The sequence below is a fragment of the Streptomyces sp. NPDC002403 genome (assembly GCF_053593015.1).
Window position 1 is genome coordinate 57,672 of record NZ_JBSFBQ010000017.1, and the last position, 55,824, is coordinate 113,495.

At 70.0% G+C, this 55,824-nt stretch carries 53 protein-coding genes (2 of these 53 running past the window's edge); 28 read left to right on the forward strand and 25 right to left on the reverse strand.

Annotation, left to right across the window (positions count from 1 at the left end; translation table 11 throughout):
- Both ACWCPY_RS20280 and ACWCPY_RS20285 read left to right on the forward strand, forming a co-directional pair.
- Window positions 1-1,649 carry the 3' portion of a hypothetical protein gene (locus ACWCPY_RS20280; protein ID WP_451266793.1) on the forward strand. It extends 640 nt beyond the left edge of the window, so the window shows 1,649 of its 2,289 coding nt (coding positions 641-2,289); the start codon falls outside the window, past its left edge; its stop codon occupies window positions 1,647-1,649.
- A gap of 636 nt (window positions 1,650-2,285) precedes the next feature.
- Window positions 2,286-2,912 carry a hypothetical protein gene (locus tag ACWCPY_RS20285; protein ID WP_451266795.1) on the forward strand — a complete coding sequence of 209 codons (627 nt, stop codon included), beginning with the start codon at window positions 2,286-2,288 and terminating at the stop codon, window positions 2,910-2,912.
- A gap of 138 nt (window positions 2,913-3,050) precedes the next feature.
- Here the strand turns inward: ACWCPY_RS20285 and ACWCPY_RS20290 are convergent, their stop codons facing one another.
- A complete protein-coding gene (locus ACWCPY_RS20290) occupies window positions 3,051-3,392 on the reverse strand; it encodes a DUF5713 family protein (RefSeq protein ID WP_451266797.1) in 342 nt (113 codons plus the stop codon).
- A 193-nt stretch (window positions 3,393-3,585) separates the two neighbouring features.
- Between ACWCPY_RS20290 and ACWCPY_RS20295 the strand changes: the two genes are divergently transcribed.
- The gene (locus ACWCPY_RS20295) at window positions 3,586-4,188 is read left to right on the forward strand and encodes a GNAT family N-acetyltransferase (protein ID WP_451266799.1); all 603 of its coding nucleotides are present in this window, start codon (window positions 3,586-3,588) and stop codon (window positions 4,186-4,188) included.
- Between the two features lie 112 nt (window positions 4,189-4,300).
- Here the strand turns inward: ACWCPY_RS20295 and ACWCPY_RS20300 are convergent, their stop codons facing one another.
- The 4 genes from ACWCPY_RS20300 to ACWCPY_RS20315 all read right to left on the reverse strand — a co-directional run bounded on the left by ACWCPY_RS20300 (window position 4,301) and on the right by ACWCPY_RS20315 (window position 7,562).
- Window positions 4,301-4,834, reverse strand: coding sequence for a hypothetical protein (locus ACWCPY_RS20300; protein ID WP_451266801.1), 534 nt, complete (start codon window positions 4,832-4,834; stop codon window positions 4,301-4,303).
- A gap of 42 nt (window positions 4,835-4,876) precedes the next feature.
- On the reverse strand, window positions 4,877-5,572 hold the full coding sequence (locus ACWCPY_RS20305) for a class I SAM-dependent methyltransferase (protein WP_451266803.1): 696 nt from the start codon (window positions 5,570-5,572) through the stop codon (window positions 4,877-4,879).
- A 187-nt stretch (window positions 5,573-5,759) separates the two neighbouring features.
- On the reverse strand, window positions 5,760-6,704 hold the full coding sequence (locus ACWCPY_RS20310) for an aminoglycoside phosphotransferase family protein (RefSeq protein ID WP_451266805.1): 945 nt from the start codon (window positions 6,702-6,704) through the stop codon (window positions 5,760-5,762).
- Window positions 6,705-6,962: 258 nt separating this feature from the next.
- The gene (locus ACWCPY_RS20315) at window positions 6,963-7,562 is read right to left on the reverse strand and encodes a TetR/AcrR family transcriptional regulator (RefSeq protein ID WP_451266807.1); all 600 of its coding nucleotides are present in this window, start codon (window positions 7,560-7,562) and stop codon (window positions 6,963-6,965) included.
- Window positions 7,563-7,802: 240 nt separating this feature from the next.
- On the opposite strand from ACWCPY_RS20315, the gene ACWCPY_RS20320 reads away from it, so the two are divergent.
- From ACWCPY_RS20320 to ACWCPY_RS20335, 4 genes are read left to right on the forward strand one after another with little or no spacing between them, the layout of a single operon-like run.
- Window positions 7,803-8,360 carry a (2Fe-2S)-binding protein gene (locus ACWCPY_RS20320; protein ID WP_451266973.1) on the forward strand — a complete coding sequence of 186 codons (558 nt, stop codon included), beginning with the start codon at window positions 7,803-7,805 and terminating at the stop codon, window positions 8,358-8,360.
- The gene (locus ACWCPY_RS20325) at window positions 8,357-9,349 is read left to right on the forward strand and encodes an FAD binding domain-containing protein (RefSeq protein WP_451266809.1); all 993 of its coding nucleotides are present in this window, start codon (window positions 8,357-8,359) and stop codon (window positions 9,347-9,349) included. The genes ACWCPY_RS20320 and ACWCPY_RS20325 overlap by 4 nt, the downstream gene beginning before the upstream one ends.
- Window positions 9,346-11,508: a xanthine dehydrogenase family protein molybdopterin-binding subunit gene (locus ACWCPY_RS20330; RefSeq protein ID WP_451266811.1), complete on the forward strand. Its 2,163-nt coding sequence runs from the start codon at window positions 9,346-9,348 to the stop codon at window positions 11,506-11,508. The genes ACWCPY_RS20325 and ACWCPY_RS20330 overlap by 4 nt, the downstream gene beginning before the upstream one ends.
- Window positions 11,501-12,649 (forward strand): XdhC family protein, encoded by a 1,149-nt coding sequence (locus ACWCPY_RS20335; protein ID WP_451266813.1) that lies wholly within the window; start codon window positions 11,501-11,503, stop codon window positions 12,647-12,649. The genes ACWCPY_RS20330 and ACWCPY_RS20335 overlap by 8 nt, the downstream gene beginning before the upstream one ends.
- A gap of 67 nt (window positions 12,650-12,716) precedes the next feature.
- Here ACWCPY_RS20335 and ACWCPY_RS20340 read toward each other — a convergent pair whose 3' ends face one another.
- The 5 genes from ACWCPY_RS20340 to ACWCPY_RS20360 all read right to left on the reverse strand — a co-directional run bounded on the left by ACWCPY_RS20340 (window position 12,717) and on the right by ACWCPY_RS20360 (window position 16,822).
- Entirely contained in the window at window positions 12,717-13,580 is an 864-nt protein-coding gene (locus ACWCPY_RS20340; RefSeq protein WP_451266815.1) for a MarC family protein, read from the reverse strand.
- A gap of 114 nt (window positions 13,581-13,694) precedes the next feature.
- Complete coding sequence (locus ACWCPY_RS20345) at window positions 13,695-14,153, reverse strand: hypothetical protein (RefSeq protein WP_451266817.1); 459 nt, start codon at window positions 14,151-14,153, stop codon at window positions 13,695-13,697.
- Window positions 14,154-14,383: 230 nt separating this feature from the next.
- Window positions 14,384-15,400, reverse strand: coding sequence for a hypothetical protein (locus ACWCPY_RS20350; RefSeq protein WP_451266819.1), 1,017 nt, complete (start codon window positions 15,398-15,400; stop codon window positions 14,384-14,386).
- Between the two features lie 188 nt (window positions 15,401-15,588).
- The gene (locus tag ACWCPY_RS20355) at window positions 15,589-16,068 is read right to left on the reverse strand and encodes a hypothetical protein (RefSeq protein ID WP_451266821.1); all 480 of its coding nucleotides are present in this window, start codon (window positions 16,066-16,068) and stop codon (window positions 15,589-15,591) included.
- 295 nt (window positions 16,069-16,363) lie between these two features.
- Window positions 16,364-16,822: an NUDIX hydrolase gene (locus ACWCPY_RS20360; protein ID WP_451266823.1), complete on the reverse strand. Its 459-nt coding sequence runs from the start codon at window positions 16,820-16,822 to the stop codon at window positions 16,364-16,366.
- 110 nt (window positions 16,823-16,932) lie between these two features.
- Here ACWCPY_RS20360 and ACWCPY_RS20365 point away from each other — a divergent pair, with 110 nt between their 5' ends.
- Together ACWCPY_RS20365 and ACWCPY_RS20370 are read left to right on the forward strand one after the other, a co-directional pair.
- Window positions 16,933-17,550: a hypothetical protein gene (locus tag ACWCPY_RS20365; protein ID WP_451266825.1), complete on the forward strand. Its 618-nt coding sequence runs from the start codon at window positions 16,933-16,935 to the stop codon at window positions 17,548-17,550.
- A gap of 9 nt (window positions 17,551-17,559) precedes the next feature.
- A complete protein-coding gene (locus ACWCPY_RS20370; RefSeq protein WP_451266827.1) occupies window positions 17,560-18,267 on the forward strand; it encodes an NUDIX domain-containing protein in 708 nt (235 codons plus the stop codon).
- 126 nt (window positions 18,268-18,393) lie between these two features.
- Here the strand turns inward: ACWCPY_RS20370 and ACWCPY_RS20375 are convergent, their stop codons facing one another.
- Window positions 18,394-19,563: a S1 family peptidase gene (locus ACWCPY_RS20375; RefSeq protein WP_451266829.1), complete on the reverse strand. Its 1,170-nt coding sequence runs from the start codon at window positions 19,561-19,563 to the stop codon at window positions 18,394-18,396.
- Between the two features lie 322 nt (window positions 19,564-19,885).
- Between ACWCPY_RS20375 and ACWCPY_RS20380 the strand changes: the two genes are divergently transcribed.
- Window positions 19,886-21,208 carry a nucleotidyl transferase AbiEii/AbiGii toxin family protein gene (locus ACWCPY_RS20380; RefSeq protein WP_451266831.1) on the forward strand — a complete coding sequence of 441 codons (1,323 nt, stop codon included), beginning with the start codon at window positions 19,886-19,888 and terminating at the stop codon, window positions 21,206-21,208.
- Between the two features lie 26 nt (window positions 21,209-21,234).
- Here the strand turns inward: ACWCPY_RS20380 and ACWCPY_RS20385 are convergent, their stop codons facing one another.
- From ACWCPY_RS20385 to ACWCPY_RS20395, 3 genes are all read right to left on the reverse strand, one after another.
- Window positions 21,235-21,504, reverse strand: a complete 270-nt coding sequence (locus ACWCPY_RS20385; protein ID WP_072487705.1) for a hypothetical protein — start codon at window positions 21,502-21,504, stop codon at window positions 21,235-21,237.
- Between the two features lie 35 nt (window positions 21,505-21,539).
- On the reverse strand, window positions 21,540-22,004 hold the full coding sequence (locus ACWCPY_RS20390; RefSeq protein ID WP_451266833.1) for a MarR family winged helix-turn-helix transcriptional regulator: 465 nt from the start codon (window positions 22,002-22,004) through the stop codon (window positions 21,540-21,542).
- Window positions 22,005-22,104: 100 nt separating this feature from the next.
- A complete protein-coding gene (locus ACWCPY_RS20395; RefSeq protein WP_451266835.1) occupies window positions 22,105-22,656 on the reverse strand; it encodes a glycoside hydrolase family 25 protein in 552 nt (183 codons plus the stop codon).
- Here ACWCPY_RS20395 and ACWCPY_RS20400 point away from each other — a divergent pair.
- A complete protein-coding gene (locus tag ACWCPY_RS20400) occupies window positions 22,648-23,505 on the forward strand; it encodes an NADPH-dependent F420 reductase (protein WP_451266975.1) in 858 nt (285 codons plus the stop codon). The genes ACWCPY_RS20395 and ACWCPY_RS20400 overlap by 9 nt on opposite strands.
- Before the next feature lie 108 nt (window positions 23,506-23,613).
- On the opposite strand, the gene ACWCPY_RS20405 is transcribed toward ACWCPY_RS20400, so the two are convergent.
- Together ACWCPY_RS20405 and ACWCPY_RS20410 are read right to left on the reverse strand one after the other, a co-directional pair.
- Complete coding sequence (locus ACWCPY_RS20405) at window positions 23,614-24,978, reverse strand: radical SAM protein (protein WP_451266837.1); 1,365 nt, start codon at window positions 24,976-24,978, stop codon at window positions 23,614-23,616.
- A 144-nt stretch (window positions 24,979-25,122) separates the two neighbouring features.
- Complete coding sequence (locus ACWCPY_RS20410) at window positions 25,123-25,968, reverse strand: pentapeptide repeat-containing protein (protein WP_451266839.1); 846 nt, start codon at window positions 25,966-25,968, stop codon at window positions 25,123-25,125.
- Between the two features lie 170 nt (window positions 25,969-26,138).
- Between ACWCPY_RS20410 and ACWCPY_RS20415 the strand changes: the two genes are divergently transcribed.
- From ACWCPY_RS20415 to ACWCPY_RS20445, 7 genes are all read left to right on the forward strand, one after another.
- Complete coding sequence (locus ACWCPY_RS20415; RefSeq protein WP_451266841.1) at window positions 26,139-27,548, forward strand: FAD-binding oxidoreductase; 1,410 nt, start codon at window positions 26,139-26,141, stop codon at window positions 27,546-27,548.
- Between the two features lie 121 nt (window positions 27,549-27,669).
- Complete coding sequence (locus ACWCPY_RS20420) at window positions 27,670-28,161, forward strand: hypothetical protein (RefSeq protein WP_451266843.1); 492 nt, start codon at window positions 27,670-27,672, stop codon at window positions 28,159-28,161.
- Window positions 28,162-28,250: 89 nt separating this feature from the next.
- The gene (locus ACWCPY_RS20425; protein WP_451266845.1) at window positions 28,251-28,478 is read left to right on the forward strand and encodes a hypothetical protein; all 228 of its coding nucleotides are present in this window, start codon (window positions 28,251-28,253) and stop codon (window positions 28,476-28,478) included.
- 211 nt (window positions 28,479-28,689) lie between these two features.
- Window positions 28,690-29,856, forward strand: coding sequence for an L-rhamnose isomerase (gene rhaI, locus ACWCPY_RS20430; RefSeq protein WP_451266847.1), 1,167 nt, complete (start codon window positions 28,690-28,692; stop codon window positions 29,854-29,856).
- Between the two features lie 65 nt (window positions 29,857-29,921).
- Window positions 29,922-31,967: a bifunctional aldolase/short-chain dehydrogenase gene (locus ACWCPY_RS20435; protein WP_451266849.1), complete on the forward strand. Its 2,046-nt coding sequence runs from the start codon at window positions 29,922-29,924 to the stop codon at window positions 31,965-31,967.
- 15 nt (window positions 31,968-31,982) lie between these two features.
- Window positions 31,983-33,461, forward strand: a complete 1,479-nt coding sequence (locus ACWCPY_RS20440) for a rhamnulokinase (protein ID WP_451266851.1) — start codon at window positions 31,983-31,985, stop codon at window positions 33,459-33,461.
- 39 nt (window positions 33,462-33,500) lie between these two features.
- Window positions 33,501-34,964, forward strand: coding sequence for an arabinose isomerase (locus ACWCPY_RS20445; protein WP_451266853.1), 1,464 nt, complete (start codon window positions 33,501-33,503; stop codon window positions 34,962-34,964).
- Between the two features lie 69 nt (window positions 34,965-35,033).
- On the opposite strand, the gene ACWCPY_RS20450 is transcribed toward ACWCPY_RS20445, so the two are convergent.
- Window positions 35,034-36,107 carry an enoyl-CoA hydratase/isomerase family protein gene (locus tag ACWCPY_RS20450; protein WP_451266855.1) on the reverse strand — a complete coding sequence of 358 codons (1,074 nt, stop codon included), beginning with the start codon at window positions 36,105-36,107 and terminating at the stop codon, window positions 35,034-35,036.
- Window positions 36,108-36,349: 242 nt separating this feature from the next.
- On the opposite strand from ACWCPY_RS20450, the gene ACWCPY_RS20455 reads away from it, so the two are divergent.
- Window positions 36,350-38,464 carry a SpoIIE family protein phosphatase gene (locus tag ACWCPY_RS20455; RefSeq protein WP_451266857.1) on the forward strand — a complete coding sequence of 705 codons (2,115 nt, stop codon included), beginning with the start codon at window positions 36,350-36,352 and terminating at the stop codon, window positions 38,462-38,464.
- A gap of 109 nt (window positions 38,465-38,573) precedes the next feature.
- Here ACWCPY_RS20455 and ACWCPY_RS20460 read toward each other — a convergent pair whose 3' ends face one another.
- The 4 genes from ACWCPY_RS20460 to ACWCPY_RS20475 form a co-directional block, all read right to left on the reverse strand.
- Entirely contained in the window at window positions 38,574-39,191 is a 618-nt protein-coding gene (locus tag ACWCPY_RS20460) for an LAETG motif-containing sortase-dependent surface protein (RefSeq protein ID WP_451266859.1), read from the reverse strand.
- 228 nt (window positions 39,192-39,419) lie between these two features.
- Window positions 39,420-39,923, reverse strand: a complete 504-nt coding sequence (locus tag ACWCPY_RS20465) for an N-acetyltransferase family protein (protein ID WP_451266861.1) — start codon at window positions 39,921-39,923, stop codon at window positions 39,420-39,422.
- 115 nt (window positions 39,924-40,038) lie between these two features.
- Window positions 40,039-41,058: a DUF6397 family protein gene (locus ACWCPY_RS20470; RefSeq protein ID WP_451266863.1), complete on the reverse strand. Its 1,020-nt coding sequence runs from the start codon at window positions 41,056-41,058 to the stop codon at window positions 40,039-40,041.
- Between the two features lie 151 nt (window positions 41,059-41,209).
- Window positions 41,210-41,623, reverse strand: coding sequence for a roadblock/LC7 domain-containing protein (locus ACWCPY_RS20475; RefSeq protein ID WP_451266865.1), 414 nt, complete (start codon window positions 41,621-41,623; stop codon window positions 41,210-41,212).
- A gap of 173 nt (window positions 41,624-41,796) precedes the next feature.
- On the opposite strand from ACWCPY_RS20475, the gene ACWCPY_RS20480 reads away from it, so the two are divergent.
- Genes ACWCPY_RS20480 through ACWCPY_RS20490 form a run of 3 tightly spaced genes read left to right on the forward strand, consistent with a single transcriptional unit; the run spans window position 41,797 to window position 45,411 of the window.
- Entirely contained in the window at window positions 41,797-42,162 is a 366-nt protein-coding gene (locus ACWCPY_RS20480) for an ArsR/SmtB family transcription factor (RefSeq protein WP_329815876.1), read from the forward strand.
- Complete coding sequence (mgtA, locus tag ACWCPY_RS20485) at window positions 42,155-44,866, forward strand: magnesium-translocating P-type ATPase (RefSeq protein ID WP_451266868.1); 2,712 nt, start codon at window positions 42,155-42,157, stop codon at window positions 44,864-44,866. Before ACWCPY_RS20480 ends, mgtA begins: the two co-directional genes overlap by 8 nt.
- Window positions 44,863-45,411 (forward strand): GNAT family N-acetyltransferase, encoded by a 549-nt coding sequence (locus ACWCPY_RS20490; protein WP_451266870.1) that lies wholly within the window; start codon window positions 44,863-44,865, stop codon window positions 45,409-45,411. Before mgtA ends, ACWCPY_RS20490 begins: the two co-directional genes overlap by 4 nt.
- 27 nt (window positions 45,412-45,438) lie before the next feature.
- On the opposite strand, the gene ACWCPY_RS20495 is transcribed toward ACWCPY_RS20490, so the two are convergent.
- Complete coding sequence (locus tag ACWCPY_RS20495) at window positions 45,439-46,866, reverse strand: LCP family protein (protein ID WP_451266872.1); 1,428 nt, start codon at window positions 46,864-46,866, stop codon at window positions 45,439-45,441.
- Window positions 46,867-47,121: 255 nt separating this feature from the next.
- Here ACWCPY_RS20495 and tatA point away from each other — a divergent pair, with 255 nt between their 5' ends.
- The 3 genes from tatA to ACWCPY_RS20510 all read left to right on the forward strand — a co-directional run bounded on the left by tatA (window position 47,122) and on the right by ACWCPY_RS20510 (window position 48,818).
- Window positions 47,122-47,310 (forward strand): Sec-independent protein translocase subunit TatA, encoded by a 189-nt coding sequence (gene tatA / locus ACWCPY_RS20500; RefSeq protein ID WP_451266874.1) that lies wholly within the window; start codon window positions 47,122-47,124, stop codon window positions 47,308-47,310.
- A 155-nt stretch (window positions 47,311-47,465) separates the two neighbouring features.
- A complete protein-coding gene (locus ACWCPY_RS20505; protein WP_072487761.1) occupies window positions 47,466-48,041 on the forward strand; it encodes a TerD family protein in 576 nt (191 codons plus the stop codon).
- 177 nt (window positions 48,042-48,218) lie between these two features.
- Complete coding sequence (locus ACWCPY_RS20510) at window positions 48,219-48,818, forward strand: class I SAM-dependent methyltransferase (protein WP_451266876.1); 600 nt, start codon at window positions 48,219-48,221, stop codon at window positions 48,816-48,818.
- A gap of 23 nt (window positions 48,819-48,841) precedes the next feature.
- Here ACWCPY_RS20510 and ACWCPY_RS20515 read toward each other — a convergent pair whose 3' ends face one another.
- Window positions 48,842-49,744, reverse strand: a complete 903-nt coding sequence (locus ACWCPY_RS20515) for an oxygenase MpaB family protein (RefSeq protein ID WP_451266878.1) — start codon at window positions 49,742-49,744, stop codon at window positions 48,842-48,844.
- 111 nt (window positions 49,745-49,855) lie between these two features.
- Here ACWCPY_RS20515 and ACWCPY_RS20520 point away from each other — a divergent pair, with 111 nt between their 5' ends.
- Window positions 49,856-50,164, forward strand: coding sequence for a hypothetical protein (locus tag ACWCPY_RS20520; protein WP_451266880.1), 309 nt, complete (start codon window positions 49,856-49,858; stop codon window positions 50,162-50,164).
- Between the two features lie 96 nt (window positions 50,165-50,260).
- A complete protein-coding gene (locus ACWCPY_RS20525) occupies window positions 50,261-51,295 on the forward strand; it encodes a hypothetical protein (RefSeq protein WP_451266882.1) in 1,035 nt (344 codons plus the stop codon).
- A gap of 130 nt (window positions 51,296-51,425) precedes the next feature.
- On the opposite strand, the gene ACWCPY_RS20530 is transcribed toward ACWCPY_RS20525, so the two are convergent.
- Window positions 51,426-51,608, reverse strand: coding sequence for a hypothetical protein (locus ACWCPY_RS20530; protein ID WP_329815867.1), 183 nt, complete (start codon window positions 51,606-51,608; stop codon window positions 51,426-51,428).
- An 83-nt stretch (window positions 51,609-51,691) separates the two neighbouring features.
- A complete protein-coding gene (locus tag ACWCPY_RS20535) occupies window positions 51,692-52,795 on the reverse strand; it encodes a fatty acid desaturase family protein (protein WP_451266884.1) in 1,104 nt (367 codons plus the stop codon).
- Window positions 52,796-53,091: 296 nt separating this feature from the next.
- On the opposite strand from ACWCPY_RS20535, the gene ACWCPY_RS20540 reads away from it, so the two are divergent.
- Window positions 53,092-55,824, forward strand: the 5' portion of a protein-coding gene (locus ACWCPY_RS20540) for a DEAD/DEAH box helicase (protein ID WP_451266886.1). Its footprint extends 162 nt past the window's final position; only the first 2,733 of its 2,895 coding nucleotides appear in the window; its start codon is at window positions 53,092-53,094; its stop codon lies off the right edge, out of view.

Sequence of the window (55,824 nt, forward strand, 5' to 3'; positions counted from 1 at the left end):
CCGCGGTGGAGACCCAGCGCGAGGCCCTCACCATCTGGCAGCCGTTCGGCGACGAACTGCTCACCCACTGGCTGGAGACAGCCGGGACCGGCCGCGTGCTGGACCGCATACCCGACGACACATGGCAGGAGCGCGGCGAGCTGCTCCTGCGCCGCTACCGGGTCCTCGCCGCGGCCCACACACGCTGTACCAAGCACCGTGACCCGAAGGAGAACCTGGGCATCCTGCGCGGCGCCCTGGAGGAAACCGTCGCAGGCCGGCCGCTGGACGCCCGTCGGATCGGGCTGCTGCGGCACGCGGTGGAGTCGATGGTTCGACGGCGCGGTCGTCCCGGCTCCGTACAGCACAGCGAGTTGCGTGCCCGTCAGGCGGGGCAGGCTGCCCGGCCCTCGCACCACGCACTGGCCCAACTCGTTCTCCGCCGACTCTCCGGACTACCTCAGCAGACCGGTGCGGCCGATGTGGCACCACTGGTCTCGGGCGTCTCGCCCCGCGAGGCCGCCGAGACGGGATTGCCGACGGGGGCGGCGATCCCGGTCGCGGTGCGACACGTCGTGGAGGCGGCACTGAGTGCTCCCATCAGCACGCTTGTGGAACGTGGCGTGGTGCCCTCGGCCGAAGTCCTGGCCGAACTCGTTCCGCAACTGGTCGCCGCAACCGATTCTCAGGCCTATCAGGACCAGCAGCTGCGCACCCTGATGGCCGCGAACTACCGGGCGTTCCGCAACCGCCGCTCGCTGCTTCTGCTCGACCTCGCCCGGCAGGTGCGGACGGAGGAGCTGCCCTGGGTGGGGGCGGTGGCCGAATACCGCGCCGACGATCAGGGACAGGAGGAAGTTGCGCACATCGCGTTGCGTCAGCTCGGCGAACTGGCCGTGCAGGCCTTCCCCGGCACGCTCCTGCCCAACCCGCTGGTCCGGGAGCTCGGCGTGCTCGCCCGACAGGCCGATGCCGGCGCTCCGTTCGTCGAGGAACTCGCCTCGGACATCTTCATGGGCACCTTCACGCCGAAGTTCCTCGCTGCGGCGCGGGTCGCCGCCGAACTGCTCGGCGGCACTCTGTACGAGCGCTACTACGGCATCGACTACGCCGCGGTCCGCAACCTCGCGATCACCGAGGCGAGCCAGTCGCTGCGCCGTACCCATCGGGCACGCACCTCGCCCGGATTCGCGAAGCTGTGCGCGGCGCGGGCCGGTGAGTCGGACGGGCAGACCCGGTCCGTAGCGGCCAACGGCAAGGTCATCGAGCAGGCCCAGATCCTCACCACGCACAATCTGGCCACCCTGGTCGGCCGGGTCGGCATCAGTCCCGAACCTGGGTGGGCGGACCTGGCCCGGCGCTCGTTCACCACCGTGTGTCTGACGACCGCCCGGACGCAAGGAAATCCGCGACCACTGCCGATGGTCAAGGACGCGGCGTACGCATGGCGTCAGATGGTGTTCCACCTGTCGCTCTGCGGTCCTGCGGAACAGGCCCGGGTGATCGCGGGCCTGGACGAGGAGACGGCCCGCCATCGCGCTCATGTCGCGGTCCGGCTCGCTCCGGCGCTGACCGGCCTGCGCCAGGCCGCAGCAGGCGGCTCGCCGGAAGCGGGCGAGGGACGCCGTCTCCTCGGCTGGACCACACAGGCCCACTGGCTGGCCCGATGAGAGGCCGAGTGGCAACGTCGTACAACGGTGTCCGGGGTCCCCAGGTCTTCCGTGCGGCCGGGGCCGTCGGTCACCCGGGCGATCACGGCCATGTCGGTGTTGTCGCGCGAGACGTCGTCGGGTTTGGCGGACGGCAACGTCAGCGCGCCCAGGTCGTCGTAGTGAATGACGGGTTCGCGCGGGGTGGTGAAGCGAAGAGCCGTGCGGGCTTCCCGCCACGACCGGCTGGGACTTTCGGCGGTGCCGATGCTCGCACGTACGCCTGTGGGAAGACGGCCCGGGTCGATGGCGGCGGCCGGAATGACGCCCACGTCGCGGAGCGGTGCCGCCTTCACCGGGCGGGCCGGACAGACCAGGCCGCCGATCCGGTCGAGCGGAAGTCGCGAGCGTGCGGCGATGGCGTGGGCCGGCAGGTCGGCGGCGAAGCCCAGCAGCCGTAGTGCGCGGTCCACGGCCGCGTCGGTGCACGAGTGTGTCGCAGCACGCGACGACACTGATCGAGTCTTCGGTGTACGAGTACAGTCCCGACAGCCGAACGGCCAGTGCGTCCATGCCAGAAGGATGGGGAGAGGGACTGCGGCCAGGGCAAGGAGTTCACCGACAGGGCACCACCGACATACTGAGTATGCTCATGGGATGAAGATCACGGTTCTGGGCCTCGTGACAGGGGCCGGGTTCGGTGCGGTCACCTCGCTCGCCAATGCCCTCTCGTCCCCGTACTCGATACTCGGCGCCCCACTGGCAGGCACTGTCTGGGCAAGTATCGCCAAGGTGCTCAGTCTCCTCGTGGGTCTCGGCTGGGCGTGGGCGGCGCTGGCCGTGGTGGTGGGGCGATTGGCGGGGCCATGGACTCGGGGCGCCGTGACCGCGGCGCTTGCGCTGATGGCGGCCACAGGGGCGTACTACCCGATGGACGCGTTGCTCCGGGACGAACCCCTCGCCTTGTACTGGCCGGAGTTGCTCATGTGGTGGGCGGCGAGCGTGCTGTTCGGAACCGTCCTCGGTGTGGTGGGTGCGGCCATCGAACGGCCCGGCGTGACCGGCCTGCTCGCCGGGCTGACGGTGCCCGTGGGCGGCGCCGCGCAGATGATTGCGCTGCCGCCCCGGCCGGGTCCGACCTTCACACAGGAAACCGCTCTGGCCGAAGTCCTCATCTGGACGGCCCTGGCGGTGGGCGCCGGTTGGGCTGTCCACCGCTTCTGGGTCACGATGCCGGCCAAGCACGTCCCGTCGGACGGCGGACCCCGCTCCCCCTCCCGCTAGATCCGGCTCTTCGGACGGAGTCCACGGCAAGTCTGCTGCGCAGGAGTTCGTCGGCGGCAGATGCGAAGAAGCCCCTGGCTGTGGTGGGACCCCCTTCGAGGGCCGGCAAGCACGGGTGCCGCGGTCCTGCGTGCGTCCTCACCATTCCCTGGCGGCGATCAGCTCCTCCGGGTCTGCGTCCGAGAATCCGTAAGCCGAGGCCACGAACCAGAAGTCCTCGCCTATCTCCTCTCGCGCAACGGTCTCGATCTCACTGCCTGCCGCCTCGAACTCGGCCTCCAGCAGATTGAACTGCTCTGTCGCCGCCTCCGTCAGCACGTACAGAGCCTGCAGATCAGCCGGCTGCTCCGCCTCGATCCGCTCGCACAGCCTCAGCAGGATCGCCCTGCCCTTGTCGACGACGTGATCCGGAAAGTAGTCGTCCGCGTACAGGGGTTGCAGAAAGGCGTACTCGGTCACCTTCTGGTTCGTGATCGGCATGGTGCCCCATCTCCTTCGAAGAGCCATCGTCCCGATCATGCACCACGCCACTGACAAGCTCGCCACGAGACTTCGGACCAGCACTTTCACGGTCAACGGCGTCGCCTTCCGAAGGACGGAGGACTGGCAGCGCCGGGCCGGTGGGCAGAAAAAGCCATTGGCCGCGACTTGGCGGCGCCCATAGCATCCGCCCATGATCGAAGACACCGGGATCGTCGGCAACGAGCATGAACCAGGGGCTGAGAGGGAGCTTGCCCGGCGTGCCGAGGCTGTCGGTCTCGCGGCAGTCGACATGGACGACGCCGAACTCCTGCACGGTTGGCGATCCGACCCGGTGACCGCCTATGAGATCGGCATCTGGCCGCGCTCCCTCACCGCGACACGGGAGCGCATCGCGCGCGACAGCGATGACGACGATCGTGACGACTTCCTCGTCCTGCTCCCCGACCGCACCCCTATCGGTCACATCGCACTGACCGGCCAGAACATCGTCAACGGCACGGCACAGGTCGAGCTGATGCTGGCTGCTCAGCATCGTGGGCACGGCCACGGCGCCGACGCCCTCGATGCTCTGGTGGACCTGGCGTTCGGCGAACTGCCGATGCACCGCCTCACGGCAGAGACCCACACAGGCAACGCCCCTGCTCTCGCCGTCCTCGCCAAATCCGGCTTCGTACGCGAAGGCACCAGCCGCGCCGCCTGTTTCCATCACGGCCGCCGCCACGACCTCGCCGTGTTCTCGCTGCTGCGTCCCGAATGGGAGGAACTGAACCGCCCTCGCGCCTGGGACGCCTGACCGCACGGAGCGCGCTCGCCCGGCTCATGGCCCGGTCCGGCACGACACTCCTCGGAGCATCAAGGAGGCTCTTCGCCCGGCCGGTCCCAGAAGGTCGACCGCCACGCGGACCCTAGCCGTGCTCGGCGACGTGCTCACGCAGAAAGGCACCCGCGTGCGCGGCCGCCTCCTCCTTCGTTGCGTAGTACTGGGTGCTGCCGGCCTCGTCCCGCGTCCCATCGGCTCCCTGGCCGACCCACCGCCATCCGCCGGACGACGGGTCCCGGGACAGTTCGGCGCTGCCACCGCACAGCTCGATGACGCTCGGCTCCGATTCGGCAGGGAGTGACCTGTCGATGGCATCGGGCCACTTCTTGCGAGCACCCTGCCGGGTGATACCCCAGGCAGCGCCCAACTGCTCGTAGCTCGCGCCGTAGGAGCCGGCAGTCCTTGCCGCGATTGCCGTCAGCCGCTTGACCTCCGCGTCCACCACCTTCCAGGTGGTGAGGATCGACAGCGTGACGCCAACGGGGTCGGCATCCCACATGCGCTCTTCAGGGAGGCCGGTCGCCCGGGCACGCATGGCCGAGGCGAGCGGGTTGAGGGCGTCGAGAAGAGCCTTGTCGAGGACTGTCTGTTCCGCGGTCGTGATCTCAGGCAGCGTCATGTCGGTAACTCTAGTTACCGCGCACTCGTTCCGCAACTAAAGTTACATCGGTGGGGCGGGTCGGAGCTTCTGGCCGTCCGGAGCTTCGTCCGGCTTGTGGGCCAAGAAACTGACGATCGCTCTCTTCCCTTCTTCGACAGGCTCATCGACCAGTCGGTTGGTCACCACCAGCCCTGCCCGGCCCAAGAGTTCGGCGATGCGGTCTGCCGGCAGCAGGTAGGACTCGAAGTACGCGCAGTGGTCGCCGTAGGCGCTCCTCACACGCCGACGTTCGCCGTTCCCCACCCGGCCGACGACCATCAGATGCCCACCGGGTGCCAGGGTGCGGTGGAATTCGGCGAACACCGCGGGGAGCAGCTCCGGCGGCGTGTGGTGAGTGGAGTAGTAGGCCAGGATCCCGCCGAGCTCGTCGTCGGCGAGGTCCAGCGCGGTCATCGAGCCCACGGTGAACCGCAGACCTGGATGCGCCGCGCGTGCCAGGCCGATCATCTTCGGCGACACGTCGATACCGAACGCACGCACCCCGAGCCCGGCAAGGTGGGCCGTCACCTTGCCGGCGCCGCAGCCGAGGTCCGCGACGGCCCCTCGGTCGGCGGTGCGCACGAGCTCGGCGAATGCGGTCAACATCGCGCGCGACAGGGGATCCAGTTCGACGGGATCGGGTACGTACTCCGCGTAGTCGGCGGCGACGGTATCGTACGACTCCCGGACTGCGGTCAGGTAGGAAGGTTCGGTCACACCGCCAACGTAGACCTTCGCACCGACAGGCCATGCGGGGAGGGCCGATCGTCTCGACGTTCACGCCAGTACTCGTGTCGCCGGTTGACCCGGGCCAGTCGCTCCTGGCGTTGTGTCAGCCGCAGACTGTTCAGGTAGGTCACACGGTATCCGACAAGCGCCGGCCCGACGGCGGTGATTGCCGCGCTCATGTGCCACCACGCCAGGCCTCTGTGGTGAGCAACTCCGCCATGGTGTCGGCAAATCGAGTGAGCAAGTCCAGTCCGGGCCCTCCGCGCGCTCTGCGAAAGCCATGGCGGCGCCCCCAGAAGGCGGCCCGGACGGCATGGAACTGGGCCCAGCGCCGGGCGCGTTCGCGGTCGACTTCGGCCGCCTCTGCGAAGACCTGCAAGGTTCGATGCAGCGCCTTACGCAGGTCGCTCGTCTCGATGAGAGTCAGCGCCCACGACTTGAGCAGAGTTCCGGCGTCGTACGCGGGGTCTCCCGCGTACCCCTTGGGGTCGACGGCCAGCCACGGCTCACGGTCGGCGCGCAGGATGTTACGGGCATGCAGGTCACCGTGGATGAGGGTGTCCGGCTGATCGCGGCCGAGCTCCCGGGCTGTCGCCAGGGCGGCATCCACCACGTATGGGGACAGTGCGTGCGTCAGTTCCGTCGCGTCCTGGCGGAGTTCGGCCTCCCAGACACCGGCCTGCTCCCGGAGCCGGGGCAGTCCGGGCGGCGCGGGGACGGCCAGTCGATGGCTGATCCTCCCTGCGATCCTCACGGCCTCATCGCCCCCTTCGAGCTCCGCCAGGGTGGACGACCGGGCTCGCTCCAGGAGCATGGCGAAGTGCTCGTCGTCACGCTCGTGCAGCAGCACGGCCCCGCGTCCCTCCCAGACCGCAAACGCGTCCGGCTCATGCACATTGCCGGGATGGGGGAACGACACCTTCACCACGGCGCCCTCCGCCCGCCGGCGCACCGGAACGATGACCCCGACGCCCCCGTGCATGACCTCGCCGTCCAGGACGCATTCCCAGCGGCCCAGCAGCTCCTCCACCACACCGGGCAGCTCGGCCAGCCATGCGGCACCCGGTTCCCCCTCGCGCTCGATCGTGCTCCGTGCGAATGCCCCTGGTACGTCAATCATCCCCGCACCCTACGCACCGCCCGAATGTGTGGGGGCATCGGTGACATCTCGCGCGGTCACCGGACCGGGCTCCATCGGCTGTGATGCTCATTCCTTCTGGTGCATCGCCGCGGAGGAGCTGGGATACGGCATGAGCTTCTGATCACACACACCGACCGGGACACCCCGCCCGTGAACGGCAGTCGCACCTTCGCGAATCCCCGGATCTCCGGATCTCCGGGATTCCGGACCTCCGGATTCCTGCAACCGACGCCGCGGTCAGGCGCGTTCAGGCTCGCTCGGTGATCCAGGGGCTCCCGCTCGCAGGCCATCCATCACAAGGTCCAGAAGGCACTTCGCGCGCGGCTGCCAGTCGCTTTGCGGGTCCATCTGCCAGAGCCCGGCGATGGCGAGCACGAAGTCTTCGGGGGTCAGCCCCGGACGGATGGTGCCGGCCCGCTCGTTCGCGTTCAGCAGTTCCGTGACCGCCCTCGTCACCGGGCCGTGCCCCAACTGGGCCAGGCTGCCGTACGTTCCGGTGGACTTGCGCAGGGCGTCGGCCAGGCCGGCCTTGGCCATGGCGTACTGGGCAAGGCGGTCCATCCACTCCCTCAGCGCCTGGTCGGGCGTGCGGGTCCGGAGCAACTGGACCGCGGTGTCGGCCACCTGCTGCATCTCGTAGCGGTACACCTCCAGGACGAGAGCCTCGCGGTTCGGGAAGTTGCGGTAGATGGTCCCCTGCCCGACGCCCGCCTTCTTCGCGATCGCGCTCAGCGGTGCATCCGCCGCCCGCGTCAGCTCGGCCAGTGCGACTTCCAGGATGCGCTCGCGATTCCGTTGCGCGTCAGGGCGCAGAGGCGCGCTCCTCTCGTCCCGCACCCGTCCTCCTCCCGGAAAGCACGATCAAGTCCGGCCTTGCTGAGCGGACAACTGTCCGCTAGGTTCGACAATAAGCGGACAGCTGTCCGCTTGGATTCACCATAGCGGCAGATCCGGCCGGTGTGGCCGACCTGCGCCCACCATCAATGGTTGAATCACCCCCATCGCCCTCTCCCTTCCGGAATGTCCGCCGGGATCGTCTCGTTCGACGCGCATAAGCAATGCGAAAGAAGGCTGATCATGACTCCATCGACGTCCAGTGCCATCACCCTGAACATCAATGGCGAGAAGTACACACTGCCGGTCGACCATCGCACCACCCTGCTCGACGCCCTGCGCGAACGTCTTGACCTGACCGGCTCCAAGAAGGGCTGCGACCAGGGGCAATGCGGCGCCTGCACGGTGCTGCTCGATGGGCGCCGGGCTGTTTCCTGCCTCCAGCTCGCGGTCGCGGCCGAGGGGCGCGTGATCACCACCATCGAGGGCGTGGCCGATGGTGAACAGCTCCATCCGGTGCAGCAGGCCTTTCTCGACCTCGACGGATTCCAGTGCGGATACTGCACACCCGGGCAGATCTGTTCGGCCATTGCGGTGATCGAGGAACACGCGGCGGGCTGGCCGAGCGCGGCGACCGACGACGTCCGGCCCGAGGCGGGGGTACCCGCACTCAGCGCCGAGGAGATCCGGGAACGCATGAGTGGCAATCTGTGTCGCTGTGGTGCCTATGTATCGATCGTGCAGGCAGTCGCGCAAGCCGCGGAGGCGGCCGGGACCCGGGACAAGGAGGCGGTGGCATGAGGGAGTTCGGCTACGAACGAGCCTTCGACGTATCCGGGGCGGTCGCCCTGCTCGGTTCCGAGCCCGACGCCCGCCTCATCGGCGGCGGCACCAATCTCGTCGACCTGATGAAGGCAGGCGTGGAGCGGCCCGCGCTGCTCGTCGACGTACGTGAACTCCCTCTCGGCGGAATAGAGTTCACCGAGGGTGGCGAACTGCGCATCGGCGCGACGGTCACCAACAGCGATCTCGCGGCCCACCCCGAGGTGCGGCGTCACTACCCGGCGTTGGCACAGGCCGTGCTGGCGGGTGCGTCCGGGCAGCTGCGCAACATGGCCACGGTCGGCGGGAATCTTCTCCAGCGGACCCGCTGCGGCTACTTCACCGATATCAGCAAGCCGTGCAACAAGCGTTCCCCCGGCAGTGGTTGTCCCGCCGTCGACGGTGAACACCACAACCACGCGATCCTCGGCGCCTCCGAGCACTGCATCGCCATCCATGCCTCGGACATGGCGGTCGCGCTCGCCGCCTTCGATGCCGTCATCTCGTACGAAACGGCCGACGGACCGGGTGAGTTGCCGATCTCCGAGTTCTATCCGCCCGTGGGCGAAACCCCGCACATCGAGACCGCTCTTCCGGCCGGCGCGCTGATCACCGGCGTCACGCTGCCGCCCGCCCCCGTCGCCGCCCACTCGCGGTACCGGAAGGTGCGCGAGCGCGCCTCGTACGCGTTCGCGATCGGCTCGATCGCCGCCGCACTCGACATCCGGGACGGTGTCGTACGCGAAGTGCGTCTGGCGCTCGGGGCTGTCGCGTCGAGGCCCTGGCGGGCGCGGGTGGCCGAGCAGGCCCTGACCGGCGGGCCGGCGAACGCGGAAGCGTTCGCCGCGGCGGCGGATGCCGAACTGGCCGCCGCCGAGCCCCTTTCCGAGAACGGCTACAAGGTGACGCTGATGCGCAACCTCGTCGTGGCCGCGTTGACCGAGCTCACCGAGGAGGTCTCCCGATGACCACGACGACCGGGGTCGCCGCCGCGACGGGAGCCGTCGGCTCCGCCCGCACCCGCGTGGAGGGGCGCGACAAGGTCACCGGGGCGGCCCGCTACTCCGGAGAGGTTCCGTTCGCCGAACTCACCCACGGCTGGCTGGTGTTGTCGACCGTGGCCCGCGGCCGGATCCGTTCCGTGGACGACGGCCCCGTGCTGGCCATGCCGGGTGTTCTCACCGTGCTGCACCACGGGAACGCTCCGCGCGTCGACACCGACTACATGGGCATGCTGGGGCGCCCGAACCCGATCGTGGGGCTCTTCCAGCACGATCGCGTACCCTTCGCGGGCTGGCCCGTGGCGTTGGTGGTGGCCGAGACCTCCGAGCAGGCCAGGGAAGCCGCCGAGGCGCTGGTGGTCCAGTACGACGAGGAACCTCACGATGTAGCGTTCCGCCCCGGCCGCTCGGACGCCTACACGCCTGAGGACACCCCGATGGTCCAGGCCGAGACGGAGAAGGGTGACGTGGAGGCCGGCCTCGTCGCCTCCGCCGTGGTCGTGGACGCGGAATACACCACTCCGGAAGAGCACCACAACCCGATGGAGCCGCATGCGGCCACGGCCCGCTGGGACGGCGGCCGGCTCGACGTCATCGACTCCAACCAGGGCAGCAGCTGGGTGGCGAGCGAGCTGGCGCAGCTCTTCTCCCTCGATCCTGCCTCCGTGCGCGTACGGTCCGAACACGTCGGGGGCGCCTTCGGCTCGAAGGGCCTGAGCCCGCATCAAGTGGCGGCCGTGATGGCCACCACCGTGCTCCATCGTCCGGTCCGCGTTGTGCTGACGCGCCGTCAGATGTTTTCGCTCATCGGCTACCGCAGCCCCACGGCACAGCGGATCAGGCTCGGTGCCGACGCCGATGGCCGCCTGCGTGCCTTCGACCACCAGGCCCAGAGCCTCACGTCGACCGTGCACGAGTTCGTCGAGTCGAGCGCCGTGCTGGGGCGGGTGATGTATGACGCCGACGCCCATCACACCCTTCACCGGCTCGTGCGGCTCGATGTACCGACTCCGACGTGGATGCGCGCCCCGGGCGAGGCACCGGGGTCCTTCGCCCTCGAATCGGCCCTCGACGAGCTGGCCGAGAAGTGCGGCATCGACCCGATCGCGCTGCGTGTGCGCAACGAACCCGCGACGGGTCCGGTGTCCGGGCTGCCGTTCAGCAGCCGCAATGTGCTGGCCTGCTTCGAGGAGGGCGCCCGCAGGTTCGGCTGGGCGGACCGCGATCCCCGTCCCGGACTGCGCCGCGAAGGTCGCTGGCTGCTCGGAACGGGCACGGCGGCGGCCACCTACCCCTCGGGGGTGGGGCCGTCCACCGCGGCCGTGACCGCGGAGGCCGATGGGACCTTCACCGTACGGATCAACGCGGCGGACGTCGGGACGGGGGCGCGGACCGCAATGACCCTGGTGGCCGCGGACGCACTGGAGGTGGATCCGGACCGTGTCCGGGTGCGCATCGCGGACAGCGACCTCGGCCCGGCGATGATCGCCGGGGGTTCGATGGGTACGCGCTCCTGGGCGTGGGCCGTGACGGTCGCGGCCGACGAACTGCGGGAGCGGCTGTCCCTGGGCGGCGGCATTCCTCCGGAGGGGATCACGGCCCGGTCGAACACGGCCGAGGCCATCGGCGCTCTCACGAAGAAGGAACGCCACTCCTTCGGAGCGCAGTTCGCCGAGGTCGCGGTGGATACGGACACCGGTGAAGTTCGCGTGCGACGGCTGCTCGGCATCTACGCCGCGGGCACCATCGTCAACCCCCTCACCGCCCGTAGCCAGTTCATCGGCGGAATGATCTGGGGGCTGTCCATGGCGCTCCACGAGGAGGCCGTCCGGGACCAGGTCTCGGGCGGCCACGTCGGCGCCGACCTCGCCGGCTACCACTTCGCTTCGCACGCCGATGTGCCGATCATCGAGGCGGACTGGGTCGACGACCCCGTCCCGGGCGACCCGGTCGGGATCAAGGGCATCGGCGAGATCGGCATCGTGGGCGTGGCCGCCGCAATCGCCAACGCGGTGTGGCACGCGACCGGTGTACGCCACCGGGACCTGCCGATCCGTCCGGACCGCATCCTGCGTGCGGCCGACGAGGCCCGGCGCCGGGCAGCGGGAGGAGCCGGGAGTGCTTGACATCGCCGAGGAACTGAACCGGTGGTTCGAGGAGGGCCGGGACTTCGCCGTCGCCACCGTCGTGGCCGTCAGCGGCAGCGCACCGCGCGGTCCCGGCGCCGCCCTGGCCGTCGACGGTGACGGCACCGCCATCGGTTCCGTCTCCGGCGGTTGCGTGGAAGGGGCGGTGTACGAGCTGTGCGTGCAGGCGCTCCAGGACGGGCGGACGGTACGCGAGCGATTCGGATACGACGACGAGGACGCCTTCGCGGTGGGGCTCACCTGCGGCGGTGTCATCGAGGTCCTGGTCACACCGGTGCGTGCGGACGCGCCGGTGTTCCGGGCCGGGGTGTCGGCGGCGGACCGGGGTGAACCGGCGGCCCTGGCCCGGGTGGCCCGGGGCCCGGTGGAACTGCTCGGCAGGGCACTGCTCGTACACCCCGACGGCTCGTACGAGGGCAGCCTCGGCGGCCGTCCGGAGCTGGCGCGGGCTGCGGCGGAGGAGGCCCGCGCATTGCTGGACACCGGCCGCACCGGCACCGTCGAGATCGCGGAGGACGGGTCGCGCTGCCCGGGCGGCGTGACGCTGTTCGTGGAGTCGAGGGTGCCGCCGCCCCGGATGATCGTCTTCGGCGCCGTGGACTTCGCGACGGCGCTCGTACGGGCGGGCAAGTTCCTCGGCTACCACGTGACCGTGTGCGACGCCCGGCCGGTCTTCGCGACGCGCGCCCGTTTCCCCGAGGCGGACGAACTAGTGGTCGACTGGCCGCACCGCTATCTCCGGCGCACCACGACCGACGGGCAAACCGTGCTGTGTGTGCTCACCCACGACGCCAAGTTCGACGTTCCGCTCCTGGAGACGGCGCTGCGGCTGCCGGTCGCGTTCGTCGGCGCGATGGGCTCGCGCCGCACGCACGAGGACCGCGATCGTCGCCTTCGCGAAGTCGGTGTCACCAGCCGCGAGTTGGCCCGCCTGCACTCCCCGATAGGCCTCGACCTCGGCGCCCGTACCCCCGAGGAGACCGCCCTGTCCATCGCGGCGGAGATCGTCGCCGCGCGCCGGGGCGGCACGGGTGTACCGCTGACCGGATCGGGCACTCCCATCCACCATGACGTGGACGGGAGGGGGACGGACGAGGACCGCTCCCGTACGGCGGCGTGACCTGGCGAGGCCGGGCGGCCGAGGGGCAGGGGCTGAGGCTGGGCGGACGCGAGGCCGGGAGACCTGTTCAGTGGCCGCGTCCGCTCAGCCCGACACCGAGTTCCACCAGGCCGTCGAGGACCAGATCGATGCTGACCGCGGCGAGCAGCAGCCCGAGGAGCCGGCCGGGCAGTTCGAAGGTCGCATGGTGTGTGGCGCGCAGTACGCGTTCCAGGACCAGGATGCGGATGAGGTCGAGCAGAATCACCGCCACGTACGCACCAGCGACGGTGGAGCGCCAGGTCCAGGACGACTGCGCATTGGCCTCGATGAGCAGTGCTGTCATGGCCAGCGGGCTGACGACGAACGGCACGAGGAGTTCACGCAGGCCGCTGGCCACGTCGGGGGTTTCGTCGTCCGGCGCGTCCGATCCGGTCCGGTTCCCCAGGACGAGACCGACGGCGTAGAGGAAGAAGATGATGCCGCCTGCGAGCAGGAGTGCGGGGTGCTGATGTGGAACAGGTCCAGGAGCAGTGGAGCAGTCAGGCTGGCCACCAGACCGATGCAGATCGCCGCGCCGCAGGCCAGCAGAGCGATGGTACGAAGTTGGCGAGTCGGGTGCAGTTTCGCGAGGTGAGCGAAGGACAGCAGTACCTTGGGCGGCCCTACGACGGAGACGAAGGTGATCAGGGCGGCGGAGAAGGTGAGCGCGTTCACCTGCGAAATCCAGGCCGCGGGTCCGGCTCCACGTGGCAGGTGAGGTTGGTGTTCCCGGTCCGCTTGGTCTCCGTTCGCTGCCGAAGGATCGAGCGCTGTCTGCTGCCGGGAGAGAGCGCGCCCTGGATCGACCTGCGGCTCTCCTGAGCCGGCTCGCGGGCCGTCTCGCCTTCGGGACGCGCCATCCGCAGGCGCGCGCCCGGAGGGCATGGATTCCGTCGAACGCGTCCGGCATCACCGGCACGGCCGGCCGCGCCCCGCGCGTCCGGCCGGAGGTCGGGCCCGTCACCGACCGCGTCACCTTCAACGGGACGATGGCCGGGCCCGACGGCACTGCACTGCGCCTGGATCAGAACACGAACGGTCCGGGCGACTGAGTGGAGGTCGCATTGCAGGTCGCGGTGATGCCGAAGACCACGACCTTGAGGGACGTGGCCACCAGGCTGTCCCCCGAGGCGACGGTCCCCTTGAGCGGCCCCGTGGACACCGGGCTTCCGGCGGGGATGGCGGGGTTGGAGCTACCGGTGAAAGTCACCGTCCCCGCCCCCTTGTTGGTGAGCGTGAGCGTCGATTTGACCGAGTTGGCGCCCACGCTGATCGGTGCCGTGATGGCGGACGTCGAGACGTTGATGACCGCGCTCGTGCCGCTCTGGGTGGCGGTGAGGGTCGCGCTGCCCGAGCCGTAGGCTCCGCAGTCGAAGGAAATGGTGGCGGTGGTGGGGGTGACCGCCTCGGCCGTGGGCGCGAGCGCGAGAGCGCCCGCGGCAAGGGCGGAACAGATGGCGAGTCGCCGTGTGCCATGCCTCATGGTGATTGCCCTTCATGTGGGGGGACTGCCGACGCACCGAATTCGACGTGCGCGCCGGAACGCAGCATCTACCTGACGTATCGTCAGAGGTGGCTGCCTTCCCCATTGAGGCACGACCCCCTTGAAGCAACAAGGCACATCACCATGATTCTTGACATGCCACGGCCAATTTTGGTCACGTCCCTGTCCGCCCGGCCCCGGTACCCGAGCCCAGGATCCCGGGCGTTCGGTCAGGAGGGCAGCTTCAGGTCCGTGCAGCGATGACGCTGCGCTGCCCGCTCGGCGAAGGCGCGCAGTGCGGTGCGGAGGTAGCCACGCGACGGGGCCGCGTACTCGGTGTCGTTGGCCGTGAACACGGCGCGCGGGCCCGTACCGCATGCGGCGCTCGCCCAGGCGCTGTGGCGGTCGGTGCCCGCGTCGCCGTGGTAGCTGCCCGGGCCGTCGTCGGCGGTGCGCAGGCGCTGCGCGTACGGGCCGAACGCGGCGCCGAACCAGTAGAGTTCCTCGTCCCGCGCCTTGGTCTCACCGAGTGCGCAGGTTTCCAGGAGCGCGTTGCCGGGGGCGGTGGTCTCGCGGTGCCAGTCGACGGAGTCGTCCCCCGGGACGGGAATCCCCGCGCAGGTGCCCGTCGCGTTGCCGGGCGTCGGGCTGTCGGCCGACGTGGGGATGGGCGGCACACCGGTGCCGTGCGGGGCGTCGCACGACCATCGGTCGGCGGCCCGTTCGGCGGTTGCCGTGGCCAGCCGGGCGATCTGCCGGGTCTCCGTGCTGTTCTCGTGCGACTCGTCGGCACGCACGGCCACCACGAGGGAGACGGGCCTGTTGGTGCAATTGAGAACGACGCCGGTGTCACGGAAATCCGTGTAGCCCCGCCAACCACCGCCGACGGCGACCGGCAGGTGATCGGACTCCCCATTGCGCAGCATCGAGAGCGGGTCGCCGGAGAGACTGCGGTTACGGACCGCGTCGTGCGGAATCAGGGCGACCAGCAGTCTCGTGTCCGCCACCCCGCACTCGTCCCAGCGGTCGTCGTCCGCGCCTCCCGTACGATCCCCCGGCAGTCCGGGGTCGATGGAGTACGAGGTCAGGGCGGCGGACTCGGCGACCGGCAGCAGCCCCTCGCAGTATGTGGCGAGCCGTTCCTCGTACCTCCACCGCTTGCCGGTGTCGCTCATCCGGTACCAGCCGTAGCCGGCCGCGAGCACCAGGACCAGTGGCACCACGGCGTACAGTGCGATCCTGCGCATCCTCTTCATAGAGCCTTGCCCTCCCCCGTATCGATCACGCACTCCAGCCTGTCATCCGTGGCCCGGGGACCGACACCCGCCGGCCCCGGCATGAGCAGCGCTGCGGGCTCGAAGCAGCCCGGATCACACCGCCTGGGGCCGGCCCCGTCCCCGAGAGCGCCACAGGGCGCAGGCGGAAGCGGAAGACGCTAGGACGACGGCCACACGATCTGCCCGTTCGCGGCCTTCAGCGTCTCCGGGGTCACGTGTTCGTGGAATCTCAAGCAGCCGATCGCAACGGCGCCGTCCGCGAGCGGGTGGGGGTCGTGAACCCGCGCGGCCAGCCAGCCGAGCAACTCGCCGACCTGGTCGAACTCGTCCGGGTGGATCTCCTGCCGGGAGGTCAGCGACCACCCCTTCCGCGGCAGGTCGGCACGGCCGGCCAACGCCGAGCCGAGCACACCTCCCACCCTCCAGGCCGGACCGCTGCCGCCGAGCAGCGGACGAGGTTCGTCCTCGATCACCGGGTCCCCCGACTCGTCCTCCACCACGACCGGGAACCGGGTCACGATGGACAGGCACTCCGGCTGCGGCCCCATTCCCAGATGCCAGCGCAGTTCGGCGAGCTCCTGCTCGGAGAGCTCGTCCCGCAGATCGGCCGATATCGCCAGCTCATAAACGTCACTCACCCCACGCACCCTACCGAGGGGGTCCGACATGCCATTCCGGATGCGGGACAGTGCGGTGTACCCGCTGCGCTCCGGCCGGCCGGTGCGTCGCCGCGTTGGACGATCGCCCCGGCGGGGACGCCACTCACACCCTCGGCATCCGCCTGGCGAAGTATGGGTCCACGCTCGTCGTCGCACCTTCTCATGTGCTCCGGCACATCGAGCCCGTACGCCGGGCCGGCAGCCGCGCGGTTGGGTGCTCGGGCTGCCGTCCCCTGATCAAGTGACTGTACGGACAAGCGCGATCGTGGCCGGGTCAGTCGCTGCCGCCGGACTTGGTGGTCCAGAGCGGATCGATGTCGCCGAGCCAGGCGTCCTGCTCGTCCGCCAACGGCTGTGCCAGAGGCAGCGGAAGGAAACGACAGGCGAAGCCGAGGCCGGCGTCGTCGCCGTCTCCCCGGACCTGGTGCTCCCACGAGTCAGGTGTGTCGGTCGGCGCGCGGAGGAAGAAGAAGGTGGTCCTGCGCGGCTGTCCCGTGTCGGGATGCGGCTTGTCCTCGACGGCGATGCTCCGGACCACTGTGGCCTCCGACAGCCCGGTTTCTTCATCGACCTCGCGCAGAACGGCCTGTTCCGGTTCTTCGTCCGGCCCGACTCCACCGGCGGGCACCTGGGTACCGGCCCCCGGCATGCCGATGTGGTCGAACACCAGCAATTCAGGGACGGAACGATGCCGGATCACGTACGCGGCCACACGGATTCTCGGTCGGGTCATACGCGCATTGTCCGACAACGGCATCGCTTGCCGAACCCGACCGGACCGGGAAGGGAGAAGCGGAGGCCTCACACGTGCAGGAGCGGGCGGTCCTCGGAGAGAATGGCCGCGTGACGGTGACAGAGGAACTCTTGCAGCATCAGGACACACTGCGCTCCGCCGCGGATGCCGTCGACGCGGATCTTCAGCTGGACGAACTCCTGACCGGAATCGGCCGGCCGGTGCGGGTGGGGAGTTATGCCCTCGGGCTGATGGTCCGTCGCGACCTGGACGTAACGGTGATCTGCCCGTCACTCGACGCGCGGACCTTGGAAGCCGTTGCCGGAATCGGCGCACGACTTGCGCAGCACCAGCGGGTGCGGCAGGTCCGGTTCCGCGACGACACCGGCGAGTGGAACACCGATCCGGACTACCCCGACGGGCTGTATCTCGGTGTGGACTGTCGCTCGCGGGAAGGTCGGGAATGGAACCTGGACGTCTGGTTCGTCGACGAGCCCGACCGGCAGCCCGACCTCGCCCATCTCAAGGAACTGTCTGCGCTTCTCACTCCCGGAACCCGTGCGGCGATCCTCGGGATCAAGCAGGCCTGGGCAGACCGTGCCGAGTACAGAAAGTCGGTGAAGAGCGTCGAGATCTACCGGTCGGTCCTGGTCGACCGCGTCCGTACTCCGGAGCAGTTCGACGAGTGGCGCGCCGCACGGAGTCCTGAGGGCGGTCCGCACGCGTAGTCTTCACTGATGGCCGACGACTCCTCGCTGCTGAACGTCCGGTTCGACGATGCCGGACTTGTCGTGGCCGAAGAGCCTGACGAGGACGGGGTCTACAGCCTCCCCAGCCAGGACCGCGCCCCGGACGGCTCGTGGTGCTCCCTGCGCCTGGCCGACGCGTTGCACGCGCGGATCCGACCCGTCGGAACTGCGGAAGCGGTGCTGCGGGACTGGGTGACGAAAGGCCCGACGCGGGGAGTGGCCTCCTGGGACGACCCAACAGCCGCTGATCCGGTGCGGGTCCGGGCCGGGGCGGTGGTGATCCGTGACGAGCGGATGCTGCTCATCGGCTTCGAGGAGGACGGACAGCCGTACTACGAGATCCCCGGCGGCGGGGTCGAGGACGGCGAGACGCTGCACGCCGCGGTGATCCGTGAACTGCGGGAGGAGACCGGCCTGAGCGGCGAGGTGGTCGGGGAAATAGCCCGCGTCTGGAAGGACGGCCGCCGTGAGCACTACTTTCTTGTGCATGCCGAAGGTGTGGTCGGTTCCCTTGCGGAGCTCGACAATCACGGCGGGACGCCCACATGGATTCCGGTCGACCGGCTGCCCACCACACCGGTGTGGCCGCGGCGGCTGGCCTGGCGCATCGCTCACTGGCACGCGACAGGCCGGCCGGCCCGGCCGGCCGAACTCGCCGACAGCATCAACGACCTGCAGGCCCCCTGCACCTGGTGAGACGCGCGGCGTCCGCGTCCCGCGAGAAGGGCCCGCCGCGCCCGGGCGACAAAGCTCGGGTCACGGCAGGCCCCGTGTGCGCAGCGGACACCGGACGGGACGGGTCCGGCCGGGCCCCGCGTACCGTCAGGCAGTGTGCAGGGTCAGCCCGTACCGGTTGAGGATCTCGTTGATCGGCTGGTGCCAGGTCTCCCCGCCGCTGGTGCAGTTGCCCCAGCCGCCCGAGGTGACCCCCTGGGCCTGGTCCCCGCTGATGAACGAACCTCCCGAGTCTCCGGGCTCGGCGCAGACGCTCGTCTTGGTCATCTGATAAACCGCGCCCTGGCTGTAGTTCACGGTCTCGTTGGTGGCCAGCACATTGCCGCAGTGCCAGTGGCTGGTTGAACCGGACCGGCATATGGAGGCGCCGATGGGGGCCACCGCGGAGCCCCGGACCAGCTGGTCGGAGACGGTGCCCCAGCCGAGTACCACGGGGACGGTCCACCAGCCGTTGCCCACGCTGACCCAGGCGTAGTCGTCACCGGGGAAGGACGACCCCTGGAAGTTGCCGATGGCAGAACCGTCCCATCCGCTGACCGCCGCGCCGCCCTGTCCGCAATGCCCTGCTGTGACGAAGCCGCCGTACACGGAGAAGCCGATCGAGCATCGGACGTTGCCCGTGTAGTAGGGATCGCCGCCAACGGTTCCGGCAGCGAAGGTCCTGGGCGCCTCGGGTGTCCGGTTCACCAGTACGGGGCCGGTCTCGCGGGCCCGTTCGACGAATTTCTGGACATCGTTGTCACCCGTTGCCGAGGCGACCACATCGACGACGACCCGGTTGGCCTTCGGGTCGACGTGCCAGCCGCTGACACCCTCCGGCGCGGCCATCCTGTCGATCCGCTTCTTGGCCGCGTCGAGCTGCCGTGCGCTGTGCCGTACCAGTTGGACGGAGGCGCCGGACGCCCGCACGACGTCCGACTTCCGCTTGTCGGTGAGGGCCACGGTGAGCCTGCCCGCGGCCGGATCGAACCAGGAGCCGGCGTAGGAGGATCCGGCGGCCCGTCGCACTGTGCCCTGTAAGGCGGTTGCCGTCTTCTCGGCGGCCAGCCGGGCCCTGGCCTCACTCTCCGTCAGGCCGAGGTCCCTCTGCATGGCTGAGAGCAGCCCTGCGGACGCCGGTGCTTCATCGGTCGCGGAACGGGGTGTCGCGGAAGCCGGCTCCACTGCGGCGGCGGACGCCGGACCGGAGGTGAGGCCCACGGTCGCCCAGGCTCCGACAACCAGTGCGGCAGCCAGGCTCGTACGCAGCGCGTTCATACATCTCAAGGCAATGGCCCTTCTGTTGTTCCGGCATCGTGGGGGAGGAACAGCAGGCGTCCGAGAGCTCTCACCTGAGAGCGCTCTCAGAGTGTGCCGCAACGGACTGTAACGCAGCTTGACTACCAGGTCCATGCCAATTGCTGTTTCCTGCACCCCGGTTGACGGGCGCGTCCTCTCCGCGATGCCCCCGGACCCGCGGCCCTCCAGGCAGCGCGTACCCCTATGCTCACGTCAGACGATCGCGCGCACCCGAAGTGTCGGCTTCCCCTTCCACCCGGGTCTCGCGCACAGCAGCGCACCCGCCCGCAGGAGTCCCACCATGCCATCTTCCGCCGACGGATCCAGCTCCTGGACCAGGCTCTACCAGGGCTCCCCACGCGTTCCTCACACTCCCCTCGACGAGGAGACACGGCGCAATGCGGAGCTTCCGGGCACACTGCTGCCCGCACCGGAGGGGATGAATCACCCGCTCGTCTTCGACCCCGCACTGAAGCAGTTCGCCAATGCCTACCGAGCGGGAGAGCCTGAATTCGGCGATGGCGAGGAGGCGATGGGTCGGGCCTGGCATCGGGCACGGCGTACTGTACTGGACACCTTGCTCGCCTCGATCGCGGACGGCGCGTGGGGTGGTCATCTGGTGCTGCGCGGCAGCGTGTTGATGGCCACGTGGTTCGGGGACGCCGCCCGCGACCCGGGGGATCTGGACTTTCTCTTCGTGCCCCGGGACTGGGCCATGGAAGACCCCCGGGCCTCGGGACTCTTCGACACGATCGCCCGGGACGCGGCTGCGGCCGCCGCGCACGGCTCCGTCCGGATCGACGCGGCGGGCATGGTGACGGAGGACATCTGGACGTACGACCGGGTTCCGGGGCGGCGCGTGCTGCTGCCGTGGACCGCGGACGGTGTGCCCGGCGGCACCGTGCAGATCGACGTGGTGTTCAACGAGTCCCTGCCCTCCCCCGCCGTGCTCACCGGGCTCCGGCCATTGGGAGACGGGCCGGGTTGCCGCGTGCAGGCGGTGTCCCCCGAGCTGTCGCTGGCCTGGAAGTTGCTGTGGCTGGTCACCGACGCGTACCCGCAGGGCAAGGATCTGTACGACGCCGTGCTGCTCGCGGAACGCAACCCGCCGAGTTACGAACTGGTGCGGGAAGCCTTTGTGCTCGGTGGCACCGAGGGGCTTCGGCCCGCCGGTGGCTGGTGGCTCGACGAGTTGGGGGTGCAGACCGGATGGGAGCACTTCGCCGCCGAACACCCATGGGCCGCGGAGAGTGCGGCGAGCTACTGCGAGCGCCTCGCGCGGGCGCTGGCACCCCTGATGGAGGCTGCGGAACGAACGGACGGGGCGGACGAGGCGGACACGGAGGTGTCGCGCCGGTACCGACTGTGGGCCCGATGGCTGCAACCGCTGATCGAGTCCACGCGTACGTCCGCTGCGGGAAAGCCTGCCGCCTCGCTCGCGTATCTGGACGAAGGCGGGTGGAACGGCCTCGTGGCGGCCGTCGTGGTCGTACGGGAGGTTGTCGGGCGTCGGCGGCTCGGCCTGACGGACGCGCTGGCCGTCGTCCTTTCCCATGAGGGAAGTTGGCAGTACTGGCGGGACCATCCCGAGGCGTGCGTCCGGGCCCTCGACGAACTGCGCTGATCATCTCCCCCGGGCTCCGGCCCGGTTCAACCGGCCCGGCCGATCGCGCTGCGCAGCATGGCGACCGTAGTAGCCGCGGCCGCTCGCTCCGCATCGTCGTCCGTCGCACGCACTCGTTCCTCCAGGAGGACCACGGCCGCCTGGAGGACACCCACACGCACCGGAACGCTCTGCATCGCCGTGAGAACGGCAGCCGCCTGTTCGGCCGCGGTGGCCGTTGCGGCCTGCGGAATGAGGGTGGTGATTCCGCGCCCGAGCGCGCGGTCGCGAGGCGGCTGAGCCGCGGCTGTGGTCACCCGAGAAGTGTGCCGCACCCGACCGGGGGAATCGGTCAGCGACCTGCCTTCGCCCCTTCGGCGCCCTCGTGGACGTGGGCGTGGACCCGTTGCAACAATGCGGCCAGCTGGGCTTGTTCGGACCCGGTCAGCGGCTCCAGCAGTGCCTCCTGGACAGTCAGCGCCTCGGCCTGGAGCTCCCTGAGCACCGCGCATCCGTCGGGGGTGGCCGTGACCGTCACACGGCGGCGGTCGCCGGTGTCCCGGGCACGGTCGACGAGGCCGGCCACCGCGAGGTCGTCCACGATCTTGACGATGTCGCTCCGGTCGATACCCAGTCGCGATGCCAGTTCCCGCTGGACATGGGGACCGAAGTCGACGAGCGCCGACAGCACGGACATATGCCAGAGCCGCATGTCCCGGTCGGCCAGCCGTGCCGCCAGCCGGCTCCGCGCTGCCCTGCCGGTCTTGGACAGCAGATATGTCGTGAGTCCCAGGAGGCTGGGCGGGGTCTCGCTCATCGGCACTATTCTAGGCCCGCACCAATCATGGGTTTACACCTACCGATCGGAGCGCGGCGCCCCGGCCCCGCCTCCCGTCCGCACCGTTCCTGCGCGGCGCCTACCCCTGGGCCCAGTCGCGCATGGCGGTGCGCGACGAGAAGGCGGCGACGTCCTTGTCGAGCGGCTGGTCGGTGTACTGATGGATACGCCAGGACGCCTTGATGCGGGGCTTTCCCGCAGTGACGTAGTCGGCGATCCACAGGCCGTCCCCCGCATACGAGGTGGTGTCGTGGTTCAGCCAGAAGTATCGGTTGCAGTAGAGCAAGACCCTGTGGTGCGGTCGCAGGCGCTTGACCTCGCGGATGAAGCGGTCCTTCTCCGCATTGCTGGCCCTCGCGCCCTCGCCGTTCTGTTCCCAGTCCACGGCGAGCAGGTCACCCGTCTTCTCCGGGGCCTTGCTCACGAAGTACTCGGCCTGGGCCGTGATGCTCCCCGGCCAGAGAAAGTGATAGAAGCCGACCACGCACTCGGCGTCCCTCGCGCGTTTCACCTGTGAAGCGATGTGCGGATTGACGTAGGAACGCCCTTCGGTGGCCTTGATGAAGACGAAGTCCAGTCCGTCCGTGTCGAAGGACGACTGATGGGAGCTGACATCGACGCCATGCAGCATGGGCACCGCCTTCAAGTGGGCTCGGTAATTCCGGTCTCTTCGTGTACGTGCCCCCAGGCACTCGCCCCCATCCTTCGGGTGAACATACGAATCGTTTTTCCATCGCCAGGAATAGCGACCGGCAATGGGCAGTTGGTGAAGCCGCGAGACCACATCACCCAGCGCAGGCGCCATCGGAAGGTCGGACCCATGAAGATCGGCATCATCGGAGCGGGCAACATCGGCGGAAACCTCACCCGGCGCCTCACCGCGCTGGGCCACGATGTGTCCATCGCAAATTCGCGCGGCCCCGAGACGCTCTCCGCACTTGTCGAGGAGACCGGAGCCACTGCGGTCACCGCCGCGGAGGCGGCCCGGGGAGCCCAGGTCGTTGTCGTCACCGTCCCCCTCAAGGCCGTCCCCGATCTGCCGGCCGGCCTGATCGACGATGCCGCGGAAGGGGTCGCGGTCATCGACACGGGCAATTACTACCCGCAACAGCGCGACGGTCGCATCGGAGCGATCGAGGACGGCACGCCCGAGAGCCGGTGGACCGAGGAACAGATCGGCCACCCGGTGATCAAGGCGTTCAACGGGACGTACGCACAGGACATCCTCTCCAACGGTCTCCCCGAGGGAAGCCCCGGCCGTCAGGCGCTGCCGGTGGCCGGCGACGACGCGGCGGCCAAGCAGGTCGTGCGCGACCTCATCGACGAGCTGGGTTTCGACACCGTGGACGCGGGGGGCCTCGACGAATCATGGCGTCAGCAGCCCGGCACGCCTGTCTACGGTCACCAGGGTGACGCGGAAGCAATCGTGCAGGCCCTCGCCGAAGCGTCCCGCGAGCGTACGGCCGAGTGGCGGGCCTGACGGTCCCCGAAGCCGAGGCGCTCGGGTGCGCGCGTACCCGAGCGCCAGGTTCGCCCGCGCCGTGCGCGGACCGGTGGCCCGGGCCAGGGCCCGGCGACCGGACCGGTGCTACCGGGCGTCGTCCGGAAGGGCCGGAAGGCTGTCCATGAACGAGCTGACGGAGAAGACCGCGCGTCCGGGGCCGGGCGGACCGTATCCGGGGGGCGAACTGAGACCGTACTCCTCCATGGTCGCGCGATAGGCGTCCAGCAGACGGATGTGGTACTCCAGTGGCGCTCCGTCCGGATTGGTCTTCCCGAGCGGAGTGGTGGGTTCCGGGCACCAGGTGGTGAACCTCGGGGTGATGCCGTGCGACATGAAGAACCGCAGGCCCTCGGTGGTCGACGCGATGGCCTCGTCCACCGTGGTGAAGCCGAAGGGCTCGGCCATCTCCACGCCCGCCACGAAGTTGGGGATGACATTGCGGGCGCCGAAGACCTCGGCGGAGTCCAGGATGCGGCGGTGCCACTCGTCACGGCCCACGTAGCGTTCCTTGCCGGGGCAGTAGAGCTCGAACAGCCGACGGTCCCACACCTCGTAGTTGGGGTGGTAGATCTGCACACCGTAGTCGTGGAATCGCTGGACGTCGGCCTTGGGCAGGGCCTGGGCGACGACCTTGCCGATCCAGCGGCCGGGGAATCGCTCCTCGATGGCCTTGGCGTACTGCCCGTAGAAATCGGCCTCGTCGCGGCCGCCGATGTGGGACGTGATGGCCCCGCCGGTGAGGGTGTAGGCAGTGGATGTCTTCGCCGTGTCGTACTTGTCGATGATGGCGAGCGCCTCCAGGACCTCCTCGACCGGCTTCACCCCGGTGTACGGACGTCCCGCCGCCTTGTGCTGGCGCCAGTTGTGGTTGATGTCGCAGTACTGGCACTCCTCCTTCGCACCGAAGTACTGGCAGACCCGGAAGACGGTCAGGTAGACGAGGTATCCCCATTGGATGGTGGGGGCCACCTCCATCACGGACTTGCCGTTCTCCAGTGTGTGACGGTAATAGTCCGGCATCGGCGGCAGACCCACGTCCGAGATCCGCCGGCCGTCGAGATACAGCGCGAGCACACCGTCGTCATCGGCCGCGACACGGTACGGGGACGCGGGGTTGACCCGGACGGACACGACGGTCCTGCGCAGGCCGTACGGACCGCCGGTGAGGACGATCTCCTCCGGTGGGCGGCGGAGTGCGGCCGCGCCCAGCTCGGGGAGGGTGCCGTGGTCGAAGGAGAAGATGAAGTAGGACTTCGGCTTGACATCACCGCCCTCGTTGTCGCTGAGGGCGGACTCGTCGAACGCCACGCCGCCGCGCAGCAGATCCTCCTTGATGACGGCTTCCCGGGGCACGTGCGGGAACTGCTCCATGAGGCGCTCGATCAGACGGGTGCGGTTCCCGTCCGTGCGGCTCGGTTCGGTGCGGCTGCGGTCGGTACTGCTCGGCATGTGCGCGACTCCTCGGTCCGGTCGTCTGCGGCGTTCCGGGTACGCCGCACTGTGCAACGAGCCGGACACGTCCACAGTGCCCAGCCCCACCGGCCGATTCGCCCCGCTGCGGCGTGAACGGCCGGCCGCCGCCGGGGCCGGGATTCACCGGTTCCAGTGCGTGGGGCGGCCGAGTGACGGCGGGAGCTTCGTCGCCGCGTCTCCGCGGGCCGCGTTGAGCTGGGCCCGGGTGAGGAAGAGGCTGCTGGTGAGGTCGGCGCCGGACAGATTCGCGTCCCGGAAGTCGGCACCGATCAGGTCGGCCAGACGCAGATCGGCACCGGTGAGGTCCGCTGCGATCAGATAGGCGCCGCGCAGGTCGGCGCCCCGCAGATCGGCGCCCTTGAGCCTGGCTCCTATGAGGTCGGCGCCGCGATGGTCACGCTTCTTCCTGCGCGGCGCCGTCGCTCGTACGAGTTCGCTGGTGCGGAGCAGCAGTTCGGCCACGACGTCGCGGTGGCCGGCCACATCCAGGTCCGAGAACGCGTCGGCCGGGAGGCGGGTGAGGCGTTCCGTCTCGTCGAGGGTGCGCCGGATCTCGGCCTGGAGGGGCCTCGCCGGTTCCAGGGACAGCGCTTCGGTGAGGTACCAGAGGAGTTCATGGAGCTGCCGCACGACCGGGAACACCTGGAACATCTGCCCGGCGGTCTGCGGGGCCCGGCGCCAGTCCTGTCCGTCGAAGGTCTCGCCGGAGACCTTCTGGCCCGCCCCGAAACAGTCGTACACGGTGCACCCCGGAAAGCCCTGTGTCCGGAGTTCGGTGTGGATGCCGCAGCGGAAGTCCTCCTGGAGGTTCCGGCAGGGCTTCCCGGCGTCCTTGTCGATCGCGAAGTCCGCGGACCGTGTCAGAGTGAGCGCCACGCAGCACAGCCCGAAACAGTTCGCGCAGTCGGCGCGCAGCGCGGCACGGTCGCCGCGGTCGATGGCGGGGCCTTGGACGTTGTCGGGCACGGTGCGCGGATCCTCCGGGTACGGAACTGTCGGACGGTCGACCCTATCGGCATCCAATCACCCGTTCGCGTCAATTTCATGATCAACGGATTCCGGGGGCTCCCGGGCGGGCCCGAGCGCTGCGCGCAATGATGGTGGGTAGTACATCTTTATAGGAGGTTGCCACGGACGTGGCGAACGCATCAGTGGACGGCATCCCTGCCCGGCGGGTACTCACCGATCCGGCCGGTCTTGTCCGGTATCAGCACGACGAGGCCGAGTGGGCTCCTTACGGAACACCCCTGGCCGTGGTGCGTCCGCAGACCACCGAAGAGGTGCGGGATGTGGTTCGGCACTGTCTGGCCCACCGCATCCCGTTGGTGCCGCGTGGTGCGGGCACCGGCCTGTCGGGAGGTGCGAACGCCGTGGACGGGGCGATCGTCCTGTCCTTCGAGGACATGAACCGCATCGTCCGCATCGATCCGGCGGAGCGGCTGGCCGTCGTCCAGCCGGGCGTGGTCAACGACGATCTGCGGGCGGCGGGCGCCGAGCACGGACTCTGGTACCCGCCGGATCCGGCGAGTTCGCCCTGGTCGACGATCGGCGGGAACGTCGCGACCAACGCGGGGGGCATGTGCTGCGTCAAGTACGGCGTGACGCGTGACTACGTCCTCGGTCTCGAAGTGGTCAACGGGCTCGGTGAGGTCGTCTCGCTCGGCCGGCGAACCGCGAAGGGCGTTGCGGGGTACGACCTGGCCGGACTGATGGTCGGGTCCGAGGGCACCCTCGGCGTGATCACGGAGATCACGGTGCGGCTGCGTCCGGCGCGACCGCAGGAGCGGACGGTGGCCGGGTACTTCTCCTCGGTGGTCGCCGCGGGCGAGGCGGTGAGCGCCGTGACCGCATCGGGCGTGATCCCCTCGGCGCTCGAACTGGTCGACCGTCACTGCCTGGCCGCTGTCGACGCCTGGAAGAAGATGGGCCTCTCCGCCGACGCGGACGTGGTGCTGCTCGGCCGGGTCGACACACCGGGCGCGGAGGGCGACGCGGAGGCCGAGCTGGTCCGGGAGTGCTTCGAGCGGGCGGGGGCGACCTGGGCCGCGGTCTCCACGGACCAGCAGGAGGCCGATGCGCTGTTCCAGGCGCGCAGACTGGCCTACCCGGCGCTGGAGCGGCTCGGTCCGGTCCTGACCGAGGACGTGTGTGTGCCGCGGACGGCGGTGCCCGAGATGCTGGCCCGGATCGAGAGGACGGCGGCCCGGCACGACATTCTGGTGGCCAACATCGCCCATGCCGGGGACGGGAATCTGCACCCGCTCATCATCACCGCTCCCGGCGACGAAACGGCGCGGGCCCGCGCGCAGTTGGCCTTCGAGGACATCCTCGATGATGCGATCGCCCTCGGGGGAACGGTGACGGGCGAGCACGGTGTGGGGTTGCTGAAGATGCGCGGGATGAACAAGGAACTGGGTTCCGCGGTGCTGGGCATGCATCACGCGGTGAAGGCGGCGCTGGATCCGCACGGCATCCTCAACCCGGGCAAAGTGCTCGGCGGGGGCGCGTCGACGCTCGCCGGTGAAGGTGACGTTCCGGCGGCGTGAGAGAGGGGATCGTGGCGCGGCGGCATCGGGCACGCCGGGCGGCGGGTGCCCCACGCCCGAGCCACTGTCAGAGGCGCGGCGCACACTGGCAGGAGTACGGCACGGGCGAAGGGAAACGCTGATGGACACCGGGCACGGGACAGGTTTCGAACCGGCCACCGGGGACGGCCCGAAGGCACCGGAGCGGGAGGGCGAGCGCTCCGCTTCCGTACGGACGGCGTTCGAAGGAATGCTGCAGATCCGCCGCCTGACGAACACCGGGCGCGCCGACCCGCAGACTGTACCCGCGCAGTGGGAGACGCACCGTCCGGTGCGAGCGGTCGCCCTCGCTCTGGAGGCCTCGGGCCTGGCCGCCTCGGCCGTTGACGGATCGGGCGTGCGCACGGCGAGCGGGTACCGCGTGCAGCGGGGCGAGGCACCGGGGGGCGCGCGTGTCGAGTGGCTCGGGCCGCCCGGCAGCGGCGCCGCCCATGCGGAGGAGGCCGAGCTGGCCCGGTGCGCGGCCGTGCTGCGGGAGTTGGGCTGGACGGTGCTGCTGTACCGCGGGGCGCGCCGTCGAAGATTCCTGGAGGTCGAGCCACCGGCCGGTGCACGAGGGCCGAACGACGGGTAGCGGGCGTCCGTCGCGCCGTCGCCCGCGGGCGTTGTCAGACCCATGGGGGATGCTGGTGGGTACGACACCTCTGACCGGGAGATGCTGAGATGCGCAATGACGAACTCGCCGCGGCCCAGGCATATGTCCGACTGCTGGAGGCCACTCGCGCCGCGCTCGCGGACCCGGACGACGGCCCCTTGTACGTGCCGTTGCTGGCCTCGCCGATCGCCGAAGCGGATGGCGCACTCCAGCGCGCGGGCCTCTGCGGCAACGAGTCCCGGTTCTTCGATCTGGTGAGATCGCTGCAGCCGAGCATGTCCGGCAGCGGACACTGAGCGAACCCGCCGAACGGCGCGGCGGGGCTCCGTGCTCCGCCGTCAGCAGGCGTACGCGGTCGCGCGATGAGTTGATCCGAGAAGCCGGGACACCTGACCGGCTCCTTGACTGAAAGCGTGTGGCGAACCTAGCGTACGGCCTGGATGAAACGATTCATATGCACATCCGAACGTTCTCCGGTTGCTGGATGACTCCGCTTACGAGGTGTTCATGTCTGATGTGTCAGCCGTCAAGGCAGCTCTGAAGTCCCAGGTCATCGAGACGCCGTCGTGGGGGTACGGGAATTCCGGAACGCGGTTCAAGGTGTTCGCGCAGCCGGGTGTGCCGCGTGACCCGTTCGAGAAGCTTGAGGACGCGGCCCAGGTGCACGCGTTCACGGGCGTGGCTCCGAAGGTGTCGCTGCACATTCCGTGGGACAAGGTCGAGGACTACACCGCGCTGACCCGGCACGCCGAGGATCTCGGTCTGCGGATCGGGGCGATCAACTCCAACGTCTTCCAGGACGACGACTACAAGCTCGGTTCGGTCACCCATCCCGATCCGAAGGTGCGCCGCAAGGCCACCGACCACCTGCTGGAGTGCGTCGACATCATGGACGAGACCGGGTCCCCCGATCTCAAGCTCTGGTTCTCCGACGGCACGAACTACCCCGGGCAGGACGACATCACGGCCCGCCAGGACCGGCTGGCCGAGGCGCTGGCCGAGGTGTACGAACGGCTGGGCGACGAGCAGCGGATGCTGCTGGAGTACAAACTCTTCGAGCCCGCTTTCTACACGACCGATGTTCCCGACTGGGGCACGGCGTACGCCCACTGTCTGAGTCTCGGCCCGAAGGCCCAGGTGGTCGTGGACACCGGGCACCACGCGCCGGGCACCAACATCGAGTTCATCGTGGCCTCGCTGCTGCGGGCGGACAAGCTCGGCGCGTTCGACTTCAACTCCCGGTTCTACGCGGACGACGATCTGATGGCCGGAGCGGCCGACCCGTTCCAGCTGTTCCGGATCATGCACGAGGTGGCCAGGAACGGCGGCCTCAAGCCCGAGACGAACGTCAACTTCATGCTCGACCAGTGCCACAACATCGAGGCGAAGATCCCCGCAGTGATCCGGTCGGTCGCCAATGTCCAGGAAGCCACCGCCAAGGCGCTGCTGGTCGACATGGCAGCACTGGGTGCCGCCCAGCGGTCCGGCGATGTGCTGGCCGCGAACGGCGCCCTGATGGATGCGTACAACACCGATGTACGTCCGCTGCTGGCCGAGGTCCGTGAGGAACTCGGTCTGGCCAGGGACCCGTTCGCCGCATATCTGGCCTCGGGCAACCAGGAGCGGATCGCCGCCGCCCGGGTCGGTGGCGAGCAGGCCGGCTGGGGTGCCTGAACCCCGCCTTCCCCCCGTACGAACACCGACCGGTTCAGCCGCACCCCCGACCACGAAGGAATCCCATGGCCTCCGCGACGCACCCCGAAGTCGCCGCACTCCTGGAACGGGCCCACCGGATCGGCTCCGACGCCCGGAACACCAACTACGCCGGCGGCAACACATCGGTCAAGGCCACCGGCACCGACCCGGTCACCGGGGGCGACACCGAACTGCTCTGGGTCAAGGGTTCCGGCGGTGACCTCGGCACGCTGACCGAGGCCGGGCTCGCCGTGCTGCGGCTGGACCGGGTGCGTGCTCTCAGGGACGTGTACCCGGGGGTGGAGCGCGAGGACGAGATGGTGCCGGCGTTCGACTACTGCCTGCACGGCAAGGGCGGTGCCGCACCGTCCATCGACACGGCGATGCACGCCCTGGTCGAGGCCGCTCACGTCGACCATCTGCATCCGGACTCGGGGATCGCGCTGGCGTGCGCCGCCGACGGCGAGAAGCTGACCGCGGAGTGCTTCGGCGACAAGGTGGCCTGGGTGGGCTGGCGCAGACCGGGATTCCAGCTCGGCCTGGACATCGCCGCGGTCAAGGAGGCCAACCCGCAGGCCGTCGGCGTGATCCTCGGCGGCCACGGCATCACGGCCTGGGGCGAGACCTCCGAGGAGTGCGAGCACAACGCGCTCTGGATGATCCGCACCGCCGAGACCTTCCTCCAGGAACGGGGCAGGGCCGAGCCCTTCGGCCCCGCGTGGGCGGGCCGCGAGCCGCTTCCCGAGGAACGGCGCCGGGAGCGTGCGGCCGCGCTCGCCCCGCTGATCCGCGGCCTGGCCTCCACCGACCGCTCCCAGGTGGGCCATTTCACCGACACGGCACCGGTGCTGGACTTCCTGGCCCGGACCGAACACCCCCGGCTCGCCGCACTGGGCACCTCGTGCCCGGACCACTTCCTTCGTACGAAGGTCAGCCCGCTGGTGCTCGACCTGCCCGCGGACGCCCCGTTGGACGAAGCTGCGGCGCGGCTGAAGGAGCTGCACGGGGAGTACCGGGAGGCGTATCGCGCGTACTACGGGCGTCATGCCTCCCCCGACTCCCCCGCGATGCGTGGCGCGGACCCGGCGATCGTGCTGGTGCCCGGGGTCGGCATGTTCTCCTTCGGCAAGGACAAGCAGACGGCCCGGGTCGCCGGGGAGTTCTATCTCAACGCCATCAACGTGATGCGCGGTGCCGAGGCCGTCTCCTCGTACGCGCCGATCGAGGAGTCCGAGAAGTTCCGGATCGAGTACTGGGAGCTGGAGGAGGCCAAGCTGCGCCGGAGGCCGAAGGCGAGACCACTGGCCACCCGGGTGGCGCTGGTCACCGGCGCGGGGTCCGGCATCGGCAGGGCCATCGCGCACCGGCTGGTCGCGGAGGGGGCGTGCGTCGTCGTCGCGGACATCGACGCGGAGAACGCCGCCTCGGTGGCCCGGGAGCTCGGCGGCTCCGACAGGGCAGTGGCCGTGACGGCCGATGTGACCAGTGAGGAGCAGATCGTCGAGGCGTTCCGGGCCGGTGCGCTGGCGTTCGGCGGCGTGGATCTCGTCGTGAACAATGCCGGTATCTCCATCTCGAAGCCGCTGCTGGAGACGACGGCCCGGGACTGGGACCTGCAGCACGACATCATGGCGCGCGGCTCGTTCCTGGTCTCGCGCGAGGCCGCCCGGATGATGCGGGCGCAGAACCTCGGTGGCGACATCGTCTACATCACCTCCAAGAACGCGGTGTTCGCCGGTCCGAACAACATCGCCTACTCGGCCACCAAGGCGGATCAGGCCCACCAGGTGCGGCTGCTGGCCGCGGAACTGGGCGAGCACGGGATCCGGGTCAACGGCATCAACCCCGACGGAGTGGTGCGCGGTTCGGGGATCTTCGCGGGCGGCTGGGGCGCCCAGCGCGCGGCGACGTACGGCATCGAGGAGGAGAAGCTCGGCGAGTTCTACGCCCAGCGGACACTGCTCAAGCGCGAGGTGCTCCCGGAGCACGTGGCCAATGCCGTGTTCGCGCTGACCGGCGGGGACCTCACCCATACGACCGGACTCCATGTTCCTGTCGACGCCGGTGTGGCCGCGGCCTTCCTTCGATGACCGGATGAGATGTCGATGTCCGTGACCTCGCACAGCGAAGCGGCCTTTGCCGCTGTGGACCTCGGTGCCACCAGTGGCCGGGTGATCACCGGCCTGGCCGGTCCGGGGAGGCTCGAACTGACCGAGGCGCACCGATTCGCCAATACGCCGGTCCGGTTGCCGGACGGACTGCGGTGGAACGTGCTCGCGCTGTACCAGGGGATGCTGGAGGGTCTGCGGACCGCTGCACGCGGCGGTCCGATCGCGTCGATCGGGATCGACACCTGGGCGGTCGACTACGGCCTTCTCGATGCGGACGGGGCGCTGCTCGGGCTGCCGTTCCACTACCGGGACAGCCGGAACGGCAGGGCGGCCGAGCAGGTGCTGGCCGTATGCGGAGCGCAGGAGCTGTATACGGTGAGCGGTTTGCAGCATCTGCCGTTCAACACCGTGTTCCAGCTTGCCGCGCACCGGGCCGGTGCCCAGTGGAGTGCGGCAGAGTCGTTGCTGCTGATCCCCGATCTGCTGACGTACTGGCTGACCGGCGTGGTGGGCGCGGAGATCACCAATGCGTCGACGACCGGCCTGTTCGACGCGTCGGCCGGCGACTGGTCCGATGCGCTGATCGGTCGGCTGGGGCTGGAGCGCTCCCTGTTCCCGCCGTTGCGCGAGCCGGGTGATCCGGCGGGGACGCTGCTGCCGCACGTCGGCGAGTTCACGGGGCTGCCGACCGGCACACCGGTGACGGCCGTCGCCTCGCACGACACGGCGTCGGCGGTCGCGGCGGTGCCCGCGACCGGGCCCGGGTTCGCCTATGTGTCCTGCGGTACGTGGTCGTTGGCGGGGCTTGAGCTGGCGGCTCCGGTATTGACGGAGGAGTCGCGCGCGGCGAACTTCACCAATGAGCGCGGGGTGGACGGCACTGTCCGCTATCTCCGCAACATCATGGGAATGTGGCTGCTGGAGGAGTGCCGGCGTACCTGGGACCGGCGGGGCGAGGATCCGGGCCTGGCCGCGCTGCTCGCAGAGGCGGCCCGGGCCCGGCCCTTCGCAGCGGTGATCGATCCCGACGACCGGGCGTTCCTCGCACCGGGTGACATGCCGTCGCGGATCGACACCCATCTCGTTCAGTCCGGGCAGGTGACGCCCGACGGTCCCGGCGGTTATGTGCGATGTGTGCTGGAGAGCCTGGCGCTGGCCCATCGCAGGACTCTGCGGGAGGCGGCCGGTCTCGCGGGGCGGGAGTTGACCCGGATCCATCTTGTCGGCGGGGGTTCACGCAACGAGCTCCTGTGCCAGTGGACCGCGGATGCCACGGGGCTTCCCGTCACGGCCGGCCCGGCCGAGGCAACCGCGCTGGGCAACATCCTGGTGCAGGCGCGCGCCCGGGGTCTGGTGGGCGATCTCATGGACATGCGACAACTGGTCGCACGGACGCAGGGATTGCGCCACTACACCCCCCAGGGGGACCAGCGGGCCTGGGACCGGGCCGCCGCGCGGCTGGAACAGGCCTGAGTCCGTTCGGCCCTCGACAGAACCGAAGGAAGGAAACTCATGACTGATGTCTCGCCCGCCTCGCTCGACTCCGTGCTCACCCGTACCGTGCGGCGTCGTACCCGTGTCGGTCTGGTCTCCGGCGGACTCGGGGCCTACTGGCCGCAGTTTCCCGGCCTGCTCGACCAACTGCGGGAGTCGGCCCGCTTTGTGACCGGGCGGTTCGAGGAGATGGGCTGCGAGGTCGCCGATGCCGGTTTCATCTCCGATCCGCACGAGGCCGCGAAGGCCGCGGAACGGCTGAGGGCGGCCGACTGCGACATCGTCGTGACGTTTCTGACGACATATCTCACGGCCTCGATGGTCCTGCCCGTCGCCCAGCGCGCGCACGCTCCGGTGCTGGCCATCGACCTCCAGCCGACCGAGGCGATGGACCATCCGGACACCGACACGGGCAAGTGGCTGGCGTACTGCGGTCAGTGCCCGCTGCCCGAGATCGCCAATGTGTTCCGGCGTGGCGGCATCCCGTTCCGCTCCGTGTCGGGCCATCTGCGTGACGAGAACGCCTGGCAACGGATCGGCCGCTGGATCCGTGCCGCTCAGGTGCGCGGCGCGATGCGCCACGGCCGGCACGGTCTGATGGGCCACCTCTACCCCGGCATGCTCGACGTCTCCACCGACATGACGTTGGTCTCCACCCGGTTCGGCGGGCATGTCGAAGTCCTGGAATTCGACGACCTGCGGGTCCGGGTCGCCGCCGTGACGGACGGGGCGGCCGCTGAACGCGTCGCGCTCGCGCGTACGGTCTTCACCCTCGACGACTCCGTCGACGAGGACGACCTCGCCTGGGCGGCGCGGGTCTCGGTGGGCCTGGACCGGCTCGTCGAGGACTTCGGGCTCGACAGTCTCGCCTACTACCACCGCGGTCTGGAGGGCGAGATCCACGAACGGCTCGGCGCCGGCATGATCCTCGGTGCGTCGCTGCTGACCGCGCGCGGCGTTCCGATGGCCGGTGAGTACGAACTGCGCACCAGCCTCGCCATGCTGATCGCCGACACCATCGGCGCCGGTGGTTCCTTCACCGAACTCCAGGCCCTCAATTTCCGCGACCGCGTCGTCGAGATGGGCCACGACGGCCCGGCCCACCTGGCCATCAGCGCCAAGGATCCACTGCTGCGCGGGCTGGGCGTCTACCACGGCAAGCGCGGCTGGGGCGTGAGCGTGGAGTTCGATGTCAGACACGGCCCGGTCACCACGTTCGGCATCGGGCAGGAGGCCGACGGCACCTTCACCTTCATCGCCTCCGAGGGCGAGGTCGTACCGGGGCCGCTCCTGGAGATCGGCAACACCACCTCCCGGGTCGACTTCGGCTTCGACCCCGGCGAGTGGACCGATGCCTGGTCCGCGACCGGCATCGGTCACCACTGGACGCTGTGCACCGGCCACCGTGCCAAGGACTTCAAGGCCGCCGCCGACCTGCTCGGCGTCCCGTTCCGCACGGTCGACGGGCCGAACGACCTCTGAGTCCCGCACGGGCTCGCCTCACTCGGCAGCAGTCGGGTTCTCGGTCTGCCCGATGCGTCTTCGGCCGTTTCAGGCCGTCGTCCCGGGAACGGCGGCCAGGCCGAGTTCACGGTCGCCCAGCGGGGCGAAGAAGCGTGCCACATCGGCCTCGGTGACCTCGGCGAGTGTCGCCGGGCGCCACTGCGGGTTGCGGTCCTTGTCGATGATCTGGGCGCGCACGCCCTCCACCAGGTCGGGCCCGGTGAAGGCGGTGCACGAGGTCCGGTACTCCTGGTCGAGCACCGCTTCCAGGCTTCCGAGCCCACGCGCCCTGCGCAGCGCGGACAGGGTCACCTTGAGCGCGGTGGGCGACTTGCTCAGGATGGTCGCGGCGGCCTGCTTGGCTGCGGGGACGCCGGTGCTGTCGAGGCGGTCGACGATCTCCTCGACCGAGTCCGCCCGGTAGCAGGAGTCGATCCACTCACGGTGCACGGCCAGTTCACCGTCCGGCGCGGGGGCGGCGTACCGCCGTACCGTCTCCTCGACGCCGGCAGCCGTCTCGCAGCCGGCGAGGGCCGCGGTGAGTTCGGTGAGGCGCTGCGACGGTACGAAGTGGTCGGCGAGCCCGCACAGCAGCGCGTCACCCGCGCCGACGGCGTCCGCGGTGAGTGCGAGATGGGTCCCGAGCTCACCGGGCGCCGCGGCGAGCAGGTACGTGCCACCGACATCGGGGACGAATCCGATCCCGGTCTCGGGCATGGCGATGCGCGAGCGTTCGGTGACGACACGGATGTCGCCGTGGGCCGAGACGCCGACGCCGCCGCCCATCACGATGCCGTCCATGATCGCGACGTAGGGCTTGGGAAATCGGGCGATGCCGGCGTTGAGCCGGTACTCGTCGCGCCAGAACTCCATCGACATGGAGCCGCCGGCCCGGGCGTCCTCGTAGATCGACCGGATGTCGCCGCCCGCGCAGAGACCCCGCTCGCCCGCCCCGGTGATCAGGACCGCGGTCACGGAGTCGTCGGCCTCGGCGTCGGCGAGTGCCTCGGCAACGCGGGCCACCATGGCGTGGTTCAGCGCGTTCAGGGCACGTGGACGGTTGAGGGTGATGTGCCGGACACGCCCCTCGGTGTGCAGCAGAACGGGATCTTCGTGGTTCATGAATGCGCTCCGGTCATCCCCTGTGCCGTATCGGCCGCCGATCGCGGACGATCTTCCGCTGCCATTCTCCGGGGCGGGATCCGTGCCCGGACGGCAGGGGTCCCGGGGCAGGCCGGTCCGGATTTCCGGCCGGATTCTTCCGGACGTCCGCTGTGCAAGCGACCGGAACCGGTTCGACAATTGAGTGACCCAGTTCGGGCCGCGCCGTCCGGCAGCCCCGCCCGGCGATCTCCGGAGCAGGAATGACCGATCACGACCAGCAACCGAGCCCTGCCGTCCCGCCGCGCCTGCTGATCGAGAAGACGCACAACGGCGAGCACGCGACGGCACAGCGCCTTGCCATGAATCGGACGGGCAGCTTCGAGTGGGATGTGGGGGCCGGGACGCTCGACATGGACGACGCAGGGCTGTTGGTCTTCGGTCTGGACCCGCAGACCTTCGATGCACGGCCCGAGACCGTGCTGGACCGGCTCGAACCGTCGGAACGGACTCGTCTCGATGCGGCGATCGTCGAGGCGATAGAGAGTGGACGCAGTTCGTACAGCGTCCACTTCCGGGTGCCGATGGGCGACGGCAGGGACCAGTGGACCCATATCCAGGCCCGCATACTGCGCAGCGAGGACGGCCGGGCGCACCGGATAGTCGGGGTGGTGCAGGACGCCACCGCGGAAGTCACCCATTCGGCCTTCGTACTCGATCTGGAAAAACGGCGGCAGCGACAGACCAGTATCGTTGAACGCACAACGAGCGCGCTGTCACGCGCGGTGACCGTCGACGACGTGACCGCCGCACTCACCGGCCCGGGTGGACTTGCCCGGCTCGGGGCGGACGGCCTCTCGCTCGGCCTGGTCGAGAACACGACGCTGAGCGCCATCGCTCTCAGCGGCGACTCCATGGAGGCGATCGACGCGCTCGGAGACGCGGGGCTGGACCGGCGGTTTCCGCTGGCGGACACCGTTCTCAGCGGCCGGCCCCGGTTCCTGACCTCGGTATCGGCGCTCACCCGTCGCTACCCCCTGCTGGCCCCCTATGCCGACCGCCTGAAGTTCCGGGCCGCCGCTTATCTGCCCCTCGTCGCCCAGGCGCGTTCGCTCGGCGCCCTGGCGCTCTTCTACCGCGAGAACACGAGCTTCAACGCGGATGAGCGCAATCTGTGTCTGGGGCTGGCCGCCATCGTGGCGCAGTCCCTCCAGCGCGCGAAGCTCTTCGACGAGGAGCGCGAATTCGCCACCGGCCTCCAGGCGGCGATGCTGCCGCGGCGGATCCCGGAGATCGAGGGCGGCGAGATCGCCGTGCGCTACCACGCCGCCTGGAGCGGTCGTCAGGTCGGCGGCGACTGGTACGACGTGATCGGTCTGCCCAAGAACCGGTTCGGGATCGTGGTCGGCGACGTGCAGGGCCATGACACGCACGCGGCCGCCATCATGGGTCAGTTGCGCATCGCCCTGCGGGCGTACGCAGCCGAGGGGCATCCTCCTTCGACGGTGCTGGCGCGGGCTTCGCGTTTCCTCGCCGAACTGGACACGGACCGCTTCGCGACCTGTACGTACGCCCAGGTCGATCTCGCTTCGGGGACCGTGCGCGTGGTGCGGGCCGGGCATTTCGGCCCGCTGATCCGGCATATGGACGGCCGGGTCGGCAGCCCGCAGGTGCGGGGCGGGCTGCCACTGGGCATCTCGACCGACTTCCTGGACGAGGAGTTCCCGGAGACCCGGCTGGACCTGGTCCCGGGCGAGACGCTCGTCCTGTACACCGACGGACTGGTCGAAGAGCCGGGGGCCGACATCGATGCGGGCGTGCAGACGCTGATCAACGAGGTGGGTGCGGGGCCGGCGAGCGCCCAGGCCCTGGCCGATCATCTGTCGGACCGGCTCTGGGAGCGTTGGGGCTCCGGGGACGACGTGGCGCTGCTGGTCCTTCGGCGCAGCCCGGATCCCGGGTCACCGCGGGCCCCGCGGCTGCACCAGTACATCCACCAGGCGGATCCGGAGGGGCTGTCCGACGCCCGGACCATCGTGCGCCAGGCCCTCACCGACTGGGACATGGCCGAACTCGCGGACGATGCCGAGCTGGTGACCGGGGAACTGCTGGTGAACGTCCTGCTGCACACGGAGGGCGGCGCGGTCCTCACCCTGGAGGTGCTGCCGGAACCGGTGCGGCGGGTCCGCCTGTCCGTGCAGGACCGCTCCAGTGCCTGGCCACGGCGTCGCAGCCCGGGCGAGACCGCGACATCCGGGCGGGGGCTGCTGCTGCTGGATGCCGTCGCCACCCGCTGGGGCATCGAGCCTCGCGGCGAGGGCAAGGCGGTCTGGTGCGAGATCGGACCGTCGACACCGCCCGGCGCGAAGCGGGAGTGACGGCAGCCCCGAGCGGAGGGCTGGGCCGCCCCACGCACCAGGCGTGGAGCGGCACAGCCTCGGCCCGATGGCCCCGGCACAATCCGCGTCAGGACCACCGGTTCATACGTCAGTGCTGCGCGGTACGCCGCTTGCGCACGGACCACATGATGCCGCCGCCCGCCAGCAGCACGGCCACGGCCGCTCCGGCGATGACCGGGGTGGCGGACGAGGAACCCGTCTCGGCCAGGTCGGGCGAGCTGGGGCTCGAGGAGTCCGCGGCGGGAGCGGACGTCGAAGGCTCCTCGCTCGGCGTGGCGCTCACGGGAGCGGACGTCGAGGGAGCCGGGGACGGCTTGTCCTCGGACGGCTCGGGCGAGGGCGTGGTGCCCTCGCACACGGGGGCCGTCTTGGTCTCGTCGCGCGAGAACTTGTCGCCGTCACCGGCCTTGACGACGAGCTGGACCGTCAGCTCCTTGTCGTGCTCGGGCAGCGCGAGCTTCTTGTGGAACTCCCGGCCGAAGGTCTCGGTGGGCAGGAGGTCCTTGCCGTCGACAGTGACGGTCACCTGGTTGGTGACACCGCTGTTGTAGGCGGTCAGGTCGAGGTTCACCTCGGAACAGGTCACGGCCCAGGTGGGGGTGTGAGCTGCGGCCGGGCCGGCGGAGAGCACCGCTCCGGTCAGGCCGACAACCGCAGCGGCCGCGAGCGTTCCCGCAGCACGCAACGATCTCCTGGGTATGGTCATGAAATCTTCCTCCGCATATGTTTCATCGCCCGAATGGCGGTGGGGCGCAGAGTACTGCCCCCGCCGACACCGCGCGCACCCGCCCCATGAAGCACCGGTTGCCACAACTACCCACACATCACCACCGGTTCGGACATGACGGACATGGCGTGGGGTCCGGGGCCGCACGAGCGCTGGCGAAGAACAGCCGGCGCTGGTGCGGTTGGCGCAGGGGGCCTGCGGAAAGAGCTACGGACGCGTTGTCCGGAGACGGCGGTGCATGATGTGCAGTCCGACGAATCCGTGTTCCGGGTGGTCGAACCCTTCCGGCAGCGTTCCCAGGATCTCGAATCCGAGCGAACGGTAGAGCTTGACGGCGTGGACGTTGGTCTCCACCACCGCGTTGAACTGCATCGCCCTGAACCCCGACGCGCGAGCCCATTCCAGGGTGTACTCGCACAGGGCCCGGCCGATGCCCTGCCCCGCACGCTTGGGCTCGACCATGTAACTGGCACCGGCGATGTGCGAGCCATTGCCCATGTGGTTGTTGTTCATCTTGGCCGTGCCGACGATCACCCCGTCGCCGTCGACCGCGACGACCGTACGGTTGGGCGACTCGAGGAGCCACCAGGAGCGGGCATTCTCCTCAGTCAGATCGAGGGGATAGGTGAAGGTCTCGCCCGCGGCGACGATTTCATGGAAGAACGGCCAGATGGCGGGCCAGTCCTCGATGGTGGCTTCCCTGATCAGCATGGGAGACAGGATGCCGGTGCCGTTCTTCCTGTGCGAGTTCATTATCCGGCCGCGAGTTGCTCCCATCCGGCGGCCGGGCGGTCATCGCTTCCCGAGGCGCGGGGCACCCTCCTCGTCAGGTGCCGAGCGGACCGTGCCCCGGCCCGGACTGCCCATGCCCCGCATCCCTGGATGTACGCCTGCGCAGACCGATCCGGGCCAGCAGTCCGGGCGCGGGCGCCGGAACGGGGGCGGATGCCGCGGTCGGAGCGGGTTCGGCCTCGGTGCGGGAGTCCGGCTCGGGTGCGTACTCGTTCCGCTGGCGCGGGAAGGCGCGCCATTCACCGCCCGGACGCGGGGCCGATCGGACCTCCCGGGCGTTGTCCAACTCCGCGATCAGGCTCACCCGCCGCCACAGCATCTCGTCCGGTTCGTCGGCCTGCATCAGGTGAGCCATGGTCTCCCGCGCCAAAGGCGGCCCGGTCGGCCCGAAGGCCGGTTCGGGCCGGATCCTGGCGAGGTACGCGCGTTCGTACGGATCGTCGACCACCTCCGCCAACTGCACCGGATCCAGGGTGTCCGCGAGCACGGCCACGCGGGCCCAGGGATCCTCTGTGAGGCTCAGCAGCCGTTCGACCCGGCGCGAGCGCCAGTTGCGCGCCCGGCAGTCGACACCTCCCTCCAAGCGGCCACGCAGCCAGGCCGGACTCCTCCCGGCCAGGAGCCGGGGTTCCCGGGCGGCGAAGCCTGCCAGCTCGTCGGCGAGATAGAGCCAGACGATCGCCCGGTACCGGTTGAGGTAGAACGTGATCGGCGTGAGGCATCCCGCGCGGGCGAGCCTGGTGAAGCGGTCCGGACTGATCCCGAGCTGCTGGGCCCCCTGCGCCGTCCCGACCGTGCGCACCCTGTCCCGCAACGTCTCCGGGAACCCGTCCTGCGACCGGATCCGGTCGACCTCCTCGCAGCCGACCCTCGCCCGTCCACCGTCCTGTCGCACCGTCAGGCGGATCAGTCCCAGATGCACGGCGACCGCGAACTCCCCACGTTTCAGCAGGAGTTCCTGGGCCGCCGTGCCGACCGCCATCGTGCCCGCGACGGCCGTGCCCGCCGCATTCGCACCGGCGGTCTCCGGGCACATCTCTGCAGCAACGCTCATGACGCTCTCCCCCGTGAGATTCGGTTACTCTCTGTGAGTACCGTAACCCGGAAGAGATTCCGCCCGGCCGGCCTGTGGACAACTACCGCGACCGGACCGGCCGCGGATCGGAGCAGACGTGCCCTGCGCAGGCGCGGTCGGGCGCTCCAGGTCAGGCGCGGTCGGCGTCTTCGCCCGCCGCCTGTCGCGCTGCGACGCCGAGATGCTCACCGACCCTGTTGACCAGCAGCGTCATCTCGTAGGCGACCTGGCCGACATCCGCCTCGGCCTCGCTCAGCACGCACAGACAGCTACCGTCCCCCGCCGCCGTCACGAAGAGCAGTGCCTCGTCGAACTCCACCATGGTCTGCCGGGCCTTCCCGGCCCGGAAGTGACGTCCCGACCCACGGGCCAGGCTGTGCAGCCCGGAGGAGACCGCTGCGAGATGCTCGGCGTCCTCACGTGCCAGCCCCGTACTCGCCCCCGTCACGAGTCCGTCGTTCGACAGCACCAAGGCGTGCCGTATGTGCTCGACCCTCTTCGTGAGGTCGTCAAGGAGCCAGTCGAGTCCCCTGTCCAGCGCCATTTCCCCGCTCCTCCCCGCTCATGCGTTCCCCGTTGCCGTAAGCCTTGCGCACACGTCACGCAGGGGCAAGCACTCCTCCGTCATGTGGCTTGGTCCGAACCCGTGGAAGGCCGACGCCTACACTGAGTACTTCGGGTGCGAGGAATCGAGCCACGCGGACAGGGAGAGCGAGAGTGTCGACAGCTGCCGACGGCGGTTTCGAGGATCCGCCCGCAGAGGTACTGGCGGAGGCCGCAGCGGCCTTCGGCCTGCTGGCGACGCCTGCGCGGCTGCACATCGTGTGGGCCCTGTCCCAGGGCGAGAGCGATGTGACCGGACTCGCGGACCGGGTGGGCGGCACACTCCCCTCGGTCAGCCAGCACCTGACGAAACTCAAGCTGGCAGGTCTCGTCCGGTCCCGTCGCGAAGGGCGCCGACAGGTGTATCTGGTCGACGATCCCGATGTGGTGACCGTCGTCCGGCTGATGGTCGGCCAGCTCGCGGAGCGCGCCGGACACACCCCCGCACGACCCGCGCGCCTCCGTGGGCTCGGTGCCTGAGAGCAGTGCCGCCGCAGGTCCCGGCAGCACCGAACCCGATCGCCCGTCCGCCGTCGTCGTGCCGCTGGCAGGCGCGTCGGCCTCCCGGGGCGCCGCCCCCGATGGCATGCCTGCCGTCCTCGCGGTCGCCGCACCGACCTCCCTCCAGGTCCTGCGCTCGCTGGACAGCGGACCGCGCGGGCTGCTGGAGGAGCAGGCCGGGGAACGGCTGACGCGGTTCGGCGAGAACACACTGCCGGCCTGGCGTCCGGTCTCCTGGCCCCGCCGGTTCCTGCGGAGTCTGCGTGACCCCTTCACCTCGGTGCTCCTGTGTCTGGGCCTGGTCTCGGCGGCGGTGGCGTCATGGGGCACGGCGTCCGTGACGTCGGTCCTCGTGGTCGTCAGCTGTTTGCTGCGCTCGGCGGAGGAGCACCGGGCGGACCGGTCCACGGCCGCACTGCGGGAGCTCGTGGCGACCACCGCGACCGTACTGCGCCGGTCAGGACCGGATTCCGCGCCGCAGGCCCGTGAGCTGCCGGTCGAGGAGCTGGTGCCGGGCGACGTGATCCGGCTCGGTCCGGGTGATCTCGTACCCGCCGATCTGCGGCTGCTGAGGGCGAGCGGCCTGACCGTTCATCAGTCGGCGCTCACCGGCGAGTCCGCACCGGTCGCCAAGCAACCCGTCGACGCCCCGTCACGGCCCCGCGCCGCCGTCACCGCGCGCAGCGGACAGGAAGCGCTGTTCGCCCGGCCGGAGCTGTGCTTCCAGGGCAGCAGCGTGGCGTCCGGCAGCGGAACGGCGGTGGTGACAGCGACGGGCGCGGAGACCAGGTTCGCCGCCGCGTACGACGGTTCGGCGCGCCGCCGTGGCGCGAGTGCCTTCGACCGTTCGGTCCACGGGATCTCCTGGACCCTGATCCGCTTCATGCTGCTCACACCGCCCCTGGTACTCATGGCCAACGCCGCGCTGCGCGGCCGGGGGCTGGAGACGTTGCCGTTCGCCGTCGCGGTGGCCGTCGGGCTGACTCCGGAGATGCTGCCGGTGATCGTCACGACGGCGCTGGCCAGGGGCGCTTCGCTGCTCGCCAGGGACCACGGGGTCATCGTCAAGCGACTGCCCGCGCTGCACGACCTCGGCGCGATCGATGTGCTGTGCGTGGACAAGACCGGAACCCTCACTCAGGACCGGCCGGTCGTCGAGCGTTCACTGGACGCGTCGGGCGGGTCCGATCCCGAGGCACTCCACTGGGCCGCCGTCAACGCCCTGTGTGCGCTGGAGCTCGCCGATCTGCCCGCCCCCGACGCACTCGACGAGGCGGTGCTGGACGCGGCCGAGGAGCGGGGAGAGACGCATTCGGCGTACGACGGCGTCGCGGCGCTGCCGTTCGATCCGTTGCGCCGCGTCGCCACCGCGGTCGTCCGCCGCCCCGGGCGGCTCGGCGTCCACACCCTCGTGACCAAGGGAGCGGTCGACGCGGTCCTCGCACGGTGCACGCTGGACGAGGCCGAACGGATCCGGCTGAGCGCACTCGCCGCCCGGGAGACCTCGGGCGGTCTGCGACTGCTCGCCGTGGCCCGCACCGAACGGCCTGCCCGGTCGCGTCCGTACACCGAGGCCGACGAAAGGGGGCTGACATTCCTCGGCTTCGTCGCTCTGCGGGACTCACTCGCACCGAGCGCCGCCGACGCGCTGGACGCGTTGAAGGACCGGGGCATCGCCGTCAAGGTCCTCACCGGGGACGATCCGGGCACCGTCGCCCGTGCCTGCCGGGACCTCGGCCTGGATCCGGGCGAGGTCATGGAGGCGGAGCGGATCGACGCGCTGTCGGACGGGGCGCTCGCGGAGGCAGCCGACCGGGTCACGGTCTTCGCCCACTGCACGCCGGAGCACAAGGCACGGATCGTCTCCGCGCTGCGCAGCGCCGGTCGGACCACCGGGTTCCTCGGTGACGGGGTCAACGATCTGCCCGCGATGCACGCGGCGGACATCGGCATCTGCCCACGCAACGCGGTCGACGTGGCGCGGGAGACCGCGGACGTGGTGCTCGCCGAGAAGGACCTGGCCGCCATCGATGACGCGATCACCGCGGGCCGGCACTGCAGCGGCAATATCGCCGCGTATCTGCGGATCACCCTCTCCTCGAACCTCGGCAACGTCATCGCGATGCTCGCGGCGGGGCTCATGCTGCCGTTCCTGCCGATGCTTCCGGCGCAGGTCCTGGTGCAGAACCTCTGCTTCGACGTGGCACAGCTGGCCTTCGCCTTCGACCGGCCCGCGTCCGAGGTGCTGCGCTGGCCGACGGTACTGCGCCCGCGCGACTTCCTCCGCTTCATCACGGGCTTCGGCGTGCTGAACGCCACCGCCGACCTGGCTACGTTCGCCGTGCTGGCCTTCGCCCTGCACGGTTCCGTGACATCGGGCGGGCAGGATGCCTTCCACTCCGGATGGTTCACCGAGAACCTGCTCACCCAGGCCCTGGTGATGCTGCTCCTGCGCACCGGTGGAGGCCTCGCCGGCGGACGCGGCGGCGGCCCGTTGCGGATGGCCGCGTGCGGACTCGCGGTGGTCGGTCTGCTGCTGCCGCTCACCCCGATCGGCGGGTTGCTCGGCATGAGCGCGCTGCCACCGCTCTATTACCTGTTGCTGGCGACGGTGCTGGCCCTGTACGCATACGGCTTGCGGGCGGCCCGCACCCGCTACGAACAGAAATGGAGCCACTCATGATCCCGCCACTTCTCCACCGTCCGGAGTCCGGCCCGGGTACCGGCGCCGGTGGCGGGCAGCTGGCGCGTGCCCGCCGCGCCACGCTCGACGACGTGCCGGCGTTGGTACGGCTGCGCGGGCTGATGCTGGACGAGATGGGGGTGAAGACCGGCGGCCCCGATGCGCCGTGGCGGGCGGCCTCCGCCCAGTGGTTCATCGAGCGGCTGCACCACCCCGGCCTGTTCGCCGCGTTCCTGGTCGACGATCCCGCGCTCGGCGTCGTCTCCAGTGCGGTCGGGACGTGCGACATGCATGCCCCCGGCCCGGCGAACCTGAGCGGACTGCAGGGGCACGTCTCCAACGTCAGCACCGATCCCCGCCGGCGCCGTCTGGGCCACGCCCGGGTCTGCCTCGACGCCCTGCTCTGCTGGTTCCGCGAGGAGGCGGGGGTCACGGTGGTGAATCTGAACGCCACCGAGGACGGGGCCGCGCTGTACGAGTCGTACGGTTTCTCGGCGCCCCGCCGTCCGGCGCTGCAACTCCGGACGGCCGGGACACCTGGCTGAGAGCCGTTCGGACGGCCCGACGACCGGTCAGCCGTACGACAGGTCCGAGCACGGGTCGTCGTCGGCCGACCGGGCCTCGTCGGCGACGGTGGACGGCACGGTGGAGGGGGTCGGGGCCCCGGGATCGGCCAACGGGTTCTGCGCGTAGGAACTGCCCAGGATCACCTGGATTCCGGCCGTGCCGGACGCCACCGGACGTGCCCCGGCGAAGAGCCGGGCGGTGGTCTCCGCCTCTTCCCGCTGTCCCGGCCCGTACTCGATGACGGTCGAGGTGTGGTTCTGGCGGCTCGCCGTGGCCGTGGTCGTGACGGTGAAGTCCCGGGAGCGCAGGAGTTCGGCGGCCTGGGCGGCGAGCCCCCTGACCGTGGTCCCGTTGTAGACGGCGACCGTGATTCCCTTGCCGGAGACCGGCACGTCCGCCGAGGGTGACGCCTGCCCGCCGTCCTTCCCGTCGCTCTTGCCCGATCCCTTGCCGCTGGCGTCCTTGCCGTCGACCGTACGGTCGGCCTTCAGCGAGGCCCAGAGCGCGTCGGCGTCCGGTTCGACGATCGCGACGCGTGCGCCCTCGTAGCGCCAGGGGACGGTGACGAACTTGGTGTTGTGCAGGTCGATCTTCTTCATCGACATGGCGAAGGACAGCAGCCGGTCGGCCGATCCGAGTCCGGGGTCGACGGTCATCGCGTCCGTGGCCGCATTGGCCAGCGGCAGCAGCGTGGTGGGGTTCAGCCCCTGGGACTTGACCTTCTTGATGAGGGCGGCGACGAAGGCCTGCTGCCGCTTGATACGCCCTATGTCCGACCCGTCCCCGATGCCGTGCCGCAGCCGGACATAGTCGAGCGCCCGTTGCCCGGAGACGGTCTGCGGGCCCTTCGCGAAGATCATGGCCCCTCGGGTCGGCCGCTTCGGGCTGAGGTCGCGCTGATAGATGTCCTGGGGCAGACACACCGGTACCCCACCGACGGCCGAGGTCAGTGCGGAGAATCCGGCGAAGTCGATGACGACGGTGTGGTCCACGCGCAGGCCGGTGAGATGCTCGACGGTGTTCTGGGTACAGGCCGGGTTCCCCTCCGCGGTCTCCCCCACCGAGAACGCCCCGTTGAACATCACGCCGTGCTGAGGCGCCGTCCATCTGCCGTCGGGCCCTTTGCAGGCCGGGATGTCGACCAGCGCGTCACGCGGAATGGACACGGCGACGGCATGTTTGTGGTCTCCGTACACATGAAGGAGGAACGCGGTGTCGGAGCGCCCCACGGCGCCCGTACCGCCACCGAGTTTGCTGTTGTCGCCCGAGCGCGAGTCCGATCCGATGACCAGGACGTTCTGCCCCTGCGAGGAACCGGGCGGCCGGTCGCCGGAGATCCCGTCCGCACTGAAGGTGTCGATGCTGCCGCCGAGTTTGAGGTAGCCCCACCCGACGCCGGCGACCAGCAGGACGAGGAACGACAGCCCGAACATGGCGGTCCGCCGCAGGCGGACGCCCCCGCCCCTACCTGCTCCCGCTTTGCGACTTCCCGTCATCGGCCACCCCGTCCGTCCGTTTTCCATGAGGGAAGACGTGTTCCGCCACCCCATGGTTGTACAGTTGCGCAATGTAGCAAGTATTGATGTCCGAGTGGATCATCGGACCTGCCCATAGTCAGCCTGACGCACTGTCTGCGGACTCCGAGCGGAAAATCCGGCCAAAGCACCGAAAGGAAGGGCGGGACGCACATGTTGCGCAACGGTCTCGAACCCTGGCACCTGCTGATCGTGGCGATCGTGGTGATCGCACTGTTCGGCTCGAAGAAACTGCCGGACACGGCCCGAGCCCTGGGCAAATCCATGCGGATCCTGAAGAGTGAGGCGAAGGCCATGAAGGAGACCGATGCGCAGGAGCCCCGTACCGAGCCACGCACCTAGCCGGCCCACCAACGTACGGCACGCCTCTCGGACGCTCACTTCAGGGATTGCGCAAGCATGGGAACCATGGTCACGACGCCGTCGTTGGCCTGGTGACGGCCGAAGCGGCGCCGTTCACCGAATCGCTGGACCACTGGATCAATGGAGGATTTTTCATGGGTGTGACCCTGGCCAAGGGCGGCAACGTCTCCTTGTCGAAGGAGGCACCCGGCCTGACCGCAGTGACGGTCGGCCTGGGCTGGGACGTACGGACGACGACGGGCGCGGACCACGACCTGGACGCGAGCGCGCTGCTGTGCTCGGACGCGGGCAAGGTCCTCTCCGACCTGCACTTCGTCTTCTACAACAACCTCACGAGCCCGGACGGTTCGGTTCAGCACACCGGCGACAACCTGACCGGTGAGGGCGAGGGCGACGACGAGTCCATCAACGTGGACCTGTCGGCGGTCCCGGCGGATGTGGCCAAGATCGTGTTCCCCGTCTCCATTCACGACGCGCAGAGCCGCGGGCAGAGCTTCGGCCAGGTCCGCAACGCGTTCATCCGCGTGGTGAACCGTGCCAACAACGTCGAGCTGGCCCGATACGACCTCAGCGAGGACGCCTCGACGGAGACCGCCATGGTCTTCGGCGAGCTGTACCGGCACGGCGCGGAGTGGAAGTTCCGCGCGGTCGGCCAGGGTTACGCCTCGGGCCTGGCCGGAATCGCGTCCGACTACGGTGTCAACGTCTGACGGGAATCCCCACGCGCGCCCCCGACTCCCCCTCCGTTCTTTCGGACCGGGGAGTCGGGGCCCGCGCGGGCCGGGCAGGATTCGCGGACATGCCATGGCGTCCCGCAAGCCGTCGATCGCCTCGTGGTGCCGAACGACGTGCCTGCTGACCGGGGACTGATGAGGGATCATGACCGCATGGCCGACGACCGCACGCATGTCCAGGACTTCTTCACAGCCCGCGCGGCGGACTGGGACACCCGCTTCCCCGACGACGGGCCCGCCTACGGAGCAGCCGCCGACTCCCTCTCACTGTGTCCGGGGGACGCGGTGCTCGACGCCGGGTGCGGTACGGGACGGGCTCTTCCCGCTCTGCGGGCGGCCGTCGGGCCTCAGGGCACGGTCCTGGGTGTGGACCTGACCCCGGCCATGCTGAACGCGGCGGTACGCGCGGGGCGTGACCGCGAGGGGACGCTGCTCCTCGCCGATGTCGCCCGGCTGCCCCTGCGGGCGCGGGTGCTCGACGCGGTCTTCGCGGCCGGACTGATCTCCCATCTGTCGCACCCCGGTCCCGATCTGGTGGAGCTGGCACGGGTGGTCCGGCCGGGCGGACGGCTGGCGCTGTTCCACCCCGTCGGGCGGGCGGCTCTGGCAGCCCGCCACGGCCGCCGGATCACGGACGACGACCTGCGGGCCGAGGACAACCTCCGCCCCCTGCTGGCGCGTTCGGGCTGGCGGCTCGATGCGTACACCGATGAGGACGACCGCTTTCTCGCCCTTGCCGTACGGATGTCCTGACCCGCTCGCCCGCACCCTCGCGCTCACTCCACCGGCGTCTCGGGGTGCCGGTCGCGCGGGACCGGACAGCCGCGTACGCCCGGGACCGGGAACGTCCCCAGCGCGGAGACCTCGTAGCCGTCCGGGTATCCCTTGATCTCCGGGTTCTGCCGGGCGTGGTGCGGGGTGGAACGCGGTGGCAGGAGCCGCACCGCCCGCGCCCTCAGCCGCAGTGCGCCATGCGTGAGACCGCGGGCCACGGGGCCGGGGCGTTCGTACCGGAAGGCCCGCAGCAGGGAATCGTCGAGCAGCGCGAGAGCGGCCTTGCGCGCAACGGGAGCCAGCGGGCCCGGATACCAGGAGCCCATCAGGTCCAGGGTGGCGTCGGAGACGCGGCGCCCTCCTTCGTCCCAGCCGAAGTGTTCGGCCTCGTAGGTGTCGAGGGTCCGCTCGAAGTCCTCGTACGTCCGCGGCAGTTCCTTGATGCCCATGTGCGCGCCCAGGGTCCGGTAGTAGGCGGCGCAGGCCCGCAGTTCGTGGTCGGAGAGCCGGCGCCAGCCATAGCTGTCGAGCCAGCGCTTCGGGGTGACGACGAAGGTGCACAGCACGTAGCGCATCTCGTCGTTGGTGATGTCGTAGCTGCGGTGCATCTGGTTGATCCGGCGCAGGGCCGTACGCCCGGAGTCGCTGTCGAAGCCGTGCTCCACAACCGTGTCGAGGAGCAGTGCGGTGTCGTCGTAGCGCTTCTGGGAACGATCAGTCAGTTCGGCAGTCCGTGCGAGGAGTCCGCCGATGCCGGGAACGGCATAGGTACGGTAAAGAGCCAGCTCAAGTGCACGGGTGATGTCCCAGGGGAACTCGTAGGTGGCCATGATCCGGTAGATTCGAAGGAAGTCCCGCTCCGGGTCGAGTCGCTGAATCTCCTTCAGCCGGTCGTACCGCTTCACCGCACTTCCCCCCTTTGTTTCGGCCGAAGGTCCAACTTAACGTCGACGGGGAACACCACAAGTGAGTACCGGCACGTCATGCACCCACAGCTTCCCGGGAAGGCGGTCCCCATGATCGACATAATCGGCAGCCTGCGCAGGGCTGTCACCCCCGACCGCAAGGGGGACCGGTCCGCGGCGCCCGCCAAGGAGGACCGGCGTAAGCAGCACAACCTCTTCGAGGCGGCCGCCACCTTCGTCTCGGCTTCCGTGGAGGAGGACCAGGCGCGGATCGACGAGGCGAGCGGCTGGGTGTCGCCCGAGGCGCTCTCCTTCGGCGTCAGTGAGCTGGCATGCCGGGCCGTCATCGCGCTGGCCCGCGAGCGCGGCGAGTCGCCGCAGACGGTGGCCCGTGCGCTGCTCGGTCTCCCCGTCGATTGAGCAGTTCCGTCTGTCGCCCCGGGGCGTCGGCGCCTTCCCTTGTCAGGGCCTCGACGAGTGGGTTACTCACTCGTTAAGGTGCGCCGACGGAAGACGATGACGGACGAGGAGGGTGCCGTGGCCGCGCCGAACGACACAGTCGCCGACGACGACGCACTGTATGTGCTGACCGCGGTGCTGCTGACACCGGCACAGTTCCCCAGCGTCCTCGGGGACGACTACCCGGCCGCGTGCGCGGCGCTCGCCGTCGAACCGTACGCCGAGGGATACGGGCTGGTCATCGGCCAGGACGGCAGCGGTGCGCGGTGGACCGTCGTCGTCGAGGACGTGTCGCTGGTCGCCGTCGCGATCGCGGCGTGGGACTGCGGCATGGAGTACGACCTCTCCCCCGACGACCGCTCGGTGGTGTGCGCACTGCCCGGCTGGCCCCTCCCGGTGGCGGTCGCCGCACCGGGCGTGGCCGCGCCGCACGATCCATTGCCGGACCCGGAGGCAGAGGGCACTTCTCCGGCGCCGCTGACACCGCCCGACACGAACTCGTGGGGACCGGCCCAGCGGCGCATGGGAGCGGACGAGATAGCTCACCAGTGGGGCGCCTGGCGCGGGCAGATCGATGACGCGACGGCCTTCACCACTGCGGCCGGAATGGATTCCGTCATCACCGGTGCCGAGCCGGGAGCCGAGTCCGAGGCCGGGTCCGTCGCCGACTCCGGGCCCGAGCCTCAACCTGAGGTAGAGGGTGAGGCCGAGGTCGGGGTTGGTGTCGAGACCGGCCCTGCAACCGGGAACGAGTCCGAAGCCGATACCGATGCCGCGGCCAATGCCGAAGCCGACGCCGAGGCCCCGGACGCACCCTCCGGAGCGCATCCCGGTGTGCGGCGGGCTCTGGCTCAGGCTCAGGAATACATCGACACCCCGCCGCCACCCGGCCGTGTCCGGTCCTCCTTCGCCACGGGCGACGCCCGCATGCTGCGCGCCGACGGCCCCGGCTGGTCCCTGGTGGCCCGGACCGACGACATCGCGTTCGTCCTGCTGGACGAGGAGCCGGGCGAAGTGCTCCCGGTCGGACGCGGCACCGAACTGCCCGGGCTGTTGAAGGCTCTGGACGCGCTCGCGGAACGGCCGGCCTGAGCCCGACCGGGGCTCGGCGGACGCGCCTGCGGTCGGGCCCCGATGCCCGGCCGCTCCTGCGGTCCCGCACGCACCCCGATGCCCGTCACGGGCCTCGGCCCGCCGCCCCCGCGCGGTGCGGGGCCTACTCTCAGCGGCCTATTTCCTTACGGGTGATCCTGCGGAGCCTGCGCCGCTGGCCGGGGTCCAGCATCAGATAAGCGATCGCAGGAACGCCGACCAGGACCAGCAGCGACAGCCAGAAACCGATGAACGGCATCAGGATGACCGCTGCGGCCACTCCCCCGATGGCGATCTTCGCGCTGTTCGACATCGTCCGTGCCTCCTTCGCGGCCCGAAGCCGCATCTGCTGTGAGAACGCGCGTGCGTGCCCATCGGTTCCAGCGGGCCGATGAGTCACCTCAGGGGTTCGCCGACCTCGTGCATGTGCCGCAGCGCCTGCCGGTAGGACTCGATCAGTCCGGTCTCCGCGTAGGGCATGCCCAGCGCCTTGCAGTGGGCGCGCACCATGGGCTGCGCCAGGCGCAGGTGGGGGCGGGGCATGCTCGGGAAGAGGTGGTGCTCGATCTGGTAGTTGAGGCCGCCGAGGAACCAGTCGGTGAGGATGCCGCCGCGTACGTTGCGCGAGGTGAGGACCTGGCGCTGGAGGTGGCCCCAGCGGTCGCCGTCGGGGTCCGGCATCTCCATGCCCTTGTGGTTCGGTGCGAAGGCCATGCCCAGGTGGAGCCCGAACAGCGCGTGGTGGACGAGCGCGAAGGCGACGGCCTTGCCCGGGGACAGAACGGTGAGCAGCAGCGCTGCGTACAGGCCCAGGTGAGCGACCAGGAGAAACGCCGAGAGGGCGCGTTCCCGGGCGGGCTGCTGCCGCAGGTACTGGAAGCCGGAGATCTTCAGCGCGATGCCTTCGAGGAGCAGCATCGGGAAGAAGAGGAGGGCCTGGTTGCGGGTGAGCCAACGGGCGAAGCCCTCGCGCCGGGCCGCCTGCTTCTGGGTCCAGACGAGGGCGCCCACACCGACGTCCGGGTCCTTGTCGATGTGGTTGGGATTGGCGTGGTGGCGGACGTGCTTGTCGTTCCACCACGCCTCGTTCATGCCGAGCAGCAGGTTGGCGTGTACGAGGCCGATGGCCCGGCCCGTCCTGCGGTCGCCGGATATCTGGGCGTGTCCGGCGTCGTGCCCGACGAACGCGGTGCGTGACCAGAAGATCGCCAGCGGCAGCGCGAGCAGCAGGGTCCACCAGGTGTTGCCGAGGAGGAACATTCCGGTGATCACGGCACCCAGGGCGGCAAGGTTGACGGCGATGCCGGCCGCGTACCACCCGGTCCGCCGCTCCAGGAGTCCCTGCCCCTTCACCGCGCGCAGCAGGGGTGCGAAGTCGCTCCCCTGAGCCGGAGCGGTCCCGGTGTCTCCGTCAGCCGCGGCACCTGCCGTTCTTTCCGCTGCGGCACTCCCTGCACCGTCTCGGGCACCCTCCACTGCGGTGGCTATGGCCTGGGGCATGACGTCTCCGGTTCTCTGGAAAGCTGCGCTGACCTGTAGAAACGTAGGGGGACCCGGTATGCGGCAGCCATGGCGCCAACACCCGGGCCGTCCGGGGGTATACCCCCTCCCCCGACGGGGGTGCTGACTCCACCCAGGAGTGCGGCATGCTCTCCGGGCCAACGAGGATTCGGCCCTCTCGCCGGATCGAAATGTGGCTCGCGTCACAGGGATCCAGCTCACGGAAGACGACATCCGTGGGGTACCCTCGGCGACCCGACCCCCAACTAGTCAAATTTGAGGAATTCGGCATCGCTGTGCAAAGACTCCCTGCGGCAACGCTCTCCGAGATCTCCGCACTCTCCGCCTGCTCCGTGGTCTTCCTGCCCGGGGATCCCTCCCGTACCGGCCGGGTCGCCTTCTGGCACCCGGACGGCAGCAGCCCGCCCGACGGTCCCGGGTCCGTGGCGGAGCTGGACGTCGTCGGCGCCGACGCACAGGTGTACGCCGTACCGGCACGGGTGCTTCCGGTCCGGGACGCGCTTCCGGTGCTGACGCGTGCACGGGCCTCGGCGCACGCTTCCGACGCGGCGGCGTTCTGGGGCGCGTCCGCTCTCCTCGCCCTCCAACTCGCCGCCCGGGGACTGCTGTTGCCGGGGCTCAGCACCACGGATCACGATGCCTGGCGGGCCGGTCCGCTGACCGCCGACGACCAGTCGCGGATCCGGACGCTCGCGGCCTCGATGCCGCCCCTGGCCCACGCCGTGCCGCTGGACGGGGCCGCGCGGCCCGTGCTGCTGCCCGAGCCCGAGCTGCTGCTGCGCGCGTTCCTCGACGCGGTGGCAGACGGCCTGCCCCGCACTCCCGCCGCGTCGTTCGCCGGCGGTGGCCCGGCCTTCACCACCGACGAGCCGCAGCAGCTGCCCGGACATCGGGCCTGGGCCACCGATGTCGCGGCCGGGCACGACGCGGGTGTCCGGCTCTCGCTCCGGGTGGAGGTGTCCGGGCTCACCGCGCCGGACGAGGACGAGGAGCGGTCCGCCGGACCGTCGTTCCGGGCCGTCCTGCAGATCCACAGCGTCAGCGATCCGACGCTGGTCGCCGACGCCGCCGAGGTCTGGGCGGGCGACGCGCGTACCGCTGCGGCCTTCGGACCTCGTACCCGGATGGATGCCCTGCTGGCGCTCCGGCGGGCCGCCCGGGCCTGGCCGCCGCTGTCCCCGCTGCTGTCCGCCGCGGTCCCCGACTCCGTGGAGCCGGCCGACGACGAGCTCGCCGAACTCCTCGGCCCCGCCGGACGGGCACTGGCCACGACCGGCGTCCAGGTGCACTGGCCCAAGGAGCTGGCCCGCAAGCTCACCGCACGCGCCGTGATCGGGCCGCCCGACGACGCGGAGAGCGACGAGCACGACGGGGTGGCACGCATCGGTTCCGAAGCGCCGCCGCTCCTGTCCGCGGACGCGCTGCTGGCGTTCGACTGGTGGTTCGCGCTGGGTGACCAGAAGCTCAGCCGTGCCGAGCTGGACCGCCTGGCAGAGGCCAACCGGCCGGTGGTGCGGCTGCGCGACCAGTGGGTGCTGATCGACCCCGAAGAGGCCCGGCGGGCCCGCGAGACCCAGGACCGCAAGGTCACGCCGATCGACGCGCTGGGTGCGGTCCTGACCGGTTCCACCGAGGTCGACGGCCGCCGGGTCGAGGTCCGGGCCACCGGCTGGCTGGAGCGGCTTCGCCGCCGGCTGGCCGACCCGGAGGCGGCCGGGCAGCAGGGTGAGCCGCAGCCGGTCGGCCCGCCCGAGGCGCTCGCCGCCACGTTGCGCGACTATCAGCTGCGCGGTCTGAACTGGCTGCACACCATGACCTCGCTCGGTCTCGGCGGCTGCCTCGCCGACGACATGGGACTGGGCAAGACCATTACGCTCATCGCTCTGCATCTGCACCGCCGGACCATCGAAACGGCCGCCGGTCCGACGCTGGTGGTCTGCCCGACCTCGCTCATGGGGAACTGGCAGCGGGAGATCGAGAAGTTCGCGCCGGGCACACCGGTACGCCGCTTCCACGGCGGATCGCGCAGCCTTGCCGGCCTGACGGACGGCGAGTTCGTCCTCACCACGTACGGCACCATGCGGCTCGACGCGGCAAGGCTCGCGGAGATCCGCTGGGGCATGGTGGTCGCCGACGAGGCACAGCACGTGAAGAACCCGTACTCGGCGACGGCCAAGCAGCTGCGGACGATCGGCGCCCAGGCCCGGGTGGCGCTCACCGGTACCCCGGTGGAGAACAACCTTTCCGAGTTGTGGGCGATCCTCGACTGGACGACGCCGGGGCTGCTGGGCCGGCTCGGTACCTTCCGTACCCGGTACGCGCGGACCGCGGAGGGCGGTGACCCGGCTGCCGCCGAACGGCTCGCCGCGCTGGTACGGCCGTTCCTGCTGCGGCGGCGCAAGTCCGACCCGGGCATCGCACCGGAGCTGCCGCCGAAGACCGAGACGGACCGCGCGGTGTCACTGACGGCGGAACAGACGGGCCTGTACGAAGCGGTGGTGCGCGAGACACTGGCCGCGATCTCCGACGCCGACGGCTTCGCCCGGCGAGGCCTCGTCGTCAAGCTGCTCACGGCGCTGAAGCAGATCTGCAACCACCCGGCGCAGTACCTCAAGGAGAAGGAGCCACGGATCGCGGACCGTTCGGGAAAGGTGGAGCTGCTGGACGAGCTGCTCGACACGATCCTGGCCGAAGGGGCGAGCGTGCTCGTGTTCACCCAGTACGTGCAGATGGCCCGGCTGCTTGAGCAGCATCTGGCGGCGCGCGGGGTGCGCACGCAGTTCCTGCACGGCGGTACGCCCGTCGCCGAGCGCGAGGCGATGGTCAACCGCTTCCAGGCGGGCGAGGCCCCGGTCTTCCTGCTGTCGTTGAAGGCGGCCGGCACCGGTCTCAACCTCACCCGGGCCGGCCATGTCGTGCACTTCGACCGCTGGTGGAACCCGGCGGTCGAGGCGCAGGCCACCGACCGCGCGTACCGCATCGGACAGACCCAGCCGGTGCAGGTTCAC

Coding starts and splice junctions, on each gene's coding strand:
- ACWCPY_RS20285 (WP_451266795.1), top strand. CDS start 2,286: ATGAAGATCACGGTTCTGGGCCTCGTGACAGGGGCCGGGTTCGGTGCG.
- ACWCPY_RS20290 (WP_451266797.1), bottom strand. CDS start 3,392: ATGCCGATCACGAACCAGAAGGTGACCGAGTACGCCTTTCTGCAACCC.
- ACWCPY_RS20295 (WP_451266799.1), top strand. CDS start 3,586: ATGATCGAAGACACCGGGATCGTCGGCAACGAGCATGAACCAGGGGCT.
- ACWCPY_RS20300 (WP_451266801.1), bottom strand. CDS start 4,834: ATGACGCTGCCTGAGATCACGACCGCGGAACAGACAGTCCTCGACAAG.
- ACWCPY_RS20310 (WP_451266805.1), bottom strand. CDS start 6,704: ATGATTGACGTACCAGGGGCATTCGCACGGAGCACGATCGAGCGCGAG.
- ACWCPY_RS20320 (WP_451266973.1), top strand. CDS start 7,803: ATGACTCCATCGACGTCCAGTGCCATCACCCTGAACATCAATGGCGAG.
- ACWCPY_RS20325 (WP_451266809.1), top strand. CDS start 8,357: ATGAGGGAGTTCGGCTACGAACGAGCCTTCGACGTATCCGGGGCGGTC.
- ACWCPY_RS20330 (WP_451266811.1), top strand. CDS start 9,346: ATGACCACGACGACCGGGGTCGCCGCCGCGACGGGAGCCGTCGGCTCC.
- ACWCPY_RS20340 (WP_451266815.1), bottom strand. CDS start 13,580: ATGCCGGACGCGTTCGACGGAATCCATGCCCTCCGGGCGCGCGCCTGC.
- ACWCPY_RS20345 (WP_451266817.1), bottom strand. CDS start 14,153: ATGAGGCATGGCACACGGCGACTCGCCATCTGTTCCGCCCTTGCCGCG.
- ACWCPY_RS20350 (WP_451266819.1), bottom strand. CDS start 15,400: ATGCGCAGGATCGCACTGTACGCCGTGGTGCCACTGGTCCTGGTGCTC.
- ACWCPY_RS20360 (WP_451266823.1), bottom strand. CDS start 16,822: ATGACCCGACCGAGAATCCGTGTGGCCGCGTACGTGATCCGGCATCGT.
- ACWCPY_RS20370 (WP_451266827.1), top strand. CDS start 17,560: ATGGCCGACGACTCCTCGCTGCTGAACGTCCGGTTCGACGATGCCGGA.
- ACWCPY_RS20375 (WP_451266829.1), bottom strand. CDS start 19,563: ATGAACGCGCTGCGTACGAGCCTGGCTGCCGCACTGGTTGTCGGAGCC.
- ACWCPY_RS20380 (WP_451266831.1), top strand. CDS start 19,886: ATGCCATCTTCCGCCGACGGATCCAGCTCCTGGACCAGGCTCTACCAG.
- ACWCPY_RS20390 (WP_451266833.1), bottom strand. CDS start 22,004: ATGAGCGAGACCCCGCCCAGCCTCCTGGGACTCACGACATATCTGCTG.
- ACWCPY_RS20400 (WP_451266975.1), top strand. CDS start 22,648: ATGCAGCATGGGCACCGCCTTCAAGTGGGCTCGGTAATTCCGGTCTCT.
- ACWCPY_RS20395 (WP_451266835.1), bottom strand. CDS start 22,656: ATGCTGCATGGCGTCGATGTCAGCTCCCATCAGTCGTCCTTCGACACG.
- ACWCPY_RS20405 (WP_451266837.1), bottom strand. CDS start 24,978: ATGCCGAGCAGTACCGACCGCAGCCGCACCGAACCGAGCCGCACGGAC.
- ACWCPY_RS20420 (WP_451266843.1), top strand. CDS start 27,670: ATGGACACCGGGCACGGGACAGGTTTCGAACCGGCCACCGGGGACGGC.
- ACWCPY_RS20425 (WP_451266845.1), top strand. CDS start 28,251: ATGCGCAATGACGAACTCGCCGCGGCCCAGGCATATGTCCGACTGCTG.
- rhaI (WP_451266847.1), top strand. CDS start 28,690: ATGTCTGATGTGTCAGCCGTCAAGGCAGCTCTGAAGTCCCAGGTCATC.
- ACWCPY_RS20435 (WP_451266849.1), top strand. CDS start 29,922: ATGGCCTCCGCGACGCACCCCGAAGTCGCCGCACTCCTGGAACGGGCC.
- ACWCPY_RS20440 (WP_451266851.1), top strand. CDS start 31,983: ATGTCCGTGACCTCGCACAGCGAAGCGGCCTTTGCCGCTGTGGACCTC.
- ACWCPY_RS20445 (WP_451266853.1), top strand. CDS start 33,501: ATGACTGATGTCTCGCCCGCCTCGCTCGACTCCGTGCTCACCCGTACC.
- ACWCPY_RS20450 (WP_451266855.1), bottom strand. CDS start 36,107: ATGAACCACGAAGATCCCGTTCTGCTGCACACCGAGGGGCGTGTCCGG.
- ACWCPY_RS20455 (WP_451266857.1), top strand. CDS start 36,350: ATGACCGATCACGACCAGCAACCGAGCCCTGCCGTCCCGCCGCGCCTG.
- ACWCPY_RS20460 (WP_451266859.1), bottom strand. CDS start 39,191: ATGACCATACCCAGGAGATCGTTGCGTGCTGCGGGAACGCTCGCGGCC.
- ACWCPY_RS20465 (WP_451266861.1), bottom strand. CDS start 39,923: ATGCTGATCAGGGAAGCCACCATCGAGGACTGGCCCGCCATCTGGCCG.
- ACWCPY_RS20470 (WP_451266863.1), bottom strand. CDS start 41,058: ATGAGCGTTGCTGCAGAGATGTGCCCGGAGACCGCCGGTGCGAATGCG.
- ACWCPY_RS20475 (WP_451266865.1), bottom strand. CDS start 41,623: ATGGCGCTGGACAGGGGACTCGACTGGCTCCTTGACGACCTCACGAAG.
- ACWCPY_RS20490 (WP_451266870.1), top strand. CDS start 44,863: ATGATCCCGCCACTTCTCCACCGTCCGGAGTCCGGCCCGGGTACCGGC.
- ACWCPY_RS20495 (WP_451266872.1), bottom strand. CDS start 46,866: ATGTTCGGGCTGTCGTTCCTCGTCCTGCTGGTCGCCGGCGTCGGGTGG.
- tatA (WP_451266874.1), top strand. CDS start 47,122: ATGTTGCGCAACGGTCTCGAACCCTGGCACCTGCTGATCGTGGCGATC.
- ACWCPY_RS20505 (WP_072487761.1), top strand. CDS start 47,466: ATGGGTGTGACCCTGGCCAAGGGCGGCAACGTCTCCTTGTCGAAGGAG.
- ACWCPY_RS20510 (WP_451266876.1), top strand. CDS start 48,219: ATGGCCGACGACCGCACGCATGTCCAGGACTTCTTCACAGCCCGCGCG.
- ACWCPY_RS20520 (WP_451266880.1), top strand. CDS start 49,856: ATGATCGACATAATCGGCAGCCTGCGCAGGGCTGTCACCCCCGACCGC.
- ACWCPY_RS20525 (WP_451266882.1), top strand. CDS start 50,261: ATGACGGACGAGGAGGGTGCCGTGGCCGCGCCGAACGACACAGTCGCC.
- ACWCPY_RS20530 (WP_329815867.1), bottom strand. CDS start 51,608: ATGTCGAACAGCGCGAAGATCGCCATCGGGGGAGTGGCCGCAGCGGTC.
- ACWCPY_RS20535 (WP_451266884.1), bottom strand. CDS start 52,795: ATGCCCCAGGCCATAGCCACCGCAGTGGAGGGTGCCCGAGACGGTGCA.